This is a genomic window from Pseudomonas sp. DCB_AW (assembly GCF_026240895.1).
Lineage (GTDB): Bacteria > Pseudomonadota > Gammaproteobacteria > Pseudomonadales > Pseudomonadaceae > Aquipseudomonas > Aquipseudomonas kermanshahensis.
The window spans coordinates 1-43,296 of record NZ_JAPFCE010000043.1 but is presented as its reverse complement, the minus strand read 5'-3'; the positions used below and the strand labels follow the sequence as shown (position 1 = coordinate 43,296).

The window sequence follows — 43,296 nt, the reverse complement described above, 5'->3', positions numbered from 1 at the left end:
CTCATGCATGCGAAAAAACGGCTCGCCATGCACCAGACGGCTTTTATGCACCAACGGGAACTCATGCTGCGGCATGGCAGCGGCGATCGCCTGGTAGCGCTTGTCGATCCGTCGCAAGGAGAATTGGGCGTTGGGTAACGGCATCGCTAAAAATCAGGGCAACCGCTTCTCCATCGGCTGATAGACCAGCCCGGCAAACTCGCCCACGTCGCCTGTCAGAACGAACCCATAGCGTTCGTAGGCGGCCACCGAAGACAACGACGCCCTGACCGTCACCACCGCCTCCCTCGCCTGCGCCAGTGCCGCGTTCATCAGGCGCGTACCAATGCCCCGCCGTTGCCAGCCCGGTGCGACGAACAGCATGGCCACGTGGCGGCCTTCCTTGAATTCGATCAACCCGGTGAGGGCGCCGTCCGCGACGCACACCAGCATCAGGTTATCGCCCTCCATACGCTCGGCAAACGCCTGTGCCGCCGCCACCTTGGCGAAGGTGTCCACACCCTGCGCCGACAGCGAAGGTGCAACGGCCTGCATGAATGCGTCCAGGCACAGGGTGCTGGCAGAGGGCAGGTCGTCGTGGGTCAGTTTGCGTATGTGCATGGTCGTCGTCCGTGGCGAATCAAAGCAGGATAGTGCCCTCCCGGAGGCAACCCTAGCAACGTGGGCAATCAAGGGCCGGCATTAATCGATGAGGAGGTGCAGGTTCATACCCTGGAGCCTGGTGCTGCTGTTCGGCATAACATTTGGGTCAATCCCATGAAGGACCTTTTGCGAGAATACTTGTCAACTGACACTTATGCCAGTTGCCCTTGTTCTACAGAAGAATACTATCAACCCGTAGTAAATTTTCTTTTGGGAGATTAAACATGTCAGTCAGCATTTCTAAAATCACGGACAGTAATGGCGATGAGCTGAAAGCAGGCGACTCCAACGCAGGAGCGACCCCACCTTTCACCGTTCATGGTACGGCAGCAGCGAATCACAGGATTATTCTTTGGTTAAACAAAGAAATGGTCAGCATGATGCCTACATCAACTAACGATGGAAAATGGACCTACGTATTCACGCCTATGTCTACGTCTAAAGAAATCGACTTGGTCGCTGCGGAAGTGGGCTACTTTAACTCCACTAACGGCACGTTCAATCGTAAGTATTCGGGAACCCAGGTTGGATAAATTTTGATCCAGAAAATCCGCTTTGGGACGCTGTCAACCACTCGTTGATTCGCCCCATCGCGATTAGCCCACATTAGTGGATCACAGCTCCCTCAGCCGCATGTTAATTCTCCCTAGACGCGGCGCCTTGAAAGCTTGCGCAAAGCCATTTGCCTCACCTTACCCATTCGGCACCTGCCTACGGTAACCGGACAACGAAACCCCCGTCTGGCGTTTGAAATACCGGCACAAATACGACGCGTCGGCGAAGTTGAGCGTGTCCGCGATTTGCCCAATCGCCAGGGTACTGTATGAAAGCAGTGCCTTGATTTCCAAGGTCACCTGGCGGTCAATCAGGCCTTTGGGGGTGTCATTGAAAAAAGCCTTGCTGAGCTGCGACAGATAAAACGGCGTGATCGTCAGCGCATCGGCATAAAACTTCACCTCTCGGTGGCGCATGCAGTGTTTGCCTATCAACTCCCAGAAACGCCAACTGAGTGTTTCCTGGCGGCTGAATTGCCGGCCCGCTTGGTACTGCGCCGGAAGTTGCTCGGCGATCTTCAGAAACAGGTTTTGCAGGTGATTTCTGAGCATGATGTGCTGGTACGTGGGGCAGCGCTGCGCAATGTCCCGCATGTGCGCCAACCAGCCCCCCAGCAGCGGCCTGTCAGCATTGGCCGGCACGCAGTGAGGGTGGTCATGCAAGAAAACGAACAAGGGGTTTGGCAGTTGGTAAGCCACCTCCGCAGCAAAGCCTTTGGGCATCAGGCAAAAAAATACCCTGAAACTGCGTGAGCGACGTTTGAGCAACGCGATCGTGTCCTCGGCCAACACCATCACATCACCACGCCTGACCGCCTGGTCCTTGAAGTTGAACGCGAAGGCGGCACTGCCGGACAAGCACACCAGCAGCGTAATGTAGGCATGGCCGAAAGACAGCGGCACGCCTACCCCTTCAGCGAGGGTGGTGTCCCCCAAGCGGGGCGGATCGCCCGGTGTAACCAGTTTCGGAATGTGCTGCATGGTGGCTCAACGCTGCCCGCTTAAACTGCGCAAAGCTTATCACCGCTCGCTGATGGAGTTTCGAAAAGTACCGAAACTGCCGAGGTACTGACGTATACCCATCAAGCGCCGCGCACTACCCTGTGATGCCCGAGTAACCCAGGATGAGTACAGGACATGCGACTTGAAACACAACGGCTGTGGCTGCGCCCTTGGCAAGATACAGATGCCGCTGACTTATACGAATACGCCAAGGACGAACGCGTTGGCCCTGTCGCGGGGTGGCCACCGCACACCAGCGTTGCGCACAGTGCCGAGATCATCCGCACCGTGTTCAATCACCCCGAGGTGTATGCCGTCGAACTGAAGGAGAACGGCCGTGCAGTGGGATGTGTGGGCATTCTGATAGGCGGCAACAGCCACTTCGAGATCAGCGAGCAGGAAGGCGAAATCGCCTACTGGATCGGCGTGCCGTACTGGGGCAAAGGCCTGATTCCCGAAGCCGTGCGTGAAGTGATGCGGCACGGGTTTGAAACACTGAAACTCAAGGCGCTCTGGTGTGGCTATTTCGCTGACAACACCCAGTCTTTTGTTGCCCAATCGAAGTGCGGGTTCCGCCATCACCACACCGAAGAAAACAAATACAACCCGTTCCTCCAAGATTATCGAACCGAACACATCAGCTGCATCACTTACGCGCAGTGGCTCACGCCGGCTGACCACCCGTGACGGGCGCACTGACAGCCAGGTGTGATGTGCGGTGATCGCTTAGCCAACCGCTTTCAACCACGGCCAGCGCTCCCGGTAGCTGGCCGCTTTTTGCTCGAACAAGCCAGGTTGCAGGTTCAATGGGTTGGGCCTTAGCAGGTCGTGCTGAAGATCATCCAGCCCATGGGTGCTGTAGAGCACGCCGGTGTGGACATCTATGCCCAGGCAGGTCGAGCTGATCAGGTAGCGGTCGATGCCATCGGTTACCCGTTGCAATGCCGGGTAGGTAGCGCCGAACTTCGAGGCGTACCACAGGTGAACACGGGCCTGGTTGCGCACCTCGACATTGACGCCAAGGTGCGCGCAGGCCTGCTGAACCCGTGCGATCACCCGGTCTTCAGCCTCCCACGACAGGTCTTCATCGAAGTAGGCAATGTCGTAATCCTTGATGCCCCACGCTGCCGGTTGCCCTGAGCGATGGTTCCAGAAAGCCTGGAACAGGCACCCCGCTGTCAGCATGCAGTGCGGTATATCCAGCGTGGGCAACAGCGACAGCAAAGCCCGGTTGATGGGATTTTCCTGGGCAATGGCCAGTACCTGCGCGTGGCTCAGTGGCTGCATCGTTACCTCCCTGGTGATTACGGGGCTGACGATAAGCCTACCTGAGCGTCAAGACATTCGCACTGCGCTCGGCGTCGCGAGGTGATCATCATCGAAGGGGAGTTGAGCTGACTGCCCTGCCTGCCCTGCCCTTCAGCCATGCGCGGTCGTGGTAGGAGCAGCCTTGTGCTGCGAAGAGGCCGGTGATAACACAGTAAATCTTCAGTGCTATCACCGGCCTCTTCGCAGCGCAAGGCTGCTCCTACACCGGGCGTGCGTGGCTGGGGTACGCAGCATTCGGCTTTCAAGCGCGCAGCTGATACCAGGTGGTCTTGAGCTGTGAGTACTTGTCGAACGAATGCAGCGACAGGTCGCGACCAAACCCCGACTGTTTGCCACCCCCAAACGGCACCGTGACATCCAGCGCATCCACCGTGTTGACCGAAACGGTGCCCGCCTTCAACGCCCGCGCGACGCGATGCACCTGGTTGAAGTCGTCGCTCCACACCGACGCCGCCAGGCCGTAGACACTGTCGTTGGCCAGGCGCACGGCCTGCTCTTCGGTGTCGAACGCGCTGACCGCCAGCACTGGGCCGAACACTTCCTCCCGGGCCAGGCTCATGCTGCCATCGACGCCGGCAAAAATGCTCGGTTCGATGTAGTTGTCCGAGCCGTCAATGGTGAGGCGCCGGCCACCGCACACTAGCTGGGCGCCCTGCGCGTGCGCACGGTCGATGGCGGCCTTGATGCGACCGGTCTGCTCGGCATCGACGATGGCACCCGCGCGGCTTGCCGGGTCGAGTGGGTTGCCGGGCATCCATTGGCGGGCTTTGGCTTGCAAGCGCTCGATGAACGCATCGTGGATCGAGCGCTGCACATACAGGCGCGAGTTCGCCGAACACACTTCACCTTGGTTGAAGAAAATGCCGAACGCTGCTTTTTCCGCGGCCAAGTCCAGGTCCTGGCAGGTGTCGAACACCAGGTTCGGGCTCTTGCCGCCACACTCCAGCCAGACCTGCTTGAGGTTCGACTGCGCCGAGTACTGCATGAAGTACTTACCCACCTGAGTGGAGCCGGTGAACACCAGGCAGTCGACGTCGGGGTGCAGCCCCAGCGCCCGGCCCGCGTCTTCGCCCAGGCCCGGCACGACATTCAGCACGCCCTCCGGCAAACCGGCTTCCAGCGCCAGTTGCCCCAGGCGCAGCGCCGAGAACGGCGATTGCTCGGCGGGTTTTAGTACCACGCTGTTGCCGGCAGCCAGCGCCGGCGCAAGCTTCCAGGCCGCCATGTCGAGCGGGAAGTTCCACGGCACCACGGCGGCGACCACGCCCAGCGCTTCGCGGGTGATGGTGGCGAGCGCGTTGGGCGCGGTGGGCGCTACCTGGTCGTACAGTTTGTCCAGTGCCTCGCCGTACCAGGCAAAGACATGCGCCGAGCCGGGGACGTCGATGGTGTAGGCATCCATGACCGGCTTGCCCATGTTCAGCGAGTCCAGCAGCGCGAGCTCTTCGCGGTTGGCCATGATCAGCTCGGCCAGGCGCAGCAGCACCTTCTTGCGCTCGACCGGGGCCATGCGCGACCACGGGCCTTGCTCGAAGGCACGGCGTGCGGTGGCCACCGCCAGGTCGACTTCAGCCTGACCACAGGCGGCGACCTGCGCCAGTACCTGCTGGGTGGCCGGGTTGATGGCGACGAACGTGGCGCCGCTGTTAGCGCTCACCTGCTGACTGCCGATCAGGGCCTTGTCGGGCAAACGCAGGCTTGCAGCGCGCGTTTGCCAGTATTCGAGACGCTCCATTTTCACTCCCTATGACTGTCTTGGATTCTGGGGCTGCGCTGCAGCCCATTCGCGGCGCAAGGCCGCTCCTACAGACGATCGCCTGCACGTGTAGGAGCGGCCTTGCGTCGCGAATGGGGCGCAAAGCGCCCCCACTGGCTCAGAGCCTGCCCACCAACCGGGCAGTGCGGTCTACGGCGATACGTGTCTTGTCGACCAGTTCGTCCAGCTCGGCGCGGTTGGCCACCAGTGCCGGCGCCATGATCATCCGGCCCAAGGTCGAGCGAATGATCACGCCTTCTTCGAAGCCGAAGGTGCGGCACTGCCAAGCCAGGTCGTTCTCGTTGGCAAAGCGCTTGCGGGTCGGCTTGTGTTCAGCGAACTGCAGCGCCGCCACCAGGCCGGCGCCCTGCACCTGGCCAATCAAGGGGTGATCGGCAAACACTTCACGCAGGATGCGCTGCAGGTACGGCCCGGTGTCATCCTTCACCTGGCGCACGATGCCTTCATCGCGCAGCGCCTTGAGGTTGGCGATGGCCACCGCCGCCGCCACCGGGTGGCCCGAATAGGTCAGGCCATGGGCAAACACGCCGCCGCGTTCCACCAGGGCTTCGGCGATACGCTTGCTCAGCACCAGGCCGCCCATGGGCACATAGCCGCTAGTCAGGCCCTTGGCGATCGACAGGGTGTCCGGCTCGAAGCCGAAATACTCATGGGCAAACCATTCGCCGGTGCGGCCAAAACCGCCGATCACCTCGTCTGCGCACAGCAGCACGTCGTATTGGCGGCAGATCCGCTGGATCTCGGGCCAGTAGCTTTCCGGTGGGAAGATCATGCCCCCGGCCCCCTGGAAGGGTTCGGCGACAAAACCGGCGACGTTTTCCGCACCCAGTTCGAGGATCTTTTCCTCCAGCTGCAACGCGCAGCGGCGGCCGAACTCGGCCGGGGTCAGCTCGCCACCTTCGGCGTACCAGTACGGCTCGTCGATGTGCGCCACGTCCGGGATCAGCCCGCCCATCTCGTGCATGAACTTCATGCCGCCCAGCGCCGTGGCCGCCAGGGTCGAGCCGTGGTAGCCATTCCAGCGGCCAATCATGATCTTCTTGGTCGGCTGGCCAACCACCTGCCAGTAACGGCGCACGGTGCGGATCAGCACCTCGTTGGCCTCGGACCCGGAGTTGGTGTAGATCGCGTGGCTGTAGTGGCCAGGCAACAGGCTGAACAGCAACTCGGACAGCTCGATCACCGCCGGGTGGGTGGTGTGGAAGAACATGTTGTAGTAGGCCAACTGGTCCATTTGCGCGGCGGCGGCGGCGGTCAGGTCCTTGCGACCGTACCCCAGCTGAGTGCACCACAGCCCCGACATGCCATCCAGGTAACGCTTGCCCTCGCTGTCCCACAGGTGCAGCCGTTCACCTCCAACCATGACCCGCGGGCCTTCGGCATTGAGCGCCTTCTGGTCGAGAAAGGCGTGGATGTGGTGCGCGGCGTCGGCGGCCTGGTAGTCACGGGTCTGGCGTTGGGGAACGAAAGGCGCATTCATGGGTGGTTTTCCTTGTTGTCGGTGGGTGTTGAAGGGCTGCGGCGCTTAGCGCAGCTTGCCCATGTAGCTTTCCAGCGGGTCCTTGCCCAGCACGCCCTGGGCATTGGCCAGCGCGTCGATGAACAAGGAAAACAGTTCGGATTGCGTGCCGATGTCGAGCTTGGCGTAGACGTTTTTGCGGTGGGACTTGATGGTGTCTTCCGACACCCCCAGGCGCTCGGCCAAGGACTTGGTCGAGTGGCCACGCAGGATGAGTTGGGCGATGCGGCACTCGCGCTCGGTCAGCAACGAGCTGCCAAAGTTGTTGAGCGCGGCATGGATACGCTGCTCCAGCACGTTCTCGAAACGCCCCCCGCGGCTCCCCAGCCCGGCGAAGTGCTTGTTGAGCACCGCCAGCACCCAAGGCGTGACACGGCCGAACAGCTCGCGGCTTGGCACGTCCAGTTTGTCTGTAAAGGCCAGCGACACCGCCAGGCTCTGGCCGGGCGCGACCTGCAGGATGTAATTGAGCTCATCCTCCAGGTGCGAATGGCGGTAGAACGACTGGTAGTACTCACTCACTTCGAAGTGGTCAGGGGCCACGTCGAACAGGCCGTAGCAGCCAGACTCGACGCGCTCCACGCAGGCACCGTAGAACGGGTCGAGCAGGTAGAACCCGGAAAGGTAGCGGCTGACATTGCCTTCTGGCAGCCAGGGCGCCTTGTCATCTTGCTCGAACAGCGCGCTCGGCATGCCGTCATGGGGGTAGAGGTAGACCGTGGTGGCCTGGATCGGCCGGATGAACCCGAGCGCACCGAACAAGGTGGCGGCAAAGCCTGGTTGGCCGATCGTGTCGGTCACCTTGGCCATGTGCTCGAACCACTGCTCTGAAGCCAATTGGTCACTGTTCACTGGAATTCTGCCGGTAGCGGGAAACGGTATCGCCGTCGGGGCGGCGCGTTGTTTGCAAATACTCCCACGGCCAGGCAGAGACCGAAATCACCCTTTGGGGTGAGCGTTTTAAGGCGACGACCGGCTCACCCCAAAGGGTGATTTCGAGTGTGCCCGGGGTGTGGGAGCATCGTCCGGCCCCACCCCTGAGGGCCGCGCACCGCACGCTGGCCCAGCCTCCTTTCATGACCCCACAACGGTATCGAGCCCACTCGCCTACCGCGGCGTCCTGCATCCGATTTCAGGAGTTAGCAATGCATACAACAACAACTACAGCCCAACCCGCCCATGCCGCGTCGCCTTCCAGCCCTTCGGGCCGCTTCAGAAAATCCATGGGGCTGAGTGCCCTGGTGCTGTTCGGCCTTGCCTACATGGTGCCACTGGCGGTATTCACCACCTATGGCCTGGTTACCCAGATGACCAAGGGGCACCTGCCCACCGCCTACCTGCTGACCCTCGCCGCCATGCTGCTGACTGCCTACAGCTATGGCCGCATGGTGCAAGCGCACCCCTATTCCGGCTCCGTGTACACCTACACCCGCAAAGCCTTCGGCACCCACATCGGCTTCATGACCGGCTGGACGCTGCTGCTCGACTACATCTTCTTGCCGTTGCTCAGCTACCTGCTGATCGGCATCTACATGTCGGAGTACTTCCCGGCCATCCACGCCTGGGTGTGGGTCGCAGGCTCCATCGCCCTGGTGACCTTCCTCAACCTGATCGGTATCGAATCGATTACCCGGGTGAACTGGATTCTGGTAGTCGTCCAGCTGGTGTTCATCATCGTCTTCGTCGGCTTGTCGATCAGCAACCTGGCCGGCCAGTCGGCACCTGTGTCATTGCTTGCGCCCTTCCACCATGAGGGCTTCAGCGTGCCGCTGATCATGACCGGCGCCGCCGTGCTGTGCCTGTCGTTTCTTGGCTTCGATGCGGTCTCGACCATGGCCGAGGAAACCAGCAACCCAACGTTTCGCATCCCACTGGCGATCATGGCCGTGTCGCTGATCGGCGGGCTGCTGTTTCTGGTGGTGTCGTACTGCGCACAGATGGTCTTCCCGGAGTGGGGCAGTTTCGCCGACCCCGATTCGGCCTCGGTGGACGTGATGCGCCGGGTGGGCGGTGAACTGTTGGTGACGGCGTTTACCGCCACCTATGTCGCCGGCTGCTTCGCTTCGGCCATGGTCTCCCAAGCAAGCGTGTCGCGGGTGCTGTTCGCCATGGGGCGCGATGGGGCGTTGCCGGCGGTGTTTGGTCAACTGGTGACGAAAAAGCGTGTACCAGCGGCGGCGATCATGCTGGTCAGCCTGCTGTCGCTGATCGCCCTGTTCATCACCCTCGACACCGTCGCCAACATGATCAGCTTCGGCGCGTTGTTCGCGTTTTCCGCCGTGAACCTGGCCGTGGTCAAGCACTACCTGGTCGACCAGAAGCTGCGTGGCACGCGCAACGGCCTGCTGTACGGCGTGATTCCTGGGCTGGGGTTTCTCAGTACGCTGTGGCTGTGGAGCAGCTTGTCGAGCCTGTCGTTCACCATCGGGCTGTGCTGGATGGGCGTGGGGTTCGCCTGCCTGCTTGGGCTGACCCGGGCGTTTCGGGTGAAACTGCCCGAGCTGCAGATGGCCGAATAAGGCTCAGAGCGTCATGAGCATTTCGTGCCAGGCCATGCCACCGTGCTCCGAGGGCGATGGCTGCACGTAGGTGTAGCCCAGCTTTTGGTACAGCGCGACATGCTGCTCTTTGCACATCAGGTGGATGGTCTGCTTGCCCTGGGCCTTCATGCGCTGGATGAACTCGCTCATCAGCCGTTTTGCATAGCCTTTGCCCTGGTGTGCGATGTCGACCACCACCGACATGATCACCACGTTCGGCGCTGCCGGGTCATGGCCGACCAGCTCCTTGAAGGCCTCGTCAGACATGACCACGTCATGCGCACAGCCACTGTTGATGAAGCCGACGGTTTCGCCCTCGGCTTCAAGCAGCAGAAAACCTTCCGGGTACTGGGCAATGCGGGTGCGGATTTTTTCCAGGGTTGCCGCTTCATCCCCTTCGTAGGCGCCGATTTCGATCGCGTAGCAGCGTTCGGCGTCGGCGGGCACGGGGTTGCGGAACTGAGGGGCGCTCATGCGCGGACTCCTTGGGGTAATGACGACAGGCTGCATGATAAATCACTGCCGATTATTTTCAGCATGACAGGATCGTTTCCTGGGCTGAGCGATCTGATTACCATGCCACCCTCGCCACCTCGACACGGAAACGCCCAATGACTGCTACCGCCACGTGCCTCACCGAACCCGGCCGCTGCGCACGCCTGAAAGCGTCCAGCAGCCGCGACCACGACAGTGTCGACGCACTGGTCATGGCCGCACGCCCCTTCGAGGACCGTGAGCGCTATGCCCGCTTCCTGCAGGTGCAACACCGTTTCCATGGCAGCCTGACGGCGTTGTACCGCGACGAGCAGCTGAATCGACGGCTGCCGGGGTTGGTGCATTTATCGCGGTTCGAAGCGGTGGAGGCAGATCTGCAAGCCTTGGGGTTGCCGCTGCCTGCTGCGCCGCAACGGGTCATTGCCAGCCCTGCCGAGGCGTTGGGTTGGCTGTATTGCAGCGAAGGGTCGAACCTGGGGGCGGCGTTCCTGTTCAAACAGACCCAGCGCCTGGGCCTGGATGGCAACCTGGGCGCTCGGCACCTGGCGCCCCACCCCGATGGCCGCGGCCTGCACTGGCGTGAGTTTGTCGCCAAGCTTGATGGGTTGGCACTGGAGGCTGATGAGGAAGCGGAGGTGGTTGCCGGGGTGATTGCCGCGTTTGACAGTTATCGGGGGCATATGCGGGCTGTGTTTGTGGCGGATGGGGGTTGATAGTGCGATAGGGCTGACAAGGGTCGCGCACCATGCCCCAGGAATAATTGGCCCGAAACAGATGTAGGAGCAGCCTTGTGCTGCGAAGCGCCGCGCGGGCGGCGCTCGATCTCATAGGCGCCAAATCAATCAACCCCTACCCCTTCTAGAACTTTTCCCTATTTAAAGGTCTATCTGCACAGGTAAATAGAACCAGAGGTTGGCTTCGCTCATGAAAATGCATGTCGCACGGTTGATGCTTCTCAGCCTGTTCACGTTCGCGGCGATGGGCTCGGCATCAGCATCACAGATAAAGACCTCGAACGCGGTCTCCCCGGCGGCAATTGTTCAGGCACCGCAGCATCCGGCAGAAAACCCTTGGCCGACCGTGGCCAGCCTGGCGGGTGAACACACGGCGCCGTTGCTCGCCCATGATGACCGCGACTGGCACGATGATCGTTGGCACGATCGCAGAGGCGACCGGCGCCGCGAGCAAGCCCGCCGCGAAGCGGAGCGCCGACGCGATTGGGAACGCCGTCGTGATTGGGAGCGCCGCCATGAACGGGCGATGCATCACCGCTATCAGGACGATCACCGCTACTATCGCCGTTGATGCGCGGCCCCGGTAGGAGCAGCCTTGTGCTGCGAAGAGGCCAGTGACAGCAGCGAGGATTTATTGGGTGGCTATACCGGCCTCTTCGCAGCACAAGGCTGCTCCTACAGGGAAATGCATAACGGCCGAGGTCTAGCGAGGCGCCATTCTGTTTTATCAGCTCGGCGATTCGACAACCGTGGTTTCGGCAGCCTCTGCCAGCTTCAACCGGTCAGCTTTGCTGATGTACTTGGGCTTGCTTTTCGGCGCCAGCTTGGCACTGGCTTTCTTGGCATGCGCCTGCATCAACTGTTTGATCTTCTTACGACGGTTCATGGTTCCACTGGGCCTGTAGGTCTGGTTACGCTGTAGGCATCATACCTGTACGCCTGAGAAATCAAACCCGCGAATATCCGCTACGAAAACTGCCCGGCGTCAGCCCCACCACCTTTTTGAATGCCCGGTTCAAATGGCTCTGGTCGAAGAACCCGCACGCGATGGCGGCATCGGCGATACTCAGGCCTGCACGCAACAGGCGCTGGGCGTGGGCGACCCGCACCTGGATCTGGTAGCTGTGGGGCGAGATGCCCACGCTCTTCTTGAATACCCGGATTAAGTACAACGGCTCAAGGCCTACCAGGCTGGCCAGGTGCTCCAGCGAGACGTGCTGGTCGTATTCGTCTTCCAGCTTGTGCCGCACCTGCTGCACGGCCTGCGTTTCGATGGCCTCGGTGGCTGCATCGCACAGGCCGCTGGGCGCGAACAGCAAGGGCAGCAACTCCAGTAACAGGCTTTCTCGCTCCAGGCTACAGTGCGACGCCTCGAGCGCTTGATGGTGATGCAAAAACGTGCGGGCCAGTGCCGGGCGCTCGGCGAACGCAGCCCGGAACAGGTGGATGAAGTCGCTGGCCTGCTTCGGCATCAAGGTGCCATTGAGCCAGTGCGGGTCCACATACAGCATGCGGTACATCCAGCCCTGCTCATGGGCGGGCACGCCATCGTGGATCTCCCCGGGGCTGATGGTAACCACACTCCCCGGCCCGCCCAGGTCATGGCGACCGCGGTAGTACATGCGCTCCATGCCGGCGCTGATAACGCCCACGGCATAGCGATCATGCGAGTGGCGGCCGAACGCCTGGTGGCTGTATCGCGCGGTCAGCAGTTCACACCCCCCTTCAGGTATGCGCCTGAACGCAGCGAAGTCCTTGTTCACCTTGTCCCCCTCTCCCAAGCTCAACCACCGCGTGTGCAGTTTTTTACAATACGTTCCGACGGTAGCTGGCTACGTTATCACGCCTTAAACAGGCACTGATCAACGGGAACCCTCATGTCGACCAACAACAACCGCGCAATCCTCGAACTGACGTTCGGCGGGTTGATGCTCAGCCTTTCCGCCTTGACTGTCGCATTCGCCCAGATAGGCGCCGGCGGCGCGGGCTTCTACCGGATGTTGTTTGCCTCCATCCTGTTCTTCCTGCTGCTCAAGGCGCGCCGTACGCCGGTCATGCTCAAGGGCTTCAAGGCGCAGCTGTACACCGGGCTTGCGGGCGTGTTTCTGGCCATCGACCTGGTACTCTGGCACCAGAGCATCTACATCGTCGGCCCTGGCATCGGTTCGATCCTGACCAATTGCCAGGTGTTTTTCATGACCTTCTTGGGTTTTTACCTGCTCAAGGAACGGCCCTCGGCCAACTTCCTCGTCTCGATCACCTTGGCCTTTATCGGGCTGTACCTGTTGCTGATGCCCGAAATGAGCAATGCGCTGGGCATGAAGGGCGTCATCTATGGGGTACTGTCGGGGCTGGCCTATGCCGTCTGTGTGTACTTCCTCAAGGTCAACACCCAGTTGCCCGACGGCGGTGGCGACAAGATCGCACAGATGCTCAACCTGAGCCTGTGGGCAGCGCTGGTGTTGCTTGGCTACGCCCTGGCCAACGGTGAGAGCCTGGCGATCAACGATGGGCAGACCTGGCTGATGCTGGTGATCTATGGCGTGCTGGTGCAGTTCGTCGGTTGGTTGCTGGTCAACCGTTCGATTGGCGCGATCAGCCTGGGCCTGGCGGGCTTGATCCTGCTGCTGGAGCCGGTGATCACCTACTTCATCGACATCGCCTTCCTTGGCAAGGCCAACTCGACGCTCCAGGTGTGCGGTGCGTTACTGACCATTGTGGCGGTTTACATCGGCTCGATACGCCCCCCGAAAAAAGCCGACGCAGCCCTGCCCGACGCCACCTGAAACGCCCCGGACGGGCGTGCATCCCGTCTCATTGCGCTGCGCCTTGACGTTATTTTCACAACCTTCAGATTAGCGTCACGCCCTTTCCGGCCACGCGCACATTGGGTGGCTGCCAAGGTTCTACGAGGCATACGTGTCAGCTATTAAAAAAATCCCCACGCGCAAAGGCGTGGACTGGGCCGGCCTGGGCTGGCTCCTGCTGTTCTTCTGGTATTTCTCCGGCGTTACCCAGGCGCTGCTGCTGTTCAGTGGCACCACTGGCTTTGCCGGCTTTCGCGATGCGCTGTTTCTCAGCAGCCTGTGGCTGGCTCCTGTACTGCTGCTGCCGCGCTTTACCCGCGCCACCGCGGCAGTCATCGGCCTGGTGCTGTGGGCCGCCTCGCTGGTCGGCCTGAGCTACTTCGGCATCTATCGCCAGGAGTTCTCGCAAAGCGTCATCTTCGTGATGTTCGAATCCAATACCGCCGAGGCTGGCGAGTATTTCAGCCAGTACTTCAGCCTCTGGCTGGGCCTGGCGCTGCTGCTGTATACCGTGGTGGCGGTGCTGCTGTACAAGCGCGTGCGCCCGGTCACGCTGCCCTTGCGCAGCCGCATTCCGGTGGTTGTCCTGCTGCTGGTGGCTAACCTGGTGTACCCCTTCTACAAACAGATGGTCACCCAGGAACGCAACTTTGCCGACGCTGCCGAAAAGGTTCAGCAACGCATGGAACCTGCCGTGCCGTGGCAGTTGCTGGTCGGCTACAAGCAATACCGCCAACAGTTGAACAACATGCAGGAACTGTTGGCGCAGAACGCTGCGCTGCCACCCTTGCAGAACCTGCGCAACAGCAGCGGTGACGCGCCGCGCACGTTGGTCCTGGTGCTGGGCGAATCGACCACCCGCGAGCACATGCACCTGTACGGCTACCCGCGCGATACCACGCCCAACCTCGATGCGCTGGCCGCCAGCGACGAAGGCCTGACGGTGTTCAGCAACGTGGTGTCGCCACGCCCCTACACCATCGAAGTGATGCAGCAGATCCTGACCTTTGGTGACGAACAGCACCCGGACCGCTTCCTCACCGACCCGTCGCTGATCAACTTGATGAAACAGGCAGGCTACAAGACCTTCTGGATCACCAACCAGCAGACCATGACCAAGCGCAACACCATGCTGACCACCTTCTCCCAGCAAACGGACGTGCCGGTCTACCTGAACAACCAGCGCAACCAAAACGCCAGCCAGTACGACGAAGTGGTGCTGGACCCGTTCGAGAAAGCCCTGCAAGACCCAGCGCCAAACAAGTTCATCATCATCCATCTGCTGGGCACGCACATGGATTACCGCTACCGCTACCCGAATGCCTTCCAGCATTTCAGCGATCGCCAGGGCGTGCCGGCCAAGCTTTCGCCCAGCGAGGTGGAAACCTACAACTTCTATGACAACGCAGTGCGCTACAACGACCACGTGTTGTCGAGCCTGATCAAGCGCTACTCGGCCACCACCCCCAACGGCTTTTTGCTGTACCTCTCCGACCACGGTGAGGATGTTTACAGCTCGGGCGATCACGACCGCCTGGGGCGCAACGAAGGCGCCCCAACCCGGCCGATGTACACCATCCCGTTCCTGCTGTGGACCTCGCCGAGCTGGCAAGCGGCCCACCCGCGCGACCTGCAGGCCACGGCCAACCGTGCCTACAGCAGTTCGCACCTGATTCACACGCTGTCCGATCTGGCCGGGCTCAGCTATGACCTGTACGAGCCTGCCAAAAGCATCGTCAACCCGCAGTTCGAGGTTGTGCCGCGCTGGATCGGTGACCCCTACCGCAACAACGGCCTGCGCGAGTTCGACCACCTGCCACAGGACAAGGCCGAGCCTGTGCAGGAGACGGCCAGCAACGTGAAATAACCCCTCACAACCACCGGGAGCGGCCTTGCGCCGCGCCCGGTCGGCGCTTAAATTAAATTTAAATTGATTTTAGACTAAGCCTGTTACAAGCTCTGCCTACTCCCCACAGCGCAGAGCCCGCCATGCCCGCAGCCCCCCGAGAACCCCGCAAGGACGGTGCCGTCACCCGTACTCGGATCCTGGAATCCGCCGGTGAACTGTTCGCCGCGCTCGGTTATGCCGAAACCAGCAACAAGGCTGTGGCCGCCAAGGCAGAGGTCGACCTGGCGTCGATCAACTACCACTTTGGCAGCCGCAATGGCCTGTACCTGGCCGTGCTCGACGAGGCGCGCCAGCGCTTTCTGGATATCAGCGACTTGCAGCGGATCACCCAGGGCACACAGCCGGCGGCAGAAAAACTGCGGGTATTGGTAGAGCTGGTGGTTCGCAAGGCCTCCCAGGCCCAGGACAATTGGCACCTGCGTGTGCTGGCCGCCGAAATCCTCGCCCCCAGCCCCCACGGCCAGGCTCACCTGCAGGCCGCAGCGCCGCTGAAGCTGGCGCTGTTGAAGGGGCTGTTCAGCGAAATCACCGCCATCCCCGTGGAGGCCCCTGCCCTCACCCGCTGCATCCTCTGCGTCACCGCGCCCTGGGCCATGCTGCTGATCGGCCCGCGCGGCGGCTCCGGGGCGCTGCACGAGATTCTTCAAATGCCCGGCGATGCAGTGGCTGCCCAGCTATACAGCTTCGCCCTGGCAGGCCTGCAGGAAGTTGGCCGCCAGTATGCCCAGGCGGGCGTCAACTGATCACGCACGGATCGCGGCCCCCACGAACGCCTCACTCAGTTCAGGTCAGCCCCATGCACTCGACTGCCGATAACACCTCCCCTACCGCGCAGGCCGCAGCGCATACGCATACGTCTATCCCGCTGCTGCTGGCCGCACTGATGCTGGTGATGTTCCTCGCGGCCCTCGACCAGACCATCGTCTCGACCGCGCTGCCGACCATCGTCAGCGACCTTGGCGGGCTGCGTTGGCTGTCTTGGGTCGTCACTGCCTACCTGCTGGCCTCCACGGTGGTAGTGCCGTTGTACGGCAAGTTCGGTGACCTGTATGGCCGCAAGCGGGTATTGCAGATTGCCATCGTGCTGTTTCTGCTGGGTTCGGCGCTGTGCGGCGCGGCGCAAGACATGGCCCAGCTGATCGCCTTCCGGGCCCTTCAAGGCCTGGGCGGCGGCGGCCTGATGGTGGTGGCGATGGCCGCGATCGGCGATGTCATCGCGCCGGCCGAACGCGGCCGTTACCAAGGCTTGTTCGGCGGTGTGTTCGGCCTGGCGACGGTGGTAGGCCCGCTGATCGGCGGTTTTCTGGTGGAGCACCTGTCCTGGCACTGGATCTTCTACATCAACCTGCCGCTGGGCCTGCTCGCGCTGCTGGTGATCGGCGGCGTGTTCCGCCCACACGTGGCCCCGGTCAAACACGTGGTCGACTATATCGGTGCGTTCTTTCTGACCGTGGCCCTGGCGGCCGTGGTGCTCATCACCAGCCTGGGCGGCAGCCTGCTGCCGTGGGCCTCGCTGGATGTGCTGTGCCTGGCGTTGTTCGCCCTGATCGGCCTGGTCGGCTTCGTTTTCGAACAACGCCGCGCCGCCGAACCGATCATGCCGCTGCACCTGTTTCGCCATCGCACCTTCGTGCTCGCCGGCCTGATCGGCTTTATCGTGGGGGTGTCGTTGTTCGGCGCGGTGACCTTCCTGCCGCTGTACATGCAGGTGGTGAAAAACGCCACGCCGACCAGTGCCGGCTTGCAGATGCTGCCGCTGATGGGCGGCCTGCTGGTGGTGTCGGCGATTACCGGGCGGCTGATCAGTCGCTGGGGCCGCTACCGGATCTTCCCAATCGTCGGCACCCTGCTGCAGGTGATTGCCCTGGGCCTGCTCAGCCGGCTCGACCTGCACACCCCCATGGCGTTGATGAACGTCTACATGGGCCTGCTGGGTGCCGGGCTGGGCATGGTCATGCAGGTGCTGATCCTGGCCGTGCAGAACAGTGTCGAGCCCCGCCATATGGGCGTGGCGACGTCTGGCGCCACGCTGTTCCGCTCGATTGGCGGTTCCATCGGCGTGTCGCTGTTCGGCGCATTGTTTTCCCATGCGTTGCTGGGGCAACTGAGCGGCGACTTCGCCAGCCAGGCTGGGGCAGCGGCCAGCCTGTCACCCACCGCGGTGCATGCATTGCCGGCCGCCTTGCAACAGACTTACCTGGAAGCGTTTTCTGCCGCCATGCACGAGGTGTTCCTGATGGCCTGCCTGATTACCAGTGTGGCATTCGCCTTGTCGTGGCTGCTGCGCGAGGTGCCACTGCGCCGGGCTCAAGCGCCTGACAAGGCTGCCCCCGTCGCTGTGCCCAGCCGTCGATAGCTGTACAGCGCCAGCAACGCGACCGCCACACCTGCGACCACCGCGACTTGATAACCCGCCTTGGCGCCCAACAGGTCGACCACCTGCCCTGACGCCAACGCCCCCAGCGCGACACCGACATTCAACCCCGCCAGCAGCCAGGTCATGCCCTCGGTGAGCTGCTGTGCGGGCACACGGCGCTCCACCAGCGACATCGCCACGATCAGCGTCGGCGCAAAGAACAGACCCGCCAGCAGAACGGCAGCAGTAAGCCCGAAGACGCTGTCAGCCAGCAGCAACGGCAAGGTCGTCACTGCTGTCGCCAGGCCGCCCAGCAACAGCAGCCGGTGCAAGGGCGTTGGCAATTTCAAGGCCCCGAATACCAGGCCAGCAGCGCAGGAACCGACGGCATAGCACGCCAATACCACGCTGGCCGCTGCCGGCATGCCGGCCTGTTCGGCAAAGGCCACGCTGACGATGTCGACGCTGCCGACGATTACGCCCATGGCCACCATCAGCAACGCCAGCAGCCGAACATCCCAGTGCTGCAACACCGAGCCCTGGCCTTTCGATGCACCCGCGTCTGCATCCACGGGCGGTTCGCTGCCGGTTTGAGCGACCAGGGCGAACACCCCGATCGCCAACAGCAGCGCAGCAGCCAATGGCCCGGCCTGGGGCAGCACGCCCACGCAGAGCCCCACCGACACTGGCGGGCCAGCAATAAAGGTGACCTCGTCGAGCACCGTCTCCAGGGAATACGCCACCTGCAATTGCGGCGTGCCCCGGTACAGCGCCGTCCAGCGCGCACGGACCATCGCCGACATGCTCGGCATGAAGCCTGCCAACGCGGCCCCGGCGAACAACCCCCAATCGGGCGCTTGCCACCAGGTACAGGCCAGCAGCACCAGCAGGCCCATTACACACAAGCCTGCAGCGGCGGGCAGCACACGGCGCTGCCCGTGCCGGTCGACCAAGCGGGACACCTGCGGTGACATCAGCGCATAGGTCAACACGAACGTCGCTGCCACGGCCCCCGCCAAGGCATAGCTACCGCGTAGCTGCGAGAGCAGGGTGATGATGCCGATGCCCGTCATTGGCAAAGGCAAACGTGCCACCAGGCCTGCCAAGGCGAAGCCGGCCGTGCCTTTTGCCTGGAATAGCTGGCGGTAAGGGTTGAGCATGATCGACTCTCCGTATCGAAAAAAGCGGCTTACATACAATCCGTATGATTAAAACCCTATTATCATACGCACTGAATGTAAAGCCGCATTTCCAGGAGCCCCAATGGTCAGACGTACCCGCGCCGACATGGAACAGACCCGCGCCACCCTGCTGGAGACCGCTCGCCAGGTTTTCAGCGAACGTGGTTATGGTGAGACATCGATGGACGACCTGACGGCCCAGGCCAACCTCACCCGTGGTGCCCTTTATCATCATTTCGGCGACAAGAAGGGCCTTTTGGCCGCCGTTATCGCGCAAATCGACGCAGAAATGGACGCGCGGCTGCACGCGATTTCCGACACGGCCAGCGACCCCTGGGAGGGCTTTCGCAACCGCTGCCGCGCCTACCTGGAAATGGCCCGCGAGCCGGAGATTCAGCGCATCGTGTTGCGTGATGGGCGTGCCGTATTGGGTGCCCCTACCCCGCAAGCGCAGCTGCACTGCGTCGCGTCGCTGCGCAGCATGCTGGAGCAGTTGATGGCGCAGGGCGTGGTCGCCCAGGCCAATCCACAGGCGTTGGCGTCGCTGATCTGCGGGGGCCTCGCAGAAACGGCATTCTGGATTGCCGAAGAAGAGGGCCAAAGCCCACGGCTGGAGCAGGCCCTGGACGCCATGGAACTGATGCTCAAAGGGCTGCGCAACCCCTGCTGAAAAACCGCGCAGGCGGACTATCCTGTGAGAGGGGGTTCACGCCCACAGGAGGTGTGCCATGCGTTCACTCACATGGAGTTACCTGCTGGTGCTACTGTGCACAGCACCTGCCGCCCAGGCGCAGTCAGTGGTACCGCTGAAAGGCCAGAGCAGCCAGCAGATGCAATTGGACATCAATGATTGCAATACCGTCGCCACCAATGCCGCAAACAGCGCCTCGACATCCAGCGATGCCCACGTTGGTGGCCGGGTACGCGGCGCGGCAGCTGGCGCAGCAGCAGGTGCCGTCGGCGCGCAGGTCCGCGGCAATCAGCATGAAGAGCTGTACGATCGGGCCAGCGACGATGCCAAGCAGCAATACCGGCAAAACCGCGCCGGTGAAACCGCCGCCGCCGGTGCGGCAGTGGGTGGCATGCGCCAGCGCCAGGATCGCCGCCAGGACCGGCGTACCCAGGGCGAAGCGCAGAGCTCGGCCCATGCCAGCGCGTACGGCGGTTGCCTGCAAGGCCGTGGGTACCAAGTCAACCCTTGAGCCTCTGCTACTTCAAGGTCAGGCCGGCGGCAGACACTAGAACTTGGCCAGTTCTTCCCGGCAAAACTCGACGAACAGTTGTGCCGGCTTGGTCAACTGAACCCGCTTCAAGCGGGCTGCCGCCAGCCCCGACAGCGCCACAGGTTCGGCGATATCGACCATCGCCAGGCGCTGCCCATCGTAGGTGCATTCCGAATGTGGGCGGGTGACCAACAGCGAAAAGCCGAACCCCTGCCCCACCATCCCGCGCACCATCTCGATCGACGGCGAGCTGAAGACGATGTTCGGGGTCAGGCCCATTTCGTTGAACAGGCTGACGAAGTAGGTCCGGCTGGGCGCCACGTCCAGCAGAATCATCGGCTCGGGGCAGAGATCGCGCAGCGAGACCTGGCTTTGCCCAGCAAACCGGTGCTTTTCGGGCAACAGCACATAGGGTTTTTGCGGCGGCATCAGCGGCTCGGCCTCGATGGTGCCGTCCAGGTCGTGGTCGTAGAGAAACGCCAGGTCGAAGGTGCCGGCGGTCAGGCCCTGAATCAGGTCCTGCTGCTCGCCATCGCGCAGGCGGATGTCAACGCCAGGGTAGCGTTCGCGAAAGCCGGCGATCAGGCGCGGCAGGTACAGCGGCGCCACCGTCTCGAAACAGCCGATATCGATTTGCCCGGCAACGGTGTCGTTATCGGCTAGGGCGTTCTGCTCGAACTCGTGGGCCATCTGCAGCAGCGATTTGGTCTTGGCGTAGAAACGCTTGCCGCTGGGTGTCAGCGACACACCTTGGGCGTGGTGGCGGATGAACAGTTGTACGCCGAAGCTTTCTTCCAGGCTTTTGATGGCCGTGGAGATCGAAGGCTGGGCGATGTAGAGCTGGCGCGAGGCCTCAGCGACGCTGCCGGCCTCCACGGTGGTGACGAAATACTTGAGTTGTCGCAAGGTATAGGAAGCCACAGGCACCTCTCCGGCGCCGCCTGGGCGCGCTGGTATTTTGCCTGTCACTTTAACGTGGCGCCTGGCTGCCGGGGGATTGGGTGATGAAGGATTTACCTATGACTTGAGTATGTTTTTTAGTGGGGGGCGCCATGCGCCCCCGTTACGCGGCTCACTCAAAGGGAATGTTCGCTAACACGCACTCGTCACCGACGCGCTTGTAGCCTGGCGCACAAGGCATGCCGACTACAGGGGCTGCACCTCGGGTACGCCACGATACGGTTTTCTGAGTTACCACTTCCTCCACGTGCTCGAGGTGATCAAGGGATGGCGATTCGTTCTTCGGTTCATCTTGCATGGTCATTTCTCCGGTTTATGTGAATTGCCCATTCAAGCTACAACCTGCTCGCGCCCATACCCACCGGGAAATGCCCCGCCCCTGCACACTGAAATGAACCCCGGCGCTGCCCAAAAGGTCTTTACTGAAAGTGGACAAGTCCCAAAAAACGGTGTGCGCCTATGAAGATCGTTGTCACCAGTATTCTTGTCGACGACCAGGCCAAGGCCTTGGCTTTCTATCACTACGTGCTCGGCTTCATGCCCAAACATGACATCCCCCTGGGCCGGCACCGCTGGCTTACCCTGACCTCACCCCACGAGCCAAACGGCGTCGAGCTGCTGCTGGAGCCTGATGCCCACCCTGCCGCCAAGGTGTACAAGGCTGCGCTCAAGCAGGACGGCATCCCTGTAACCTCGTTCGGCGTGCGCGACATCCAGGCTGAATACACCCGTCTGTGCGCGGCCGGCGTGCAGTTCACCCAACCGCCAACGGCCGCAGGGCCAGTCACAGTGGCTGTGTTCGACGACACCTGTGGCAACCTGATCCAGATCGCTCAGAAACACTAACGGTCACCCCCGCCTGGCGGGCACGCGTGGCCCGCCCTCCGCTATAGTTGCCTTTGCTTACTTGCGCAGCCAACAAGGAAAATAAATGCGCCACGAATTCAGTGAGGTCCTCAACGACCTGATCGATTACTTCCTGGTCGGCGACATTCAGTTGCTCGAGCGTTTCAAGCAAGACAACGACCTGGCGGACGACCTGGCCCACGCATTCACCCATGACGACAGCGGTGACAAGGCGGTGCGCGAAGGCGTGGTGCTGCCCATGGCCGGCATCGATAACCTGCCCTACCGGATCATCTTCACCCTCGATGGCCACACCCCGGCCCTGCGTGAGCCGGGCAGCCGCCTGAAGCATCAGCGTGCCGGCTACGTACTGCGCGTCGAGCACCGCGCGCTGATGCTGTACACCTGGCGCATCCTGCAGCATTTCACCAATAAGGCCCTCGGCGATCTGCTGGCACGCTACCAGGCGCCTGGGCGGCCGATTATCGAGCTGGACAACGGCTGGTATGACGTGGAGGTGCTCGGCGGTGCGGTGGTGCGGGATGGGTTGTACGAGCCGGCGTTCGAGTTCGTTTTGAAGAAGCGCTGGAGCCGCGGGGAAGCCACCGGGGTGGATACCGGGTACGCCTTTACCCTGCGAGGGTATTTTGACTGAGGCAGGTCATGCACGCTTCGGTAGGAGCAGCCTTGTGCTGCGAAGAGGCCGGGGATAACAACGGAGATCTTCGCTGCTGTCACCGGCCTCTTCGCAGCACAAGGCTGCTCCTACACGGGTTTGATGGCCTGATTCAGGTGTGGCTGATATCCCGGTCCTTGGTCTCTGGCATGAAGAAGATCCCCAGCACCGCCGTCATCAGCGCAATCACGATCGGGTACCACAAGCCGTAGTAGATATCCCCGGTTGCCGCCACCATGGCAAACGCCACGGTCGGCAGGAAGCCACCGAACCAACCGTTGCCGATGTGGTACGGCAGTGACATCGAGGTATAGCGGATGCGCGCCGGGAAAAGCTCGACCAGCCAGGCCGCAATTGGCCCATAGACCATGGTCACGTAGATCACCAGGATGGTCAGCAGCAACAGCACCATCGGGTAGTGAATCTTCGCCGGGTCGGCCTTCTCGGGGTAACCCGCCTCCTTCAGCGCCCCGACGAGGGTGGCGGTAAAGGCATCGCTCTGCGTCTTGAGGTCGGCGGCGGCCAGGCTGCGGCCATCAAAGCTTGGGATCACCCGCTCGCCAATACGGATCTGCGCCACGCTGCCGGGCTCGGCCTTCTCGTTCGAATACGGGATCGCCCGCTTGGCCAGCAGGCTCTTGGCGATGTCGCAGGAGCTGGTGAATTTGGCCTTGCCCACCGGGTCGAACTGGAACGCGCACTGGCCAGGGTCAGCTACCACCACGACCGGGTTCTGCTCCTGGGCGACGAACACGTCCGGGTTGCCGTACTCGGTCAGCGCCTTGAAGATCGGGAAGTAGGTCAGCGCAGCGATGATGCAACCGGCCATGATGATCTTCTTGCGGCCGATGCGGTCCGACAGGCTGCCAAAGATGATGAAGAACGGCGTGCCGATCAGCAGCGAACCTGCGATGAGCAAGTTGGCAGTCTGCGGGTCGATCTTGAGCGTCTGCAACAGGAAGAACAGCGCATAGAACTGCCCGGTGTACCACACCACCGCCTGGCCGGCGGTGCCGCCAAGCAGCGACATGATCACCACCTTGAGGTTTTCCCAACGGGCGAACGACTCGGTCAACGGCGCCTTGGAAGCCTTGCCCTCGGCCTTCATCTTCAAGAACACCGGCGACTCGTTGAGCTGCATGCGGATGTACACCGAAATGGCCAACAGCAGGATCGACAGCAAGAACGGAATGCGCCAGCCCCATGCCTCGAACGCCTCGGTGCCCATGGCCGTGCGGCAGGCCATTATCACCAGCAGCGACAGGAACAGCCCCAGCGTCGCGGTGGTCTGGATCCAGGCAGTAAAGAAGCCACGCCGGCCCTTGGGTGCATGTTCGGCCACGTAGGTCGCCGCGCCGCCGTATTCACCGCCCAGTGCCAGGCCCTGCAACAGGCGCAGGCTGATCAGGATGACCGGCGCCGCCACGCCAATCGACGCATAGCTGGGCAACAACCCGACCAGCGCCGTGGACAGGCCCATGATGACGATGGTGATCAGGAAGGTGTGCTTGCGCCCGATCAAGTCACCGAGGCGGCCGAACACAATGGCCCCGAACGGCCGCACGGCAAAGCCTGCGGCAAACGCCAAGAGGGCGAAGATGAACGAGGTGGTTTCATTGACGCCGGCAAAGAAGTGCTTGGCGATGATCGCGGCCAGTGAGCCGTACAGGTAAAAGTCGTACCATTCGAACACCGTGCCCAGGGATGAGGCGAAGATGACCTTGCGCTCCTCCCGGGTGATACCGCGTTGGGGCGCGCTACTGCCCGTGGATGCGCTGTCGAGAACCGCCATGGGTTGCCTCCGTCTTGTCGTTATCGCAGGCCGGAGTACCTCACACCCATTTCACCGTCGCACCCAGGCCCTAGGGCTTGCATTGGTTGCGCGAAGCACGACGAAGCAGGCCGCCTCGAATCGCAGCAAGGTATCTGAAGCATAATCGGCTTTGCGGGGATATCCACTCGCCTTGATAGCGAGCGGCCACAGGGTGGACTGCCCCCGAAACTCGAACAAGACAGTTACCCCCACAGGTGAAGTAAATTCTCAAGACATACGCTCCCCCTGTGGAAGCTTGCTTGTCGGGGCGCTGAACCGCTGCGATGGGCCGCGCAGCGACCCCATTGGGGCCTGCAACCTCTGACCTGGAATTTACCGTAGAAAGCGCCCGACTTCTGCCAACACCCCATCAGCCTGTTCCCGGTGCGGCACATGCCCACAGCCCGGTATCAGCCGCAACACGCCGGGGCCCGAAGTAAGCGCGACAAGGCGCTCGGGGTGAGCCTGGGAGCCGAACTCATCGTTTTCACCGTGCAGGCTCAGCAAGGGGCAATGTACCTGCGGCAACAGCGCATCCAGGCTCCACTCGGCGAAGTCTTCACTCAACCAGTTATCCACCCACGCACGCAATACCCATTCGGCCTTGTCGCCATGATAACGGCGCAGCCGCTGCAACTGCCCGGGCTCTGCAAACTGCAGATCCGCCGCACGAATACCCTCCAGCGTCCGTGCTTCGACAAAGGCCTGGGCGGACTCCGTGATCAGCCCCTGGCAATGGTCCGCGAACGCTGCCGCACACCCCACCGCCATGCCCCCGCCCACGCTGTGGCCGAAGACAATGAAGGCGTCGATATGCAAGTGTTCGCGCACCGCCGCAAAGCCCTGGCGCGCTTCGGCCTCGACAAACCCCAGACGCAACCGGTCGGGATGCGCGTCGGAGCGACCGAAACCGAGGCGGTCATAGGCGATTACCGGGTGCCCGGTGCTGCGCGCCAGTTGCGCAGGGAAGTCTCGCCACAAGGCCACACACCCCAGCGAATCGTGCAACAGAATGATGGGAGCACCCTGCGCCTGCGACGGCGACCACTCTTGGGCGAACAGCGTGCCTTGGGCCGTGGCGATCCAGTGCTCGTGCGTCTGCAAACCCGTCATGACGCCTCCGGCACCGGCCCTTTGAGCTCGACCTGGTTGCCATCGGGGTCGAAGCAGTACAACGACGGCCCTTCGCCCTCAGCGCCGTAGCGTTTCTCGGCAGGCTCCACCGTTACACCCGCAGCGCGCAGGTAAGCGGTCAATGCCGCCTCATCGAAGGGCTCGATACGCAGGCACAAATGATGCAGGTTACGCCCCTCTGCGCCAGGCGCGGCGCCACCCGGCTGCCCCAGCACACCGTCCAGCGTGACCAGGTCGATCATGGCAGTGCCCGTCGCCAGGTGGACCATGCCCAGGTCTTTACGCACCTTGCTGACCGTGCAGCCCAGCACGTCCACATAGAAGGCGAGGCTGCGCGGCAGGTCGCTGACCCGCAGGACAAGGTGGTCGATGTGCTTGATGGCGAACGGTCGCATGCCGGGGACTCCTTGTGGCGTGTGCGCGAGGGTCAGACGCCACCATAGCCCACTATTCGGCGTGCTCGCTACTCATTGACCAAGCGCTGTAACTGGCCACCTTCATGACGTGCCAGCAGCCGCAGCAACTGATCGACTAAAGCCCGGTCCGGTGCCTCAAGGTGGAAGTGATGCCCGCCAGGGTGCCACGAAACCCGCGCATGGCCAGGCAAGGCCGCTTCACGCTGGGCGTACGCGTTGCCGCTAAAGGCCCCTTGTCGGCCGAACATCAGGTACAGCGGGCATTGGATCTGGCTGAGCAGGTCACAGGCTTCTCGCTCGGTCAACGGCATGGGTTCGGGCAGCACCAAGCGTGGATCGTGGCGCCAACAATAGCCGTCGCCAACCTGCAGCAGGTCACGACGGGCCAACAACCGCGCAGCGTCCTCCGACAGCTCGCCGTCCAAGCGCTGGCGGCGCTGCTGCAAGGCCGCTTCAATCGTGTCGAAGCGGCTCGCGTCGGGCTCGCCGAACCCCTGAAGCTGGCTGCGCTGGACCATCCGTTTAAGCCGGTAGGAGCGCGCCAGATGCTGCACGCGGTCATCCTCCGCGACCGTGAACGGCGCGCCCATGCCATCGAGGAAGGTCATGCTGGAAATGCCGCTGGACAGAGCGGCGAGCAACGAGGCGATGCCGCTGCCCATGCCGTGGGCCAGCACATGGAAGTGCGCCAGGCCCAGGCTGTCGACCACCGCCAGCATATCCTCGGCATGCTCCCAGAGGTAATAGCCGCTGTCGTGGCGGCGATGGCTGGAGCGGCCGTGGCCGACCAGGTCCGGCGCGACCACGAAACAGCCGTCGAGCAACGGCCCGAGCCGATCGAACGAGGCGGCGTTATCCAGCCACCCATGCAAGGCCAGCACCGGGATACCGTCTTCCGGCCCCCAGGTACGTACCGCTATTTCAATACCGTCGAGGTCAAGCAAATGATCCTTGGGACCGCACAGCGAACGCATAGAAGCTCCCCTTGGCTGCAAACCGGCCGCCATGGCCTACCCCACCCTCTCGCAGATGCACCCGCACTGTTGGCCCCTCACCGACCCGTACATGCGCGAGACCGACCGCTGCCGGCAATTATCTACCGCACCCCAGCACACGGATGAGGATCGACTAGCGCCTCCCTGCTCAAGAGGTCGGTACCATGACAAGCACCCCACCCTTACATCACGCACAGATCACGCGCACGCTGCCGCTATGGAGCAAAACCCTGCACCCCGGCCATGCCGAACGCGTCGTGCAGCGGGTACGCAAGGATTACCTGGCGGCCGATGGCACGCCTTACAGCTGGTACGCCAGCGCCGAACCCGAGCAACGCCTGCAACTTCGACTGCTTGTCGAGGCACGCGACACTTGCCTCGCCCAGCTCCGTCAGGCACTGCCCGGCTTCAAAGGCATCATCGAATTCTGCCGACCGCTGCTGACCGAGCGCCTAGGCCTGAACGTGGCCGTGGACCAGGCCCAGTACGTGTTCCAACCCTTCGAGCCGATCAGCAACCCGTGGGTCGGCGTGCCCGACCCCCAATACCCGTTGGTGCCGGAGCAGCCGGTAGACGTGCTCGCAACCCGCCCCGTCGGCGCGCCGCAACCGCGCAGTTTGCTGGAAGCCGCCCTGCACAACTTCGAGGGCCTCACGGAAGTCGGTGCCTATAGCCGGTTGACCCGCGCCGCAGGCGATGATTCACCCTTGCAGGGCTTGAACATGGCCAGTTTCGTTGAGCAGTGCCGGGCGCTGGACCTGGGCCAGCAGTACCAGGGTCACCTGCAGGCCACCCATGAAGGCGCGAACCGGCTGGAGGTCGAGCGCCTGTCGATTCAGGCGAGCCGCGAGTGCTTGCGGGTGCAGGCGCAGGTTGCCTGGCTCAAGGGCTTGCTGAGCGAACGCGGGCGCACCGCGCTGATGCAACTGTGCAGCAATGTCACCGCCCCGGCCTATGGTGAACACAATCTGCAGTGCTGGCGTTTCAGCCTGTTCGGTATCCCTCTGCACGAAATCCTGCTTATCGGGCCTGATGCCCCAAACCAGAGCAATCCTTGCATCCTCTACATCCCGGACGACAGCGAGCACCCGGTGCGCGAGTTCGCATCGATCATGGCGGTCGGGCAGCACCTGCGGCACCGGCTGCAGCGCAGCGAATTCCGCCGTGCCTTGCTGCAGTTCGCCTACAAAGACCGGCAAGTGGAACTGTCGGCCAAACTGGAGCACGCGCTGTTCGAGGTGGATGCGAGCGGCAACCGCACGCTGCGTAGCAATCCGCTTTTGCACGTTACCCCTTCGCCTTTGGGCAATGCGCCCTGGCCGACGTTGTACAGAGCACACCTGGCACGCATGAAGGCCGACGCCAAAACCATCGCTGTGCCCACCGCCGAGGTTGACGCCAAAGCGCGCAACGCGCGCCTGCAACACTGGCTCGAAATGGGCATGAACGTACTCAACGTCGCCGCGTTCTTCGTCCCGGGGTTGAACACGGCCATGCTCGGGGTATTTGCCTATGACCTGATGAGTTCGGTGTTCACCGGTTTCGAAGCCTGGGAGGAAGGCGACACCGCGCAGGCGCTGCAGCAGGTGCAGTCGTTGGCCATCAATGCCGCAGTGATCGCCGGGTTCGCCGCTGGCGCCAAGGTTATCCAGGCATCCGGTTTCGTCGATGCGCTGAAGGCGGTGTGGCAGGAAGACCGCGAACTGCTGTGGCACCCAAACATGGCGCCGTATGCCAGCAATGTAATGCTTGCTGAAGGTGCAAAGCCCGATGCGCTCGGGCTTCATCAACACCAGGGCAAGGCCTACATGGCGCTGGAAGGCACCCTGTATGAAGTGTTCCAGGACCCTGAACAACACTGGCGCGTGCGTCACCCCGACTCCCCTCAGGCTTATGCGCCGCACGTGCGGCCAATCGGCGACGGCCGCTGGCAGCTGGCCCATGAACATGCTCACGAGTGGGACGACATACAGCTGCTACGCCGTCTCGGCCATCGCAGCCAGGGACTGGACGATGCGCAATTGCTCACAGCCCTGCGCAGCACCGGCACCGACACGGCCAGCCTGCGCCGTGCCCATGCGGCTGGCTTACGCCCCCCGGCATTGCTGGTCGACACACTGCTGCGCCTGCAACTGGACAACGAAGTGGGCACCCTCATAGAACACGTACGCCACGGCCTGCCGCTCGCGGCCCACAAAAACTATGCCCTGCCCGAACTGCTGAACCTGCCGAAGTGGCCGCAGGATCACGTTCTCAAGGTCTTCGAAGGCCCAGAACCTTGGGGCAAGTCGGTACGCTATGGGCCGCCCGTCGCACCGGGGCAGACAGAGATCGAGATCACCCGCGCCGACCTCGACAGTGGCGCACTGAGCCAGACCGTGCTGGTGCAGATGGATGAGCCCACGGTGCAATCGATGCTGGGCGATACCCCACACGCACAACGTGCCTCGGTACTGAACGACACGCTCGCTGAACATCTGACCAACCGCCGCAAGGCGATATTCAACAGTTTGCAGCAAGGCCATCGTGAACCGCAGAGCCCCGCAGCGCAGGCCCTTGCCCGCCAGTTCCCGGGGCTGCCGGACAGCGCCCTCGACGAAATCCTCGACCATGCCAACAGCACTGAACGTCAGCGCCTGGGCGCAGGTCGAGTGCCCCTGCGCATCGGCGAAGAAGCCCGCTTGCTGCAAGCTCGCACCAGAATAGACCGAGCCCTCATCGGGCTGTATCGGCACAGCCTGGCCAACGCGGACAGCCAACTGCTGCTGCAAGCATTGCAGGCCGAACACCCCCAGGCCATAGCGGTCGAACTGTTCGAGATCGCGCTTGCCGATCGGCAGCACTGTGCTGCCTTGCTGGGCCAACAGCCGATCAAGCCAGGGTTCCGCTCACCCCTTCGGCTGGCCAATGGCAGGCTAGGTTACCCGCTCAGTGGCCGTGGTGAGACGGGGGCGGCGGCACGCCGTTTGCGGGCGCTCTACCCAGAGCTCGACAACGCACAAATCAGCGCATTGCAAACCGAGCTGACAGAAGCCGGCGACCTGGGCACAGCGATCAACCGCTTGGAAGCTGAGCAACGCAGCTTGGACCGTGATCTCGGCCGCTGGATCGAGACCGCGCAAGACCTGGAAGACCGCCGAAGCCGCCAGCAATGTGCCGAGCGCCTGATGAGCGCCTGCCGCCGTGAGGGCGGTGAACAACGCAACCTGTTATGGCTCGAGCGTATTCGCTTGCGCGAGTTGCCAACCCTCACTGCCGCCATGCCGCATATCCATGAATTGCGGCTCGACGGCTTGCGCCTGGAGCGCATGGAAGGCGCTTTCCTGGCCAACTTCCCTCACCTGCAAGCATTGGACGTGATCAACAATCCGCACATGAATGCCGAAGCCTTGTTCGAGGCGCTGCGGTCCGCCCCCCGGCTGCGCGATCTGAACCTGACCGGCAATGCGTTACGGGCCCTCACGCCTGCGGCTCGGCAAGCCATTAGCGCGATGCCGGGCCTGCGCATACTCAATTTGCGCAGTAATTTTCTGGAACTGGATGACGCCAGTATGCAAGTTCTGACCCGCTTGCGCCTGGACGCACTGGGCCTTGGGGACAATCACATCACCCTGGATCAAAGGCTTGCCGCACGCTTCCAGGACATGGTCCATCCACAGGTCTTGCACCTGGATTTCAACCCGCTACACGTGGCCCCCGACCTGCGCTTCATGGCCCGCCTCAGCCACCTCAACCTGCACCGCTGCGACTTGCAGCAATGGCCCGAAGGCCTGACCACCCTGATGAACCAGCCACAGTACCGGCTGCGCTACCTTGACCTGTCTTACAATCGCATCCGCAACGTGCCCGACCTGTCTGGGGTTCTACGTACACCATTTGCCCGTGATGTCTCAGCGCGTTTGCCTGAACGCCGCTGGCTGTTCAACTACAACAACCTGGAGGCCGAAGCACGTACACGCCTGGGTGACAGCGGCGTCAACGTTTTTGAACACGCGGGGGCGATGCCCGAGTGGCAAGCGCTGTGGCGCAACCCGGCGAGCGACGCCCAGGAGCAACTATGGCGCGATCTGTTCGAGCAGGGGGAGAACAACGACCTGCAAGGGGTCTTGGAACGCCTGAGCCAATCCGCTGAAGCACAGCGCGATGCGCAGAGCCTGCGCAACCGTGTCTGGGCCTTGCTGGAAAAAGCGGCTGGGGACAGTGCGTTGCGCGAACGCCTGAACACGGTGGCCCAAGACTTCCCGCCCACCTGCGGGGATGCCGGGGCCGACGCCTTCAGTGCCCTGGAGATCGAAGTGCTGGCTTACGAGGCGGCGGGCGGCGCCGGTACTCGCCCTGGCGAGTTGCTGGCGCTGTATCGCAAGCTGTACCGGCGCGATCAGGTCAACCAGTTGGCTGACCGCATCAGTGTCCGCCGGTCGCTACGCAAACAGGCGCTGCAGGACCATGTGTTCGATGAAGCACTGCCGCTTCACGATGTGCTGGATGATCCCGCAGCGTTCCCCGACGGCGAACTGCAAAACGGCCTGGTGGACGATATCGAGCTTCGCCTGGCGTTGCGCCAGTCCCTGGCCGAGCCGCTGGGCTTCCCCGAGCCCAGCCACGGCATGCGCTATCGTGACACGGCCCAAGTCAACCAGGTCATCATCGACCGGGTCGAGGCCGCCGTACTCGCCCTGGACGCCGACACCGATGCCCGGCTGCAATGGCTTATCGAGCAACCGGGGTGGGTAAGCTACCTGAAGCGCGAGTATGCCGCGCAGTTCATGTTGCTCACCGACTTCTGGCGACAGGGCCACGACTACCTCTTCTACTGCCTGGATGAGACCCAGGAAGCCGTTACTCGCTTGGACAGTTCGGTGATAGGTGCGTTGAGCGACGCCCTGCCAACGTCGCCCGTGGACGAGCTGGGCAACCTTCACCGCGTGCCACTCAACGATGGACAGTTCGACCGCGCCATGCGGGCATTGACCGCTGAACAGCAAGCAGTGGAAGCGGGCCTGCTGGCCAGCCTCACCCGACAGGCGCAAACCCTGGGCGGTTAAGCCGCCCTCACTGGCCGCGCAGGTCTTCGAAGAAGGCCTGCCGGCCATCAACCTGGCTCGACGCACGCGGCGCCGCCGGCGCTTCACTGTTGGCCGCTTCCACGTGCCAGTAGCAGTGCCTGACCGCACGCGTGACCGCAACGTAGGCCAAGCGCTGTACTTCTTCCTTCTGCGCGGTATCGAATGCCTGGGCATCACCGGCCTTACCCAGGCCGGCCAGGCGATAGACCTGGTTCTTGTACGGCGAGCTGGTCAGGTACTGGCAGTCACCAAGCATGAACACCGCATCGGCCTGCAAACCTTTGGCGCTGTGGTAGGTCAACTGCCGCAGCCGGCGTTGCTCGGCCGGCAGCGCTGCCTCAGCGTGCAGCACGGCCTGCAGGTGGTCGTTCATCAGGGCTTTGTCGCTGCCCTTGCGGTACAGCATCATCACCGACTCGCCGCGTTGATAATGCTCGATCAGGGTCTCGCCCAGCGCGGCCTCGTCGCGGTCGAACACCTTGACCGGCGAGCCCGGCAACTCGGCTGCCGGGCCACTGGCGCGGGCCTTCTTGCCAGTAATCGCGGGCGTGCCCTTGACCAGAAATTCCGCCGCATCGATGACCTGCTGTTGGCACCGGTAGTTCTCGACCATCATCACCCGCGTGTTGGCCGGTGACACAAAGGCCTTGGTGAACTCCATGAAGTACTTCGGCGAACTGCCGCGCCAGCCATAGATCGATTGCCAGTCGTCACCCACGCACAACAGCGACGAATGCTGGGCATTACGGCCGGTGTGCATCGACGGCCCACGCCGGCGGATCTCGGCAAGGCAGGCACGCAGCCAACTGACGATTTGCGGCGAAACGTCCTGGAACTCATCGATCATCAAATGCGCCAGGGGCCTGAGCAAGGGGTCGGGCAGCAGTTGCAGGTTTTCCGGGTTGTTCTCGCTAAACAGGGCAAACATGCGGTTGTAGCTCATCACCGGCGGCGACTGGTCCAGCAGGTGCGCCTCCAGGGCCTTCCAGTACAGCGCCAGGGCTTCGAAGAACAGGCCGTCGCTGTCGCCTGCCGGGAAGCTCATCGCCGCCACGGCGCCGTTCACGTCAAGCCCCAGGTTCTCGATGAAGTTGGCGGCACCGACAAAGGCGTCGAGCAGCGGTGCCGGGGCCAGTTCGCCCTTGACCTTGTACTCGAAGCCGGGGCCAGCCACCGCATCACCGGCCAGGGAGGCCGCCAGGCGTCGCGCGGCCGCGTAGTTGTCCAGCCAGATCAGCGGTTTGTCGCAGAAGGCCTGCAGCAGGGTGCGCTTGACCGCCCATTCGGCGCGCACCGCCAGCTTGGCGCCGGGGCGCTGGTACTGGGCGCTTTCCGCGGGGTCGAAACCCAACACCACCCAAGGCCCCTGCCCTTCAAGGCGGCCATGCACATGGAAACGGCTGCCACGGATTTCGACCGTGTCGCGGCACGGCTCGATGCCTTTGATCGGCCAGGCGCCTGCGGCGAACCACAGGTCTTCGATGACATCGCACAGCTCTTCATCGCGCTGGGCGGCCAACTGGGTCACCTGCGCACGCTTTTGCACGTCCGGGTGGTTAGGGTCCAGCGGCTTGAGCTGCAACGCTTCGCTGCGCAGCAGGCCAATGAGTTCGGCAAAGCGGGGGTTATCGCCCAGCAAGGTGCTGTAGCAGAGGTTCAGTTGTTGGCGCTGCGCATCGTTCAGGCGCAGGTCGAACGGGTTGCTCTCGGCTTCGGCCTCGCGGCCCGCCGGCATCTCGTTGCCCAGTGTCTCGAACGCGCGCACCTGGCCAAAACCTGGCAGGCTGCGCACCAGCGGCAAGATGCGCGAATGGAAGGTGCGCACCAGCTCGCGGGCCAGCGCGGGCTGCAGGTCGATCTGCCACAGGGCGAACACCTGCAGCAGGCGTTTGATGAAGTCTTTGCGCGATTCGCGGGTGAAGGTGACCACGGTCATCGCGTCCAGCTCGTAGCCCAGGTAATGGCGCAGCAACAGAATGCGCAACACCAGCGAGGTGGACTTGCCCGCCCCTGCCCCCGCCACCACACAGGTGGACGGCGTGTCGCTGAAAATCAGCTTCCACTGGGCCGCACTGGGTTGCGCCTCGGCAGGCAAGCGCTGGGCCACATCGGCCTTGAAGCGCTTCTTCAATTCGGCGGTCAATGGCAGGCGCCAATCGTCGAAGAGGTTGTCGTCCTGGCCGGGTACGGCGGCGGTGTCAGGGCGGGTATCGCGGATGACCAGCACCTGGCGCCCCGCCTCGTACCCTTCCACACGCCCGCGCTCGAAGCCTTCGCGCACCCCGTCGGCATGGCCACTGCGCTGGCCTGTGGCGTGGCCGAGGAACCAGGAGTCGCGATGCTGGGCTTGCAAGCGGGTCAGGCCCCGCCCCAAAAGGCGGGCGGCCAGGCGGCGAAACCACGGTAACTGGGCAGGTGGGGTCAGGTCGGCAGGCGCCTGGGGATGCTCGTGGGCCACGGTCACTCCGATGGAATACAAAATCAGCGTGCCATGTTCGCCGCATCCACCAAAAATCACCAGCGAATGCTTGCAGATCAGTGGATTAGGCGATGAAACGGATAAAAAGCCGCAGCCTTAGTGATCTACTAGTTCGATCATTATTAGCCGATATTTACGCTTATTTTCGATCTTTCTTTGTCGCATCATGGCGTCATTCCACTGATTCAAGGAGCACGACCATGCTGCAACTGCGACCGTTCGAAAGCCTCGGCCACGCCAACCACGGCTGGCTCGATGCCCACCACCATTTCTCGTTTGCCGAGTACTACGACCCTGCTCGCATGCACTGGGGCAACCTGCGGGTCTGGAACGATGACCTGATCGCCGCCGGCAGCGGTTTCCCGCCGCACCCGCACCGTGACATGGAGATCATCACCTACGTCCGTGAAGGCGCGATCACCCACCAGGACAGCCTGGGCAACAAAGGCCGTACCGAAGCGGGTGACGTGCAGGTGATGAGTGCAGGCTCCGGCATCGTGCACAGCGAGTACAACCTGGAGGACGTCGACACGCGGATCTTCCAGATCTGGGTAGTGCCTGAGCGAGTGGGCGATGCGCCGACCTGGGGTACCCGCCCTTTCCCCACCGGTGAGCGTGGCGAAGGCTTCGTGACCCTGGCCAGCGGGCGTGAAGGTGACGAAGACAGTTTGCAGATTCGCACCGATGCCCGGCTGGTGGCCGCGACCCTGCGGGCTGGGGAAAGCGCCGAGTACCGCTTCGATGCCGGGCGCCGTGGCTACCTGGTGCCGGCCAAGGGATTGGTAGAGGTCAACGGCCTGCAGGCGAAAGCGCGCGATGGGGTGGCGATCGAGCAAGAGGACGTGTTGCGGGTGACGGCCATCGAGGACAGCGAGATCGTGCTGGTGGATGTTGCCTGAATCGATTGCCTGCTCCCATAGAGCAAAACTTAACGCATTGAGCTAGCAGCGACTCTGTTGGAGCAACTGTCTTGCTCATTGATTTAGCGGCGACTCTGTGGGAGCGGGCTTGCCCCGCGAACACCGGCGAAGCCGGTGCCATGCACCGCGTAGCTTCATTCGCGGGACAAGCCCGCACACAATGTGAACTGCCCCCAAGAGGCTGGGCAGTTTCCCTGAAAGTCAAAACGGCAACGTCAGCTTCACCCAATACGCGTCCCCTTGGGCGCGGTTACGCACTTCGGTCTCCTTCGACCATTTCGCCGTCACAAACCACCCTCCCTCGCCGCTGTATTTGATCGACGGCCCGATGGCAAAGCTGCGCCCTTTGTTATCTTCAATACGTTCGCCGTCCTGGCGGTCGTCAGTCGTCTGGCGGTAGTAATAACCACCTACCCCCAACACCCACCCGTTGCCCAGCCCCCACCCCACCGCATAGTCGACATGAAACTCCTGCCCAGACCGGTAATCGGTATCCGGGTTGCTACGGTTGAAGTCGTACATCACCTTGGCATCCAGGTTGAGCCCTACGGGGTCGACGTAGCTCATCGCGTACACCGGCTCGAACACCCAGTAGTTGCGCCCAGGGTTGGCCAGGTCGTGTTTGTCGTAACGGCCAGTGGGCGCAATCATGTCGAAGGCCAGGATGCTGTGGAACTTGTCGCTGTGGTGAAAACCCAGCGCCGGGCCAAAAATCACGTCCCCCAGGCCACGGTTGTGCTGCGACTGGCCATCGACCGAAACCTTCAGGTCCACCAGCGGCACAATCGCGTGCAGCGCAAGGCTGCCGCCCAATACCGTGTAATCACTCACCCAGATCAGGCGTGGCACGATCGCATTGGCGCGCACGCGAAAGTCTACCGGCAGCTTGCTGCCGTCGTTACCACGCAGGTTGTCGGCCTCATAGTGGTTGACGAACAATTGGCCATAGACACCCGGCGGCGGCATGGCGCCGGACATGTAGTTCTCGGCACCGAGCGGGTACGACGTGCCGCCCCCTTCGGTGGCCTGTGAAAGGTTGGCTGCACCGAACAGCGTGGCGCAGGCGGCAAGGCGTAGCAGGTTGGCAAGCTTCGGGTTCATCGGGTCAACCTTTGTTGTTGTTATCGGTCGTGCAATAAGCCGGTCAGATGCGCTTGAACAGCGCCGAACGCTGGCCTTCACCTGCGGCATCAGCAGCGCTGTAGAAGCGCTCCATAAAGATGTCGCGCTCGAACAGGCGGCCCTGCATCAGGCAACTGATGGCGGCGTCGATCATCGGTGGCGGGCCGCACAGGTAGGCCTTGTGGCCGTTGAAGCGGCCGTCGAAATGCTGCTTGGCAGCGTCGTGCACATAGCCGCGTACCCCCTGCCACTGCTCATCCTCGGCTGCCTGGCTAAGGGCTGGCACATAGCTGAAGTTGGCATGGCGGGCCGCCAGCGCTTCGAACAGCTCGCGGTTGTACAGTTCGGCGCGGGTACGTGCGCCCTGGAACAAGGTGATGTGTCGCGTGTCGCCCCGCGCCAGCAAGTCGAGGATCATCGACTGCGGGCTCGACAGCCCTGAGCCACCGGCGATGAAGATCAGGTCGCCCGGTTGAGCGCTGCGCACGAAAAACTGCCCGTAAGGGCCGGACAGGCCCAGCGCATCACCCACCTTGAGCTGCCGGTGAATGTGCCCGGTCGCCACGCCGCCTTCCACCAGGCGCACGTGCAGCTCCACCTCATCGGGCCGGTCAGGCGGGTTGGCCAGGGAGAACGCGCGGGTGCCTTCGATGCCAGGCAGCTGCAGGTTGACGTATTGCCCGGCCTGAAACGCCATCGGCCGGTCGAGCTTGAGGTGCACGCCGCGAATGGTCGGCGACAGCTCAACCAGTTGGGTGACCACGGCGCGGTAGTCCTGCACCGGCAAGCCGGCAAAGTCAGGGTCGACGTCGATGTCGGCCTCGATCACCAGGTCGCTTTGTGGAATGGCACAGCAGGCCAGCACCTTGCCCTCGTCGCGTTCCATGTCCATCAGGGCAAAGGAGGACGCCGCCCCCAGGTCGACCTCACCTTCCAGCACCTGGCACTTGCAGGTCGCGCAGGTGCCGTGGCCGCAGGCAAACGGCAGCCACACGCCCTGACGCAAGGCAGCCTCGAGAATGGTTTGGCCTTCCTCCACCTCGATCTGTTCACCGGTGGGTTCGATGGTGACTTGATAGCTCATGGCAGCGCTCCTCAGTTATGGCTGCCGCCCAGGCCTTCAAGGCCGGGGGTATGCAGGTGCAGCAGGCTCTTGTGGACGACACCGTTGGCAGCCAGCCCACGGGACAGGTCAGGCGTGAATGGCTGTTCGTCCAGGCGCCAGCGCACGGCGGTGAAATCCACCTGCGCAGCATCGGGGTGCAGGGCAATGGCCGGCTTGACCACGTGCTCGATGAAGGCCGCGAACGGCTGCGCCGGGTCCACGGGCAGGGTGAACGGCGCGCAGAACAGCAGGTGGTTTTCCCAGCACAGGTACACCAGCTGGGCGCCGTGGAAGTTGGCCTGAAGGTCCAAGGGTTGGGCGGTGTAGGCGCCGATGGCGGTCACGGGCATGGCAAGGTTCCTCTTGTTCTTGTTTGGGCCCGGGCGCAGCAAGGCGCCCAGGCAGTTGCGGTGTTTTGGCGGTTCAGCCGGCCTTGCGCCCAGCACGTTGCAAGGCCTCCCAGCGCTGCTGCTCGGGCGAGCCCTGGTACTCGAAGTTGTCCTGCCCGGGGGCGATGTTGTAGTAGTCGCGCACCACCGCCTCGACATCCCCACCGCCACAGTTGCCCTGCAGGATCTGGTGCACCGGCAGCCAGGCCTGCACGTATTTGTCGGGCTCGTAGGCGAAGATGTCGCAGCAGCCATCGGAGCAGAAGTGGTAACGCTCGCCTTCGTGCAGCAGGCTGCGGTGGCTCAGTTGCGTGGGCGCGTCCGGCTCGGTGAAGGCCAGCGGGATCTGGCAGATCTGGCAGAGCATCGGCAGGGTCGGGTTGTAGAAGCGCTCGCCGCGCGCCTGCAAGTCACGCCAATGCTCGTAACGCGGCCGGTAGTAGCGGTCGAACGTGTCTGGGTACTTGGCCGAGAGCCAGTCCAGCTCCTCGTCGGTGGGGATCCAGGTATGGAAGTTGGTGGCCTGGCTGTACTGGTAGAAGATCGACCAGGCCTGGTGGCTGATGTGTTCTTTGCCGATGGTGGTCTGCTCGACGTATTTCGGCGGGCGGATGCCATAGCGTTCCAGGTCCTTGAACAACGCGCCGCCAGCCTGTTCGAAGTACACCTCCCAGGCCTCGGCCCACGACATCACTTTGTTCGGCAGCATGTAGTCCATCATCATCCCGACCAGGGTCAGCAGCCGGTAGCCACGCCAGAACCATTTGTCGATCCAGCGCTGGACGATCGGCACGTTGTCCTCGTGCTGCTCGAGCAAAAACTTGATCACCTCAAGGCCCAGGGTCATGTGCCGGGCTTCGTCCGACTGCGCCGAGAAGCCGAAGGTGACGGTGGCCATGTCGCCGTTGAACGCGGCGCCGGACATGAACGGCACGAACAGCAGGTTGGTCAGCACGTACTCGAAGGAGAACGAGATGGCCGTGAGGAACTCGAACGGGCCAGCCGTGCGGGCGTCCTCGAAAAACGACTTGGGCACCGAGAGGAACCACACCCGGTCGTGCATGTGGGCAAAGTCATGCAGGCCGTTGAAGTGCTTGTTGTAGTGGCTCATCGCATGCACTTGGGTCTGCACGTGGCGCAGTTCGTCTATCGCCTGCATCTGGCAGGCCACCCGCGCACCGGCACCGCCAAAATGCCGGCCGACGCGGGCGAAGCCTTGGTACGCCTGGTATTCCAGGGGCGTGACACCACTCAAAAATAGCTTCAACGCGTTGACGTAACGGGCATCGGAGATGTTCTGGTGGCCATTGTTCTGGGCGAAGGCGTCGAAGATCGCGTACAGCTTTTTCTCTTTTTCGGCCTGGTATTTCCAGTAGGCGTCCATGGTCAGGCGGAAGGGGTCTTCCCACTTGTCCCAGTCGGTGATCTTGATGCCCTCGAAGCGTTCGTAGGGGTAGATCGCGTCCTTGCTCTGGTAGCTCGGTTCCCAGCCCAGGTCACGGGTCAGGCAACGGTATTTGTCTTTCTGGTTGAGGCGCTTGGCGGCCATGGTGGCTCTCCGAATGCTGGTCGTTGGGTGGGTCAGTTCCAGTGCAGGGCGAAGCAGTCTTCGTCTTCCTCGACGTTGCCGCCGAGGGTGATGACGTCGATCAGCATTTCCTGCACGTCCCATTCACGGCCGGTCTTTTCCTCCACTGTGGCGCGGTGAATCTCCAGGCGCCCTTCGGCCTGCACGCGGATCATCGCGGGCTGGTGCTGGACGACTGCGTGCGGGTTGTCCTGGGTGATGGCCTCGACGATGTAGCGGGCGCTGTCGTTGTCCTGGAAGGCGATGTAGACGAGGGAAGTCATGCGGCGTCTCCACTGAGGCCGAGTTTTTTCAGGCGTGCGCCAAAGGCGCTGTCGATGGCATCGAGGGCTTCGCGCCCAGGGCCGACCTCGGCCAGCGGCAGCAGCGCCTCCCGTGCGCGCACGCGCCACTGGGCCACCCAGCCGTCGACCAGCTGGCGGTTGTGTGCGCTCTCCCCGACCACGGTCTTGACCAGCGCATCGACCCACCGCTGGCTCTCGGCAAACCACAAGCGCATGAACTCGGTGAGCATGCCGACCTGCCCTGCCCCGTCCGCCACCAGTTGTGCATCGAAGTGCTCGAACAGCAGCGGGTACAACAGCCCATCACTGACCAGGTTTTGCGCCAGGGTCAGCTCGAACCAGTCCTGCACCACCAGGCTGTCTTCGACATAGCGGCGCAGCCCTTGCCAAGCCGGTTCGTCCAGCCAGCGCTGCTTGGCTTCGGCCAGCAATGCCAGGCCGTCCTCTTCGAGCAGCAGGCCGATGCGCGACAGGTACTGGGCAATGGCCAGGCGGTCCATGGCCTGGAACATGTGCATCTGGGTGACGCTGGTACCGAAGGCGTCCGCGGCAATGCCGCTGTTGTTCATGTTGGCGCCCAGTTCGGCATGGCGTAGCGGCAGCAGTACGCGGGCGATCAGGGCACGGGTTGCGACGGGCAGGCTGCCCAGCAGTTCGCGCTTTTCGCAGAAGGCGAAGCTGTGCTCGGCGTTTTCCTGCATGCGTGCCCGGGCCTGCACGTAGGTGCCGTAGTAGTACTGGCGCGGGTCGCTGACGGTGTACCAGTCGGCCATGCACACGGCGGTGCGGCTGGGGTCGTTGAGCAGCTTGTCGGGCTGCCACAGCGGGCGGTAGTGGAAGTTGCTGGCGGCTTCGATGTCGAAGCTGGCTTCCTGGTAGCGGCTGGCAGGTTTATCGCCGAACCGCCGGCGGGTGTGGCTGAAGGTCTGGCGGATCGGCTCGACCGTGGCCGTCTTGATCTCGATACTCATGCAAGGCGTCCTGTACTTGTTGTTGTGGGGAAGCAATGCGCCGGCAAACGGCGCGTCAGTCGTTGTCGTCGTGGCGCTCGCCGTAACGCCACTTCTGCATGTCGGCATCGACGGCAGCGGCCATTGCGGCGTCCATGTGAAGCACCCGGTTGCTTTCGCAGAAGCGCGCGAAAGCAGCGCGTGGCAAAACCAGTTCGACGAACAGGTCCGGGTAGGCGATGGCAAAGTCGAACTCGACAAAGGCGGCGTCCGGCGCGCTGCGTACCCGGACGTAGCGCGGCATCTGCTCGAAGGGCGTGGTGGTTGGGGTCATCGGTTGTGCTCCGGTAAGGCTTGCAAGGGCTAGAGCAACCGCTGTGCCAGGCCTGCTTCCAGAGCAGAAAAACAATTCAATTCATTGATTTAAAAAGACTTTTAAACCAATCAAAGATAAGCCGAGGCGCGATCAAGCGGCCGCAGCAACCCGCCCGATTGATCATTTGCTTAATCGCGCAACGGCACTTCGAGCAAATGACCAACGCGTCCTGCGATTGACTTTTGCGCAGGTTTCAGGCGGTTTAGAAAGAAGAGATGACCCGAGCCTTGCCTGAGCCGCCGAGGTCGTCCCGGCGCAACCACCACCCGCCCACGCCTGAGCGGAACGCGCCGATTCCCCATACAACTACAAGCAAGGGGCGCACGCGAATGATTACCCAGTACAGGGCGCCGGAACCTGCGCCGGCGCTGAAGGACCTCACCGAACGGGTGCGTTTCCTCGGCACCGAAGGCAAGATCTGGCTCGACGAACAACGCATGCTGCTGGTGCAGGCGGCGATGATGGCCGGCATGCGCCGCGAGCTGATCGAAATGCTCGGCGTCGAACGCGCCAAGGGGTTTTTCCTGCGCCTGGGCTACCAGTCCGGCCTCAAGGATGCCGAGCTCGCCCGCAAACTGCGCCCCAACGGCAACCCAGTGGAGATGTTTTTCATCGGCCCCCAGTTGCACTCGCTCAAAGGCATGGTCAAGGTCCGCCCGCTGCAGCTGGAGATCGACCTCGACAACGGCCATTTCTACGCCGACATCGAATGGCAAGACTCTTTCGAGGTGGAAAACTGCCAGCAAGAAAACCTTCAGTCCGAGCAGCCAATCTGCTGGATGCTGCTGGGCTACGCGATCAGTTACAGCTCGTTCTTCCTCGGCCGCCAGGTGCTGTACAAAGAGGTCAGCTGCCGCGGTTGTGGCGGCAGCGAATGCCGCATCATCGGCAAGCCGGTGGAGCAATGGGAAGACGCCGAAACGTTCATGCGCTACTTCCAGAGCGACCCGGTGATCGACGAGTTGCAGTCCTTGCAAGTGCAGGTGGCCAACCTGCGCCAGCGCCTGCAGTACGAATCGGGGCAGTTCTACGGCATCGGCCAGTCGGCGGTGTACCGGCGCTGCTGCGCGCTCACCGACAAAGTCGCCTCGGGCAAGGCCTCGGTGTTGCTGCTGGGTGAAACCGGCGTCGGCAAAGAAGTCATCGCCCGCAGCCTGCACCTGCGCAGCGAGCGCGCCGGCGCGGCGTTCGTCGCCCTGAACTGCGCGACGATACCGCCCGACCTGATCGAGGCCGAACTGTTCGGTGTCGAGAAAGGCGCCTACACCGGCGCCCAGCAGGCCCGCATGGGCCGTTTCGAGCGGGCCAATGGCGGCACCCTGTTCCTCGACGAAATCGTCGAGCTTACGCCACGCGCCCAGGCCAGCCTGCTGCGGGTGTTGCAGGAAGGCGAACTGGAGCGGGTGGGCGACAGCCGCACACGCCAGGTGGATGTGCGGGTGATCGCCGCCACCCATGAAGACCTGGAGCAAGCGGTCAAGGACGGGCGTTTTCGCGCCGACCTGTTCTACCGGCTGAACGTGTTCCCGGTACGCATCCCCGCACTGCGCGAGCGCCGCGAGGACATCCCGCTGCTGATCGAGCACTTCCTCGGGCGCCTGCATGAAAGCTACGGCAAGAAAACCCGCGGCCTCAGCGACCGGGCCATGGAGGTGTGCCTGCATTACGACTGGCCGGGCAACATCCGCGAGCTGGAAAACCTCATGGAGCGCGGCGTGATCATCACCGATGAGAACCAGAGTATCGGCCTGGATGCGTTGTTCCCGCATGCACCGCCCGCCATCGACAGCATCGGCCTTGGCAGCGATGGCCGGCTGGTGGCCGACAGCGACCTGCAAACGCCTGGCTGGGTGGCGCAGATCTTCGACAGCGGCACCGGCCTGGATGCCGTCGAGGAGGCGCTCATGCAAGAGGCCATGGCACGCTGCCGGCAAAACGTTTCGGAAGCGGCGCGGCTGCTCGGCATGACCCGCCCTGCCCTGGCCTATCGGCTGAAAAAGGCACCCGGCGAGAGCGTGGCCGGTAAGCCTTGAGCATTTGGGGCTGCTTTGCAGCCCATCGCGACGCAAGGCCGCTCCTACAACAGAACGCATCCCCCTGTAGGAGCGG

39 protein-coding genes and 1 pseudogene are annotated in these 43,296 nt (G+C 62.8%); 16 read left to right on the top strand and 24 right to left on the bottom strand.

Annotated elements, in window-relative coordinates:
* Both OO306_RS20125 and OO306_RS20120 read right to left on the bottom strand, forming a co-directional pair.
* Positions 1–114 (bottom strand): annotated as a pseudogene (locus OO306_RS20125) (pseudouridine synthase); the annotation flags it as partial.
* A gap of 39 nt (positions 115–153) precedes the next feature.
* Positions 154–600, bottom strand: a complete 447-nt coding sequence (locus OO306_RS20120; protein ID WP_265969730.1) for a GNAT family N-acetyltransferase — start codon at positions 598–600, stop codon at positions 154–156.
* 266 nt (positions 601–866) lie between these two features.
* Here OO306_RS20120 and OO306_RS20115 point away from each other — a divergent pair, with 266 nt between their 5' ends.
* Complete coding sequence (locus tag OO306_RS20115) at positions 867–1,175, top strand: hypothetical protein (RefSeq protein ID WP_265969729.1); 309 nt, start codon at positions 867–869, stop codon at positions 1,173–1,175.
* 159 nt (positions 1,176–1,334) lie between these two features.
* Here the strand turns inward: OO306_RS20115 and OO306_RS20110 are convergent, their stop codons facing one another.
* Positions 1,335–2,177 carry an AraC family transcriptional regulator gene (locus OO306_RS20110; protein ID WP_265969728.1) on the bottom strand — a complete coding sequence of 281 codons (843 nt, stop codon included), beginning with the start codon at positions 2,175–2,177 and terminating at the stop codon, positions 1,335–1,337.
* 156 nt (positions 2,178–2,333) lie between these two features.
* Between OO306_RS20110 and OO306_RS20105 the strand changes: the two genes are divergently transcribed.
* On the top strand, positions 2,334–2,885 hold the full coding sequence (locus OO306_RS20105; RefSeq protein ID WP_265969727.1) for a GNAT family N-acetyltransferase: 552 nt from the start codon (positions 2,334–2,336) through the stop codon (positions 2,883–2,885).
* Between the two features lie 39 nt (positions 2,886–2,924).
* Here the strand turns inward: OO306_RS20105 and OO306_RS20100 are convergent, their stop codons facing one another.
* From OO306_RS20100 to OO306_RS20085, 4 genes are all read right to left on the bottom strand, one after another.
* The gene (locus OO306_RS20100; RefSeq protein ID WP_265969726.1) at positions 2,925–3,485 is read right to left on the bottom strand and encodes a nucleotidyltransferase family protein; all 561 of its coding nucleotides are present in this window, start codon (positions 3,483–3,485) and stop codon (positions 2,925–2,927) included.
* 283 nt (positions 3,486–3,768) lie between these two features.
* Positions 3,769–5,262: an aldehyde dehydrogenase gene (locus OO306_RS20095; RefSeq protein ID WP_265969725.1), complete on the bottom strand. Its 1,494-nt coding sequence runs from the start codon at positions 5,260–5,262 to the stop codon at positions 3,769–3,771.
* A 139-nt stretch (positions 5,263–5,401) separates the two neighbouring features.
* A complete protein-coding gene (locus tag OO306_RS20090; protein ID WP_265969724.1) occupies positions 5,402–6,784 on the bottom strand; it encodes an aspartate aminotransferase family protein in 1,383 nt (460 codons plus the stop codon).
* Positions 6,785–6,829: 45 nt separating this feature from the next.
* Positions 6,830–7,633, bottom strand: coding sequence for a helix-turn-helix transcriptional regulator (locus OO306_RS20085; protein WP_099430929.1), 804 nt, complete (start codon positions 7,631–7,633; stop codon positions 6,830–6,832).
* Positions 7,634–7,968: 335 nt separating this feature from the next.
* On the opposite strand from OO306_RS20085, the gene OO306_RS20080 reads away from it, so the two are divergent.
* On the top strand, positions 7,969–9,342 hold the full coding sequence (locus tag OO306_RS20080; RefSeq protein ID WP_265969723.1) for an APC family permease: 1,374 nt from the start codon (positions 7,969–7,971) through the stop codon (positions 9,340–9,342).
* 3 nt (positions 9,343–9,345) lie between these two features.
* On the opposite strand, the gene OO306_RS20075 is transcribed toward OO306_RS20080, so the two are convergent.
* Positions 9,346–9,837: a GNAT family N-acetyltransferase gene (locus tag OO306_RS20075; protein ID WP_265969722.1), complete on the bottom strand. Its 492-nt coding sequence runs from the start codon at positions 9,835–9,837 to the stop codon at positions 9,346–9,348.
* Between the two features lie 137 nt (positions 9,838–9,974).
* Between OO306_RS20075 and OO306_RS20070 the strand changes: the two genes are divergently transcribed.
* A complete protein-coding gene (locus tag OO306_RS20070; protein WP_265969721.1) occupies positions 9,975–10,571 on the top strand; it encodes a biliverdin-producing heme oxygenase in 597 nt (198 codons plus the stop codon).
* Between the two features lie 211 nt (positions 10,572–10,782).
* Complete coding sequence (locus OO306_RS20065) at positions 10,783–11,163, top strand: hypothetical protein (protein WP_265969720.1); 381 nt, start codon at positions 10,783–10,785, stop codon at positions 11,161–11,163.
* 156 nt (positions 11,164–11,319) lie between these two features.
* Here OO306_RS20065 and OO306_RS20060 read toward each other — a convergent pair whose 3' ends face one another.
* Together OO306_RS20060 and OO306_RS20055 are read right to left on the bottom strand one after the other, a co-directional pair.
* Complete coding sequence (locus OO306_RS20060; RefSeq protein ID WP_081717545.1) at positions 11,320–11,478, bottom strand: DUF2986 domain-containing protein; 159 nt, start codon at positions 11,476–11,478, stop codon at positions 11,320–11,322.
* A gap of 61 nt (positions 11,479–11,539) precedes the next feature.
* A complete protein-coding gene (locus OO306_RS20055; protein WP_265969719.1) occupies positions 11,540–12,355 on the bottom strand; it encodes an AraC family transcriptional regulator in 816 nt (271 codons plus the stop codon).
* A 114-nt stretch (positions 12,356–12,469) separates the two neighbouring features.
* On the opposite strand from OO306_RS20055, the gene OO306_RS20050 reads away from it, so the two are divergent.
* The 4 genes from OO306_RS20050 (at position 12,470) to OO306_RS20035 (ending at position 17,664) form a co-directional block, all read left to right on the top strand.
* On the top strand, positions 12,470–13,378 hold the full coding sequence (locus OO306_RS20050; RefSeq protein WP_265969718.1) for a DMT family transporter: 909 nt from the start codon (positions 12,470–12,472) through the stop codon (positions 13,376–13,378).
* Between the two features lie 133 nt (positions 13,379–13,511).
* Positions 13,512–15,266: a phosphoethanolamine transferase CptA gene (locus tag OO306_RS20045; protein WP_265969717.1), complete on the top strand. Its 1,755-nt coding sequence runs from the start codon at positions 13,512–13,514 to the stop codon at positions 15,264–15,266.
* Between the two features lie 122 nt (positions 15,267–15,388).
* A complete protein-coding gene (locus tag OO306_RS20040; RefSeq protein ID WP_265969716.1) occupies positions 15,389–16,051 on the top strand; it encodes a TetR/AcrR family transcriptional regulator in 663 nt (220 codons plus the stop codon).
* A gap of 53 nt (positions 16,052–16,104) precedes the next feature.
* On the top strand, positions 16,105–17,664 hold the full coding sequence (locus tag OO306_RS20035; RefSeq protein ID WP_265969715.1) for an MDR family MFS transporter: 1,560 nt from the start codon (positions 16,105–16,107) through the stop codon (positions 17,662–17,664).
* Here OO306_RS20035 and OO306_RS20030 read toward each other — a convergent pair.
* Positions 17,616–18,824 (bottom strand): MFS transporter, encoded by a 1,209-nt coding sequence (locus OO306_RS20030; protein ID WP_265969714.1) that lies wholly within the window; start codon positions 18,822–18,824, stop codon positions 17,616–17,618. The two genes, OO306_RS20035 and OO306_RS20030, sit on opposite strands and share 49 nt — an antisense overlap.
* 103 nt (positions 18,825–18,927) lie before the next feature.
* Here OO306_RS20030 and OO306_RS20025 point away from each other — a divergent pair, with 103 nt between their 5' ends.
* Both OO306_RS20025 and OO306_RS20020 read left to right on the top strand, forming a co-directional pair.
* The gene (locus OO306_RS20025; RefSeq protein ID WP_265969713.1) at positions 18,928–19,515 is read left to right on the top strand and encodes a TetR/AcrR family transcriptional regulator; all 588 of its coding nucleotides are present in this window, start codon (positions 18,928–18,930) and stop codon (positions 19,513–19,515) included.
* Between the two features lie 58 nt (positions 19,516–19,573).
* Positions 19,574–20,047 (top strand): YMGG-like glycine zipper-containing protein, encoded by a 474-nt coding sequence (locus tag OO306_RS20020; RefSeq protein WP_265969712.1) that lies wholly within the window; start codon positions 19,574–19,576, stop codon positions 20,045–20,047.
* 36 nt (positions 20,048–20,083) lie between these two features.
* Here the strand turns inward: OO306_RS20020 and OO306_RS20015 are convergent, their stop codons facing one another.
* A complete protein-coding gene (locus tag OO306_RS20015; protein WP_027596219.1) occupies positions 20,084–20,989 on the bottom strand; it encodes a LysR family transcriptional regulator in 906 nt (301 codons plus the stop codon).
* 498 nt (positions 20,990–21,487) lie between these two features.
* On the opposite strand from OO306_RS20015, the gene OO306_RS20010 reads away from it, so the two are divergent.
* Positions 21,488–21,874 carry a VOC family protein gene (locus tag OO306_RS20010; protein ID WP_027596218.1) on the top strand — a complete coding sequence of 129 codons (387 nt, stop codon included), beginning with the start codon at positions 21,488–21,490 and terminating at the stop codon, positions 21,872–21,874.
* 85 nt (positions 21,875–21,959) lie between these two features.
* The gene (locus OO306_RS20005; protein WP_265969711.1) at positions 21,960–22,529 is read left to right on the top strand and encodes a hypothetical protein; all 570 of its coding nucleotides are present in this window, start codon (positions 21,960–21,962) and stop codon (positions 22,527–22,529) included.
* 133 nt (positions 22,530–22,662) lie between these two features.
* Here OO306_RS20005 and OO306_RS20000 read toward each other — a convergent pair whose 3' ends face one another.
* From OO306_RS20000 to OO306_RS19985, 4 genes are all read right to left on the bottom strand, one after another.
* Positions 22,663–24,342: an MFS transporter gene (locus OO306_RS20000; protein WP_027596216.1), complete on the bottom strand. Its 1,680-nt coding sequence runs from the start codon at positions 24,340–24,342 to the stop codon at positions 22,663–22,665.
* Between the two features lie 354 nt (positions 24,343–24,696).
* On the bottom strand, positions 24,697–25,476 hold the full coding sequence (locus tag OO306_RS19995; RefSeq protein WP_265969710.1) for an alpha/beta fold hydrolase: 780 nt from the start codon (positions 25,474–25,476) through the stop codon (positions 24,697–24,699).
* Positions 25,473–25,892 (bottom strand): VOC family protein, encoded by a 420-nt coding sequence (locus OO306_RS19990; protein WP_265969709.1) that lies wholly within the window; start codon positions 25,890–25,892, stop codon positions 25,473–25,475. Before OO306_RS19990 ends, OO306_RS19995 begins: the two co-directional genes overlap by 4 nt.
* A gap of 68 nt (positions 25,893–25,960) precedes the next feature.
* Complete coding sequence (locus tag OO306_RS19985; protein ID WP_186703201.1) at positions 25,961–26,887, bottom strand: alpha/beta fold hydrolase; 927 nt, start codon at positions 26,885–26,887, stop codon at positions 25,961–25,963.
* Between the two features lie 185 nt (positions 26,888–27,072).
* On the opposite strand from OO306_RS19985, the gene OO306_RS19980 reads away from it, so the two are divergent.
* Positions 27,073–31,953: an NEL-type E3 ubiquitin ligase domain-containing protein gene (locus OO306_RS19980; protein WP_265969708.1), complete on the top strand. Its 4,881-nt coding sequence runs from the start codon at positions 27,073–27,075 to the stop codon at positions 31,951–31,953.
* Positions 31,954–31,960: 7 nt separating this feature from the next.
* Here OO306_RS19980 and OO306_RS19975 read toward each other — a convergent pair whose 3' ends face one another.
* Entirely contained in the window at positions 31,961–34,432 is a 2,472-nt protein-coding gene (locus OO306_RS19975; protein ID WP_265969707.1) for a UvrD-helicase domain-containing protein, read from the bottom strand.
* Positions 34,433–34,653: 221 nt separating this feature from the next.
* On the opposite strand from OO306_RS19975, the gene OO306_RS19970 reads away from it, so the two are divergent.
* The gene (locus tag OO306_RS19970) at positions 34,654–35,352 is read left to right on the top strand and encodes a pirin family protein (protein ID WP_027596211.1); all 699 of its coding nucleotides are present in this window, start codon (positions 34,654–34,656) and stop codon (positions 35,350–35,352) included.
* A 222-nt stretch (positions 35,353–35,574) separates the two neighbouring features.
* Here OO306_RS19970 and OO306_RS19965 read toward each other — a convergent pair whose 3' ends face one another.
* The 7 genes from OO306_RS19965 to OO306_RS19935 all read right to left on the bottom strand — a co-directional run bounded on the left by OO306_RS19965 (position 35,575) and on the right by OO306_RS19935 (position 41,145).
* Complete coding sequence (locus tag OO306_RS19965; RefSeq protein ID WP_265969706.1) at positions 35,575–36,474, bottom strand: transporter; 900 nt, start codon at positions 36,472–36,474, stop codon at positions 35,575–35,577.
* Positions 36,475–36,517: 43 nt separating this feature from the next.
* Positions 36,518–37,579, bottom strand: coding sequence for an NADH:ubiquinone reductase (Na(+)-transporting) subunit F (locus tag OO306_RS19960; protein ID WP_265969705.1), 1,062 nt, complete (start codon positions 37,577–37,579; stop codon positions 36,518–36,520).
* Between the two features lie 11 nt (positions 37,580–37,590).
* Positions 37,591–37,950 carry a phenol hydroxylase subunit P4 gene (locus OO306_RS19955; protein ID WP_099428934.1) on the bottom strand — a complete coding sequence of 120 codons (360 nt, stop codon included), beginning with the start codon at positions 37,948–37,950 and terminating at the stop codon, positions 37,591–37,593.
* 73 nt (positions 37,951–38,023) lie between these two features.
* Positions 38,024–39,538: an aromatic/alkene/methane monooxygenase hydroxylase/oxygenase subunit alpha gene (locus OO306_RS19950; protein ID WP_027596207.1), complete on the bottom strand. Its 1,515-nt coding sequence runs from the start codon at positions 39,536–39,538 to the stop codon at positions 38,024–38,026.
* Between the two features lie 32 nt (positions 39,539–39,570).
* Positions 39,571–39,840, bottom strand: a complete 270-nt coding sequence (locus OO306_RS19945) for an MmoB/DmpM family protein (protein WP_099428932.1) — start codon at positions 39,838–39,840, stop codon at positions 39,571–39,573.
* On the bottom strand, positions 39,837–40,832 hold the full coding sequence (locus OO306_RS19940; protein WP_265969704.1) for an aromatic/alkene monooxygenase hydroxylase subunit beta: 996 nt from the start codon (positions 40,830–40,832) through the stop codon (positions 39,837–39,839). Before OO306_RS19940 ends, OO306_RS19945 begins: the two co-directional genes overlap by 4 nt.
* A 55-nt stretch (positions 40,833–40,887) precedes the next feature.
* The gene (locus OO306_RS19935; RefSeq protein ID WP_265969703.1) at positions 40,888–41,145 is read right to left on the bottom strand and encodes a phenol hydroxylase subunit; all 258 of its coding nucleotides are present in this window, start codon (positions 41,143–41,145) and stop codon (positions 40,888–40,890) included.
* 371 nt (positions 41,146–41,516) lie between these two features.
* Between OO306_RS19935 and OO306_RS19930 the strand changes: the two genes are divergently transcribed.
* On the top strand, positions 41,517–43,220 hold the full coding sequence (locus OO306_RS19930; RefSeq protein ID WP_265969702.1) for a sigma-54-dependent Fis family transcriptional regulator: 1,704 nt from the start codon (positions 41,517–41,519) through the stop codon (positions 43,218–43,220).
* The last annotated feature ends 76 nt before the right edge of the window (positions 43,221–43,296 follow it).

Coding starts and splice junctions, on each gene's coding strand:
- OO306_RS20120 (WP_265969730.1), bottom strand. CDS start 600: ATGCACATACGCAAACTGACCCACGACGACCTGCCCTCTGCCAGCACC.
- OO306_RS20115 (WP_265969729.1), top strand. CDS start 867: ATGTCAGTCAGCATTTCTAAAATCACGGACAGTAATGGCGATGAGCTG.
- OO306_RS20110 (WP_265969728.1), bottom strand. CDS start 2,177: ATGCAGCACATTCCGAAACTGGTTACACCGGGCGATCCGCCCCGCTTG.
- OO306_RS20105 (WP_265969727.1), top strand. CDS start 2,334: ATGCGACTTGAAACACAACGGCTGTGGCTGCGCCCTTGGCAAGATACA.
- OO306_RS20100 (WP_265969726.1), bottom strand. CDS start 3,485: ATGCAGCCACTGAGCCACGCGCAGGTACTGGCCATTGCCCAGGAAAAT.
- OO306_RS20095 (WP_265969725.1), bottom strand. CDS start 5,262: ATGGAGCGTCTCGAATACTGGCAAACGCGCGCTGCAAGCCTGCGTTTG.
- OO306_RS20090 (WP_265969724.1), bottom strand. CDS start 6,784: ATGAATGCGCCTTTCGTTCCCCAACGCCAGACCCGTGACTACCAGGCC.
- OO306_RS20085 (WP_099430929.1), bottom strand. CDS start 7,633: ATGGCCAAGGTGACCGACACGATCGGCCAACCAGGCTTTGCCGCCACC.
- OO306_RS20080 (WP_265969723.1), top strand. CDS start 7,969: ATGCATACAACAACAACTACAGCCCAACCCGCCCATGCCGCGTCGCCT.
- OO306_RS20075 (WP_265969722.1), bottom strand. CDS start 9,837: ATGAGCGCCCCTCAGTTCCGCAACCCCGTGCCCGCCGACGCCGAACGC.
- OO306_RS20070 (WP_265969721.1), top strand. CDS start 9,975: ATGACTGCTACCGCCACGTGCCTCACCGAACCCGGCCGCTGCGCACGC.
- OO306_RS20065 (WP_265969720.1), top strand. CDS start 10,783: ATGAAAATGCATGTCGCACGGTTGATGCTTCTCAGCCTGTTCACGTTC.
- OO306_RS20060 (WP_081717545.1), bottom strand. CDS start 11,478: ATGAACCGTCGTAAGAAGATCAAACAGTTGATGCAGGCGCATGCCAAG.
- OO306_RS20050 (WP_265969718.1), top strand. CDS start 12,470: ATGTCGACCAACAACAACCGCGCAATCCTCGAACTGACGTTCGGCGGG.
- OO306_RS20040 (WP_265969716.1), top strand. CDS start 15,389: ATGCCCGCAGCCCCCCGAGAACCCCGCAAGGACGGTGCCGTCACCCGT.
- OO306_RS20035 (WP_265969715.1), top strand. CDS start 16,105: ATGCACTCGACTGCCGATAACACCTCCCCTACCGCGCAGGCCGCAGCG.
- OO306_RS20030 (WP_265969714.1), bottom strand. CDS start 18,824: ATGCTCAACCCTTACCGCCAGCTATTCCAGGCAAAAGGCACGGCCGGC.
- OO306_RS20025 (WP_265969713.1), top strand. CDS start 18,928: ATGGTCAGACGTACCCGCGCCGACATGGAACAGACCCGCGCCACCCTG.
- OO306_RS20020 (WP_265969712.1), top strand. CDS start 19,574: ATGCGTTCACTCACATGGAGTTACCTGCTGGTGCTACTGTGCACAGCA.
- OO306_RS20010 (WP_027596218.1), top strand. CDS start 21,488: ATGAAGATCGTTGTCACCAGTATTCTTGTCGACGACCAGGCCAAGGCC.
- OO306_RS20005 (WP_265969711.1), top strand. CDS start 21,960: ATGCGCCACGAATTCAGTGAGGTCCTCAACGACCTGATCGATTACTTC.
- OO306_RS20000 (WP_027596216.1), bottom strand. CDS start 24,342: ATGGCGGTTCTCGACAGCGCATCCACGGGCAGTAGCGCGCCCCAACGC.
- OO306_RS19995 (WP_265969710.1), bottom strand. CDS start 25,476: ATGACGGGTTTGCAGACGCACGAGCACTGGATCGCCACGGCCCAAGGC.
- OO306_RS19990 (WP_265969709.1), bottom strand. CDS start 25,892: ATGCGACCGTTCGCCATCAAGCACATCGACCACCTTGTCCTGCGGGTC.
- OO306_RS19985 (WP_186703201.1), bottom strand. CDS start 26,887: ATGCGTTCGCTGTGCGGTCCCAAGGATCATTTGCTTGACCTCGACGGT.
- OO306_RS19980 (WP_265969708.1), top strand. CDS start 27,073: ATGACAAGCACCCCACCCTTACATCACGCACAGATCACGCGCACGCTG.
- OO306_RS19970 (WP_027596211.1), top strand. CDS start 34,654: ATGCTGCAACTGCGACCGTTCGAAAGCCTCGGCCACGCCAACCACGGC.
- OO306_RS19965 (WP_265969706.1), bottom strand. CDS start 36,474: ATGAACCCGAAGCTTGCCAACCTGCTACGCCTTGCCGCCTGCGCCACG.
- OO306_RS19960 (WP_265969705.1), bottom strand. CDS start 37,579: ATGAGCTATCAAGTCACCATCGAACCCACCGGTGAACAGATCGAGGTG.
- OO306_RS19955 (WP_099428934.1), bottom strand. CDS start 37,950: ATGCCCGTGACCGCCATCGGCGCCTACACCGCCCAACCCTTGGACCTT.
- OO306_RS19950 (WP_027596207.1), bottom strand. CDS start 39,538: ATGGCCGCCAAGCGCCTCAACCAGAAAGACAAATACCGTTGCCTGACC.
- OO306_RS19945 (WP_099428932.1), bottom strand. CDS start 39,840: ATGACTTCCCTCGTCTACATCGCCTTCCAGGACAACGACAGCGCCCGC.
- OO306_RS19940 (WP_265969704.1), bottom strand. CDS start 40,832: ATGAGTATCGAGATCAAGACGGCCACGGTCGAGCCGATCCGCCAGACC.
- OO306_RS19935 (WP_265969703.1), bottom strand. CDS start 41,145: ATGACCCCAACCACCACGCCCTTCGAGCAGATGCCGCGCTACGTCCGG.
- OO306_RS19930 (WP_265969702.1), top strand. CDS start 41,517: ATGATTACCCAGTACAGGGCGCCGGAACCTGCGCCGGCGCTGAAGGAC.